The organism is Streptomyces sp. NPDC096012 (genome assembly GCF_040426375.1).
In the GTDB taxonomy this organism is placed as follows: domain Bacteria; phylum Actinomycetota; class Actinomycetes; order Streptomycetales; family Streptomycetaceae; genus Streptomyces.
On sequence record NZ_JBEOTD010000004.1, the window covers coordinates 294,126 to 343,111 of the forward strand.

A 48,986-nucleotide genomic window follows, 5' to 3' on the forward strand; every position below is an offset into this window, starting at 1 on the left:
CGTCAGTCCACCAGGTCCCGCACCACCGCGTCCGCCAGCAGCCGGCCGCGCAGCGTCAGCACCGCGTGGCCGCGCGCGTACGGTCCCTCCTGGAGGAGTCCGTCCGCCAGCGCCCGCCGGGACGCCGTGAGACCGGCCTCCTTCAGCAGCGACAGCGGAACGCCCTCCCGCAGCCGCAGCTCCAGCAGGATCCGCTCCACCCGCCGGTCCTCGTCGGACAGCAGCTCGCGGCCGGCACCCGGCGACCGCCCCGACGCCAGCGCCGCCGCGTACGCACCGGGGTGCTTGACGTTCCACCAGCGCACCCCGCCGACGTGCGAGTGTGCGCCGGGACCCGCGCCCCACCAGTCGGCACCCCGCCAGTACAGCTCGTTGTGCAGGCAGCGGCCCGCCTCGGAGGTGGCCCAGTTGGAGACCTCGTACCAGTCGAAGCCCGCCGCCGACAGGGTCTCCTCGGCGATCAGGTAGCGGTCGGCGTGGACGTCGTCGTCGGTCATCGGGACCTCGCCCCGGCGGATGCGGCGGGCGAGCTGGGTGCCCTCCTCGACGATCAGCGCGTAGGCACTGACGTGGTCGGGACCGGCACCGATCGCCGCGTCCAGGGAGGCCCGCCAGTCGTCGTCGCTCTCCCCCGGCGTGCCGTAGATCAGGTCGAGGTTGACGTGCTGGAAGCCGGCCGACCTCGCCTCCGTCACGCACGCCTCGGGGCGGCCCGGGGTGTGCGTGCGGTCCAGCACCCTCAGCACATGCCGGCGCGCGCTCTGCATGCCGAAGGAGATCCGGTTGAAGCCGCCCTCGCGCAGGGTGGCGAGGTAGGCCGGGTCGACCGACTCCGGGTTCGCCTCCGTGGTGATCTCCGCGTCCGGCGCGAGACCGAACTCGTCGCGGATCGCGCTCAGCATCCGCACGAGGTCGTCCGCGGCCAGCAGCGTCGGTGTGCCGCCGCCGACGAACACCGTGCGGACCTCGCGCGGATCGTCGCCCAGCACCTTGCGGGCCAGGCGGACCTCGTCGGTCAGCGTGTCCGCGTAGTTGTCCCGGGACGCGAGCACCCCGCCCGTGCCGCGCAGCTCGGTCGCGGTGTAGGTGTTGAAGTCGCAGTAGCCGCAGCGGGTCGCGCAGTACGGGACGTGCAGGTAGAACCCGAGGGGGCGGTCGGCGGCCCCGGCGAGCGCGGCGGCGGGCAGCGCGCCGTCGGCGGGGACGGGCTCGCCGTCGGGAAGTGCGGAAGGCATGTCCCCCATTGTCCCGTACGAGCACCGCCCCGTACGACGACGGTCACCGGGTCCACTCCCGGCCCGGCCACCACGGCGGTCGCTCCCGCACCGCGGACCACTGAGGTCACTCCCGCCCCGCAGCGCCCACCCCGCGTGCACACCCGTCACCGCCGCCCGGTCCACCACGATCGTCACACCGGCCAGATGCCGGTCACGCCGGCCAGATGCAGCACGATCGTCACGCCGGCCAGCTGCGGCACGCCGGTCACGCCGGCCCCGCAGCGCACGGCCACCCTCCCCGGGGACTCCGCGGCCGTCACTCGGCCTGGAGCACCAGCAGGGCGAGGTCGTCCTCCGGGAGGCCGCCGCCGAAGTCGTGCACCAGGCGGCGGATCCTTTCCGCTATCAGCTCGGCGCTCAGGCCCGCGCAGCCGGACAGGGCCCGCGCCAGCCCGTCGCCGTCGTCGAACTGGCAGGAGCCCGAGCGGCGCTCGGTCACCCCGTCCGTGACGCACAGCAGGCTGTCGCCGGGCCGCAGCTCGAGGGTCTCGCTGGTGTACGTCTCGTCCTCGACCACGCCGAGCAGGGTCTGCGGGCGGGCGGCGGTGCGCACCTCGCCGTCCGGCCGCAGGACCAGGGGCAGCGGGTGCCCGGCGGAGGCGAGGGTGCAGCGGACACCGTCGGCGTGGGGCGTCAGCTCGCCGTAGAGCAGGGACAGGAAGCGGGTCTGCGGGCCGTCTCCGGGCGGCACGGGCCGGCCGCCCGCGGCGACCAGCGCGCGGGCGGCCGCGTCGGCGGCCTCGGTGGCGTCGTCCAGGAGGAGCTGGTTCAGGCGGTCGAGCACGTCGGCGACGCGGTAGCCCTCGCGGGCGAGCAGCCGCAGCCAGGGCCGGGCGAGGCCGATCACGACGGCCGCCTCGGGGCCCTTGCCCTGGACGTCGCCGACGGCGAAGCACCAGCGGCCGTCGCCGGCCGGGAACAGGTCGTAGAAGTCACCGCTGGGGCCGCCCTTGTCGCAGGGCTCGTAGACGAGCGCGCTGCGCATGCCGGGGATCTCGGCGACCGCGCCGGGCAGCAGGCCGCGCTGCAGGACGGCGCTGATGGCGGCCTGCCGGGAGTACTGGCGGGCCGCGCCGACGGCGAGGGCGACCCGCCTGCTGAGATCCTCGACGAGCCCGGTGACCTCGTCGGGGAAACGGCTCGGCCCGCAGCGGCCGATGACCAGCGTGCCGAGCGGCCGGCCGCCCGCGATGAGCCGGTAGGCCAGCGCCGTGCCGTCCGCGCCCTGGGGGCCGAGCGCGTCGCCGGGCCAGGGGTACGGCTCGGGACCGGAGCGCAGGCCCTCCTGCGGGCACGGCGGCTCCTTCTCCAGGGCGCACCGCAGTTCCTCGACGCGGGACTCGCTGGTGTGCCAGACCCGGGCCGGGCCGCCGCCCGTGCCGCCGCGTACGGTCGCCTCGTCCTCCAGCCACACCGCGCACCAGTCGGCGAGCCGGGGCACGATCAGCTGGCCGGTGAGGGCGGCGACGAGGTTCTCGTCCAGCTGCCCGGCGAGCAGGTCGGAGGCCTCGGCGAGGAAGGACAGCGCGCCGCGGCCGAGCCAGTCCCGGTCGGCGTCGGCGCGCAGCGGCTGCGGGGCCAGGTCCTCGGCGACCTCCAGGGCCAGGTCCGGGGCGGGCCCGGCCGGAGTGTCGGCGCCGCCCGGTGGCAGCCGCGCCCACACCGTCTTGGCGCCGGTGCGGTAGGTGACGCCCCAGGACTCCGCGAGGGTGGCGACCAGCCGCAGCCCGCGCCCGTACTCGGCGGCGTCGTACGGGGTCTCGCCGCCGGCCGTGTCGCGCGGGGGGCGGGAGGGGTGCCGGTCGCCGACCTCCACGACGAACGCGCCGGTCCCCTCCAGGCGCCACTCCAGCTCGACGTCGGTACCGGCGTGCACGACGGCGTTGGTGACCAGCTCGCTGACGACGGCCACGGCGTCGTCGGCGAGCCGGGCGGACACCCCGGGCGCCTGGGCCAGCGCGGCCCGCACCAGCGCCCGGGCCGAGCCCGGCGCGAGGGGACTTCCGGCCAGCGCGGTCCGCCCCCGCACCTCACGGTCCGGGGCCTCGCTCTCCCGCTGCGCCGGTATGGCCGCCATGTCCATGGGGCAAGGGTGACAGAAAGGAGGCGTGTACTAGCGGGCTGTCACCGAAGCGGCCAGGCGTGGCCGGGTCCGCGCCATGGGAGTGCTCCCGTACGGACACGATCGAGCACGGCGGTGCCGAAACCGGTCAAGGGGATGCGGGGAACCGCGCGACCCACTAGGGACGAACCCCGGCCGCCGACGGTCCCCGGCACCCCTCCGGGACCCTGCCTTTCCGAGACCGTGCCAGGCCCTTCCGAGACCGTGCCGAGCCCTTCCGGGACCCTGCCAGGCCCTTCCGAGACCATGCCGAGCCCTTCCGGGACCCTGCCAGACGCCTCCGAGACCGTGCCGGGCCCCTCCGGGACCGTGCCCGGCCGGCCTCCCGTGAGTGCTAGGCCTCCCGCGAACCCGCGTACATCTCGTCGATGAGGCCCTTGTACTCGCGCTCCACGACGGGCCGCTTCAGCTTGAGGCTCGGCGTGATCTCGCCGTGCTCGACGTCGAGGTCCCGGGGCAGCAGGCGGAACTTCTTGATCGTCTGCCAGCGCTGGAGACCGGCGTTGAGCTGCTGGATGTAGCCGTCGACCAGCTCGACCGTCTGCGGCGCCGCGACGATCTCCGCGTACGACCTGCCCGCCAGGCCGTTCTCCTTCGCCCAGTCCTGGATCGCGAGTTCGTCCAGGGCGATCAGGGCGGTGCAGTAGTTCCGGTCGGCGCCGTGCACGAGGATGTTGGAGACGTACGGGCACACCGCCTTGAACTGCCCCTCGACCTCGGCCGGGGCGACGTACTTGCCGCCGGAGGTCTTGATCAGGTCCTTCTTGCGGTCGGTGATGCGCAGATAGCCGTCGGGCGACAGCTCGCCGATGTCGCCGGTGTGGAACCAGCCGTCGGACTCCAGCACCTCCGCGGTCTTCTCGGGCAGCTTGTGGTAGCCGTCCATGATGCCGGGGCCGCGCAGCAGGATCTCGCCGTCCTCGGCGATCCGGACCTCGGTGCCGGGCAGCGGCTTGCCGACCGTGCCGGTGCGGTAGGCCTCGCCGGGGTTGACGAAGGAGGCCGCGGAGGACTCGGTGAGGCCGTAGCCCTCCAGGATGTGGATGCCGGCGCCGGCGAAGAAGTAGCCGATCTCCGGAGCCAGCGCGGAGGCGCCGGAGACGCAGGCGCGCAGCCGGCCGCCGAAGGCCTCGCGGAGCTTGCCGTAGACGAGGGTGTCGGCGACCTTGTGCCTGGCGGCGAGGGTGAAGGGCACCGCCGCGGTGCCGGTACGGCGGAAGTTGTCCTGGCTGACCTTGGCGTACTCGCGGGACACCTCGGCGGCCCACTGGAAGATCTTGTACTTGGCAGCGCCGCCCTCGCGCGCCTTGGCCGCGACACCGTTGTAGACCTTCTCGAAGATCCGCGGGACGGCCGCCATGTACGTCGGCTGCACCACCGGCAGGTTCTCGATGATCTTGTCGACGCGGCCGTCGACCGCGGTGACGTGCCCGACCTCGATCTGGCCGGAGGTGAGGACCTTGCCGAAGACGTGGGCGAGCGGCAGCCACAGGTACTGCACGTCGTCGGCGCCGAGCAGCCCGGTGGAGGCGATCGCCTTCGCCATGTACGACCAGTTGTCGTGCGGCAGGCGCACACCCTTGGGGCGGCCGGTCGTGCCGGAGGTGTAGATGAGGGTGGCGAGCTGGTCCTTGGTGATCGCGCCGACCCGCTCCTTGATCAGCTGGGGGTGCTGTTCCAGGTAGGCGGCGCCGCGCCGCTCCAGTTCGGCGAGGGTGATCACCCAGTCGCCGGTCTCCGCGGTCTCCGCGCCGGCCGGGTCGACGACGACGACCTTGGCCAGCTCGGGCAGCTCGGCGCGCTTCTCGAGCGCCTTGGCGACCTGGGCCGCGTCCTCGGCGATCAGCACCCGGCTCTCGGAGTCGGAGAGGATGAACGCCGACTCGTCGGCGTTGGTCTGCGGGTAGATGGTCGTGGTCGCGCCGCCGGCGCACATGATGGCGAGGTCGGCGAGGATCCACTCGACGCGGGTCGAGGAGGCGAGCGCCACCCGCTGCTCGGGCTGGACACCCAGCTCGACGAGGCCGGCGGCGATGGCGTACACCCGGTCCGCGGCCTGGGCCCAGCTGAGCGACTTCCACTCGTCCGGGCCCTGGCCGGAGGCGGGCGGGACGGGATAGCGGTAGGCCTCGGCGTCCGGTGTGGCCGCCACGCGCTCCAGGAAGAGGGCCGCCACGGACGGCGGACGGTTCTCGATCAGGGTCTGTGCGTCGGTCACGACATCCTCCGGGGCCCGCGTCGGTGCGGCTGACTCGGTGCGGCTGGGTTAACTCACGGTGGGGTTCAGAAGTGTTGTTTAACTCGCGAGTAACTATCGAGCAGGGTTCAGGGTAAGCCGCGACCGGCCGCTGCGTAAGGGGCTTCGGCCTGTCACTTTCCACTCAGAGCGACGTTACGCACGCGTAGGGGCCCGTCGCGCTTTCGCATGACGAGCCCCCTTGTGCCCGTTTATGGCGTAACCCGGCCGTGACTCCTTGTCACCGCTGGTTACTTCTTGCCCTTGGGCGACCCCGCGCTGTCATCGCTGGACAGCACGGCGATGAAGGCCTCCTGCGGAACCTCCACGGAACCCACCATCTTCATCCGCTTCTTGCCTTCCTTCTGCTTCTCCAGCAGCTTGCGCTTGCGCGAGATGTCACCGCCGTAGCACTTGGCGAGGACGTCCTTGCGGATGGCGCGGATGGTCTCGCGGGCGATGACCCGCGAGCCCACGGCGGCCTGGATGGGCACCTCGAAGGCCTGCCGCGGGATCAGCTCGCGCAGCTTGGCCACCAGCCGCACGCCGTACGCGTACGCCGCGTCCTTGTGGGTGATCGCCGAGAAGGCGTCCACCTTGTCGCCGTGCAGCAGGATGTCGACCTTGACCAGGCTGGAGGTCTGCTCGCCGGTGGGCTCGTAGTCGAGCGAGGCGTAGCCGCGCGTCTTGGACTTCAGCTGGTCGAAGAAGTCGAAGACGATCTCCGCGAGCGGCAGCGTGTAGCGGATCTCGACCCGGTCCTCGGAGAGGTAGTCCATGCCGAGCAGCGTGCCGCGCCTGGTCTGGCACAGCTCCATGATCGAGCCGATGAACTCGCTCGGCGCGAGGATGGTGGCCCGCACGACCGGCTCGTACACCTCACCGATCTTCCCCTCGGGGAATTCGCTCGGATTGGTCACCGTGTGCTCGGTGCCGTCCTCCATGACCACCCGGTAGACCACGTTCGGTGCGGTGGCGATCAGGTCGAGCCCGAACTCGCGCTCCAGCCGCTCGCGGATCACGTCGAGGTGCAGCAGGCCGAGGAAGCCGACCCGGAAGCCGAAGCCGAGGGCGGCGGACGTCTCCGGCTCGTAGACCAGCGCGGCGTCGTTGAGCTGCAGCTTGTCGAGGGCGTCGCGCAGCTCGGGGTAGTCGGAGCCGTCCAGCGGATACAGACCCGAGAAGACCATGGGCTTCGGGTCCTTGTAGCCGCCGAGCGCCTCCGTGGCGCCCTTGCTCTGACTGGTGATCGTGTCGCCGACCTTGGACTGGCGGACGTCCTTCACACCGGTGATGAGGTAGCCCACCTCGCCCACGCCGAGCCCGTCGGCGGGCAGCATCTCGGGCGAGTTGGTGCCGATCTCCAGCAGCTCGTGGGTGGCGTTCGTCGACATCATGCGGATGCGCTCACGCTTGTTGAGCTGTCCGTCGATGACACGGACGTACGTCACCACGCCCCGGTACGAGTCGTAGACCGAGTCGAAGATCATCGCGCGAGCGGGCGCGTCCGCGACACCGACCGGCGCGGGCACGTCCCGCACGACCCTGTTGAGCAGCGCGTCGACGCCGACGCCGGTCTTGGCTGAGACCCGCAGCACGTCGTCGGGGTCGCAGCCGACCAGGTTCGCCAGCTCCTCGGCGAACTTCTCCGGCTGCGCGGCCGGCAGGTCGATCTTGTTCAGCACCGGGATGATCGCGAGGTCGTTCTCCATCGCCAGGTAGAGGTTGGCGAGGGTCTGCGCCTCGATGCCCTGGGCGGCGTCGACGAGGAGGATGGTCCCCTCGCAGGCGGCCAGCGACCGCGAGACCTCGTAGGTGAAGTCGACGTGCCCCGGGGTGTCGATCATGTTGAGGATGTGGGTCGCACCCTGGTCGGGGCCCTCGGTCGGGGCCCAGGGCAGACGCACCGCCTGGGACTTGATCGTGATGCCGCGCTCGCGCTCGATGTCCATCCGGTCGAGGTACTGAGCACGCATCTGCCGCTGCTCGACCACGCCGGTCAGCTGGAGCATCCGGTCGGCGAGCGTGGACTTGCCGTGGTCGATGTGCGCGATGATGCAGAAATTGCGGATCAGAGCCGGGGCGGTACGGCTCGGCTCGGGCACATTGTTAGGGGTCGCGGGCACGCAGGGTCCTGTCTCTTGAGGCGCCTTATGCCTCGGGTCGGATCGATACGTAGTCTCCATCGTCCCACGGGGACGGACCGAGGGCCGTTTTGGGCCGCTCGCAAGGCCACTGGTACTGTAGATGGCTGTGCCTCATGCCCTCTCAGCGCGAGGCACGTCAGAGAAATTTTGGATCACCGGCACGGGACCCGAGCGGTTCCGCGCCTGAACCTGAAAAGGCTCCTTCGTGGCGAACATCAAGTCCCAGATCAAGCGGATCAAGACCAACGAGAAGGCGCGGCTGCGCAACAAGGCCGTCAAGTCCTCCCTGAAGACCGCGATCCGCAAGGCCCGTGAGGCCGCTGCCGCGGGTGACGTGGAGAAGGCGACCGAGCTGCAGCGCGCTGCCGCGCGTGCGCTCGACAAGGCCGTCTCCAAGGGCGTCATCCACAAGAACCAGGCCGCCAACAAGAAGTCGGCGCTTGCTTCCAAGGTCACCACCCTCAAGGGCTGAGAACCCCTTTTGATCTGACCGCCGGAAGGACCCAGAGCGGGCCCTCTCTCTTCCGCTCCCGACCGGCACCCCAGGAACCGCGCGCGGCCTGCGTTCGCCACGCGGGCGCGGATCCGAAAGCTTGATCCGAGGCCCTGTCGGCCACCTTCCCCAAGGTGTCCGCCAGGGCCTTCGGCATACACCGGCCGCGCCATCAAGGCCGCCGCATCGGCATGGCCGGTCGTCGCCGTCGCCGCAGGTCGCCACGGCTGGGACATCGTCCTCGCGGTCGCGGTGGCGGTGGCGGTCGCTGTCGCTGTCGCGGTGGCGGTCACGGTCGCCGTCGGCGGGGGCGGGGGCGGGGGTGTGGGCGCGGGCATCGGCGTCGGCGCGGGCGGGGGCGCGGGCATCGGCGTCTGTGTCGGCGCGGGCGTTGGCATCGGTGCCGGCGCAGGCATCGGTGTCGGTGTCGGTGTCGGTGTCGGTGTCGGCGCGGGCATCGGCGTCGGTGTCGGTGTCGGTGTCGGCGCGGGCATCGGCGTGGGCGCAGGCATCGGCATCGGCGTGGGCGCAGGCATCGGCATCGGCATCGACGCGGGCATCGGCGTCGGCGTACGTCGCGAGGGCCGGCCGGGTGGCCGGATCAGGCGCGGCCCCTGGACCGGGCGGCCCGGGCGATCGTCACGACCGCCTTCTCCAGCGCGTACCCGGGGTCGTCACCGCCGCCCTTCACACCCGCGTCGGCCTCGGCGACCGCACGCATCGCCACCGCGACGCCGTCGGGCGTCCAGCCCCGCATCTGCTGGCGCACCCGGTCGATCTTCCACGGCGGCATGCCCAGCTCGCGCGCCAGATCGGCCGGACGTCCGCCGCGCGCGGAGGACAGCTTCCCGATCGCCCGCACGCCCTGCGCCAGCGCACTGGTGATCAGCACCGGCGCCACACCCGTCGACAGCGACCATCTGAGCGCCTCGAGCGCCTCCGCCGTACGCCCCTCCACGGCCCGGTCGGCGACCGTGAAGCTGGAGGCCTCGGCGCGGCCGGTGTAGTACCGGCCGACGATCGCCTCGTCGATCGTCCCCTCCACGTCGGCGACCAGCTGGGACACCGCCGAGGCCAGCTCCCGCAGGTCACTGCCGACCGCGTCGCAGAGCACCTGGCACGCCTCGGGCGTCGCCGACCGCCCGGACGAGCGGAACTCCCCCCGCACGAAGGCCAGCCGGTCCGCCGGCTTGGTCATCTTCGGGCAGGCCACCTCACGCGCCCCGGCCTTGCGCGCGGCGTCCAGCAGTCCCTTGCCCTTGGCGCCGCCGGCGTGCAGCAGGACGAGCGTGATCTCCTCGGCGGGCGATCCGAGGTACGCCTTCACGTCCTTGATCGTGTCGGCCGACAGGTCCTGCGCGTTGCGTACGACCACGACTTTCCGCTCGGCGAAGAGCGACGGACTGGTCAGCTCGGCGAGCGTGCCGGGCTGCAGCTGGTCCGGGGTGAGGTCCCGTACGTCCGTGTCGGCGTCGGAGGCCTTGGCGGCGGCCACCACCTCCCGCACGGCACGGTCGAGCAGGAGGTCCTCCTGGCCCACGGCAAGCGTCACCGGGGCGAGAGGGTCGTCATTCGCAGTCTTCCTGGCCATCGCGTACAGCATCCCACGCGCCACCGACAACGAACGGTCCGCGAACCCCGGCCGGTCCCGGACCGCACCCCGAGCCCGCCCCGGGGTCAGGGCTCCTCGCGCCAGCCGTCCCACTCGCCGGCGAACTCATCGAGCCGCGCCGGGTCCAGCCGCCGCTGCTCGTCCCGCAGGACCACCAGCCACTGGGCGTCCTCGGCGTCGTCCTCACCGGCCAGCGCGTCCCGGACCAGCCGGGGCTCCTCATCGATCCCGAACCGCTCCCCGAGCGCCGCGACCGCCTCCTCGGCGGCATCGCGGTCGGGCAGCACCAGCACGTGTCTCACATCGCTCACGGGGCCATTCTCCGGCACGGGGGCAGACCGAGCGGAGAGGGCGGGGGCGGGGAGCGGGTGGGCACCGGCTGCCGGGGAGGGTGTCGGCAGTCGGGGCGGGCGGGCGTCCGTTGACGGGCGGGCGTCCGTTGCCGGGTGGGCGTCCGTTGCCGGGTGGGCGCTGGCGATGCGGCCGGGGCGTCGGCGGGCAGGCGTCGGTTGCCGGGGCGGGCGCGGTTGCCATGGCGGGCGAGCGTCCGCTGTCGGTCGGGGCTGGCGAAGGGGCGTAGGCGGGCGAGCCTCGGCAGCCGGGGCGGGCAGGCGTCCATTGCCGGTCGGGCGCCTGCGACGGCGCGGGGGCGTCGGCGGGCGGGCGTCCGTTGCCGGGGAGGGCGTCGGCAGTCGCGATGGGCGGGCGTCCATTGCCGGGTGGGCGCTGGCGACGCGGCCGGGGCGTCGGCGGGTGGGCGCGGGCAGGTGGGCCCCGCGGACACCCACCTCTGGCCCCGTCCCCCCGGACTCCCACTTACGACCCCGCCGACCCCGCAGACGGCCTCGCCGGAGTCCGGCCGGGCTCGCAGGCCGGGCACGCGGCTCGGCTCTCCTCACTCTCTGGCCACCCGCACCTCCCCGTCCGCCCCTCCGCTGCCGCCGACGGCGAGCGCTCCGTCCCGGTCGGTGCGCAGGACCACCGCGCCACCGGCACGCAGCGCGGCGACGGTCGACGGTGCCGGGTGCCCGTAAGGGTTGTCGGCGCCGGCGGAGATGAGGGCCACCCTGGGTGCCACGAGCCGTATCAGCTGCGGGTCCTGGTAGGCCGAGCCGTGGTGGGCCACTTTCAGGACGTCCACCCCGGCCAGCCCGGCAGCCGCCGGTGTTCTCGACAGCGCCTGCTGGGCGGGGGGTTCGAGGTCGCCGAGCAGCAGCAGCCGCAGTCCCCCGGTGCGGACGAGCAGCACGATGCTGGCGTCGTTCGGTCCGTCCGGTTGCGGCAGGGTGCCGCCCGGCGGCACCACCGACGCCTGTGCACCTGCGGACGGTCTCCCGTCCGGCGGGGGCCACAGGACGCGCCAGGACAGCGGCCCGGTGCGCCGTTCCTCCCCCGCGACGGCCCGCGTGACCGGGATGTGCCGTTCGGCCGCCCGCCTTCGGACGAACTCGGCCTGCTCCGCCGGTTCCTCGAGACCCGTCGTCTCGATCTCGGCCACCGAGCGGCCCCGCAGCACACCGGGCAGACCCGCCACGTGGTCCGCATGGAAGTGGGTGAGAACGAGCAGGGGGACGCGCGTGACGCCCAACTGCCGCAGACAGCGGTCGACCGGCGCCGGATCAGGCCCGGCGTCCACGACCACCGCGGCTCCCTCCCCGGCCGCGAGCACCGTCGCGTCGCCCTGCCCGACATCGCACATCGCGAACCGCCATCCCGGTGGCGGCCAGCCCGTGAGCACCCGGGTCAGGGGCGCCGGACGTACGAGCGCCAGCAGGAGCACCACCCCGAGCAGTCCGCACCACCACGGGCGCCGCAGCAGCCTCCTCCCGGCCGCCACGACGACCACCGTGACCACGGCGAGTGCCAGCGCTCCCACCCAGCTCCCGGGCCAGTCCACACCCGCCCCGGGCAAGGCCGCCCCGGACCGGGCCACCCGCGCGATCCACCCGGCCGGCCAACTCGCGCACCAGGCGAACACCTTGGCGACCGGCATCACCAGCGGTGCCGTGGTGAGCGCCGCGAACCCCAGCACCGTGGCCGGCGCCACCGCCGCCTCGGCCAGCAGATTGCAGGGCACCGCCACCAGGCTCACCCGGGCAGACAGCACCGCCACCACCGGTGCGCACACGGCCTGCGCGGCAGCGGCCGCCGCGAGCGCCTCGGCGAGCCGCGGCGGCACCCGGCGCCGCCGCAACGCCTCGCTCCAGACCGGCGCCAGGAGGAGCAGCGCGCCGGTGGCCAGCACGGAGAGCAGAAAGCCGTAACTGCGGGCCAGCCAGGGGTCGTACAGCACCAGCAGGAGCACGGCCGTGGCCAGTGCCGGGATCAGGGACCTCCGCCGCCCGGTGGCCAGGGCGAGCAGGGCGACCGTCCCGCAGGCGGCGGCCCGCAGCACACTGGGGTCGGGCCGGCACACGACGACGAATCCGAGCGTCAGCGCTCCCGCGAACAGGGCGGTCGCCCGCAGGGAGAGTCCCAGGCGCGGGGCGAGGCCTCGCCGTTCGGCCCGCTGGGCCAGGCCGGGCGGTCCGAGGAGCAGGGCGAGCAGGACGGTGAGGTTGCTGCCGGAGACGGCGAGCGTGTGCGCTAGGTCCGTCTCCTTGAACGCCTCGTCCAGTTCGGGTGTGATCCGTGAGGTGTCCCCGACGACCAGCCCGGGAAGCAGTGCCCGCGCATCCCCCCGCAGACCGTCGGTAGCCTCGCGCAGCCCCGCCCTGAGCCGCCCCGCCAGCCGCTGCGGCCCGTTCGGCGCCGCCACGATCCGGGGTCCCGGCCGACCGCGCACCCGCAGCACGGCCGCGGTCCGGTCACCCCCCGCCACGGCTGGCGCCAGCCGCCCGCCCACCCGCAGTCGCGTGGACGGCAACAGCCCCAGCCAGACGGCACGTCCACCCGCCGTCCCATGGGCAGCCGGGTCCGGCGCTCCCCGTGCATCCCGGGACCCCGCTACAGGGTCCGGCGCCGCCCGTGAATCCGCACTCCCCACGCCGGCCGAGACCTGCACCCCCCTCGAACTCCCACTCCCCACAGCCGTCGAGACCGGCGCTCCGCTTCCCTTCCCGTCCCCCGGCGCCCGCTCGTCCGGCGCTCCTCCGGCAGCGGGGGCCGGCGGCTGCTTCGAGTCCCCGGTGCGCACGGCGCTCTCCCGCGGAGCCGGCACATCCGCGTCGACGACGAGCAGGACCGGGGTCCGTGTCCGCGCGCTCCTTCCGTCGGCCGTCTCGACCTGCCGCACGTCCGCCCGGACGAGCACCGCCACGGGTGCCGCGTGATCACCGCGCACCTTCGGGCGGCTCAGCCAGGGGTCGCCGCGCAGTTCGACCTCGGCGGTCACGGTCGCGAACCGCCGGGCCAGCTCGGGCACCGGTCCGCGCCGCACGTCCGCGCCGTGCAGCCCGGCCGAGGCCGCGGACGCGGCGACGCAGAGCAGCACGGCGGCGACCGGTGGGTGCGCCCAGGCGAACCGGCCGTGGGCCGGCCGTGTGGTGGCCGGACTCCCGCCGGGGGCGGCCCCGCCGCGTCCGGTCCGCCGCACCGACAGCAGGAGGACCCCGCCGATCAGGCAGCCTGCCACGATCCCCGCGGTGCGGGCCGCCGGTGCGTCCAGGGTCAGGGCCGCCGTGGCCCAGGCCGCCAGGGCGGGCGGCACCAGGCGCAGGTCCGGGGGAGCCGCCCGGTCACGCGTTCTTGCGCGCTCGTCCGGCTCGGAGCCGGGGGCGGCGGCTTCGTCCGGCCCGCGGCTCATGGCCGTACCAGCTCCCGGAGATCGGTGAAGCGGCGGTCGCCGATGCCGTTCACCTCGCGGAGTTCGTCCACGGAACGGAAACCGCCGTGCCGGCCGCGGTAGTCGATGATGTGCTGAGCCAGGACCGGGCCGACTCCGGGCAGGGTGTCGAGCTGGTCCGCGGTCGCCGTGTTGAGGGAGACCGGGGCCGTGGGGCCCGTGCCGGCCGGCCCCGGGGCCGCACCGCCCGCCTGGCCGGGTGGAGCGGGCGCCCCGGCGGAGACGCCGACGAGGACCTGTTCGCCGTCCACCAGGAAACGGGCCCGGTTGAGGCCCTCGGCGCTGACTCCCGGACGGATGCCGCCCGCCGCCCGCAGCGCGTCGGCCACCCGGGAGCCGGCCGGCAACCGCAGAATGCCCGGTTTCCGGACCTTGCCGCTGACGTCCACGACGATCTCCCCACCCGGCGCCACCGAGGCGGCCGCCGTGACACCCGTCGGGGCGCCCCCCGTGGCACCGCCCCTCGTGTCCTCGTGCCGCTGGGTCGGGGAGGCGTCGCCGCGCACCACTTGAGGGGCGCTCACGGACTGGGTGCGGCCGGTCCAGAAGTGCTGCACGGCGAACACGGCCGCCACCACGAGCACCACGGCGAGTGCCACGGCTCCTCGGCGCTCCACCCCGCACCGCGCCTGCAACCACACCGGCATCCGCTCGCGCAGTGCCAGGGCGGCCCGCTCGCGCCAGTCCGTTCCGACCGGCGCGTCCGGCTCCGCCGGGATCACGGGTGCGGCCGGTCCGGGCTCTGGGGTCACCGCCGGCCCTGGTGCCACCGCGGTTTCCGGTGGCCCGTTCCCCGACTCCCGCCGGCGCACGGCTCGTTCACCGAAGAGGAGTTCCGCCCGGCGGCGCAGTTCCTCCGCGGACGCGGTCGGGCGGTGCCCGGCGCGGCGGGGGGCCGTGCCCCGGCGGTCCTCGGTGTCGCGGCGGTGATGCCCGGGGCCGGGCTGCCCGATGCCGCGGCGATGCCCGGGACCGCGGGGATACCCGATGCGGCGCCGGTGCTCGGTACCCCGGCGGTGGCGGACGCGGCCGTCGGAAGTGGGTCCGCGGCCGGGGCCGCTGGTCGGAGTGGCTGTGCGGGAACGTGATCGAAGTGCCATGCGACGAGGATGGAACATCCCGCCGAACCACGATGATCTTGGTCAATTCCCGGGGACGACCGCCCGGTTGTGGAAAACTCCGCCACCCGTACGAGTGAAACCGGGGGGGGATCCGGCCGCCGTCAGCGGGGCGAGACGACCGCTCCCAGCAGCCCGGGTCCGGTGTGCGCCCCGATCACCGCTCCGACCTCGCTGACATGCAGGTCGGCCAGGCCCGGCACCCGTACCCGCAGCCGGTCGGCGAGTGCGGTGGCGCGCTCCGGGGCGGCGAGGTGGTGGACGGCGATGTCGACCTCCGCGTTGCCCGCCCGCTCGGCGGCGATCTCCTCCAGCCGGGCGATGGCCTTGGACGCCGTGCGGACCTTCTCGAGCAACTCGATGCGGCCGCCGTCCAGCTGGAGCAGCGGCTTGACGGCGAGTGCGGAGCCCAGCAAGGCCTGCGCGGCACCGATGCGGCCGCCACGGCGCAGATAGTCGAGCGTGTCGACGTAGAAGTAGGCGGAGGTGCCCGCCGCCCGTTTCTCGGCGGCCGTGACGGCCTCGTCGACCGTGCCGCCGGCCTCCGCCACCTCGGCGGCGGCGAGCGCGCAGAATCCGAGGGCCATCGCGACCATCCCGGTGTCCACGACCCGTACGGGCACCGGTGCCTCACGCGCCGCGAGGACCGCCGCGTCATAGGTGCCGGACAGCTCCGCGGACAGGTGCAGGGAGACGATGCCGGTCGCACCGGCCTCGGCGACCTTGCGGTAGGTCTCGGCGAAGACCTCCGGACTGGGACGGGAGGTGGTGACGGAACGCCGCTTCTGCAACGCCTGGGCCAGGGAGCGCGTCGAGATCTCGGTGCCCTCTTCGAGCGCCCGGTCGCCGAGGACCACGGTCAGGGGCACCGCCGTGATGCCGTGGCGCTCCATCGTCCGTGGCGGCAGGTAGGCCGTTGAATCGGTGACGATCGCGACATGGCGGGACATGAGCTGGAGGTTACCCGCCGTACCGCTCGTGCTGCAGCCCGGCCCCTGAAGTGCCGGGCCGGTCCGACGACTCCCGGTCAGCTGGTGCTCTCGGGGCGGGGCTTCTTCTGCCAGGGGTACGCGGGGCGCGGCGACGGGGAGGGGATCGCCCGGGCGGCCGGCTCCCCGGCGGCGCGGGAGTCGGTCCCGTGCTGCCGCGCCGCCTCGCCGTCGGCGCCGGCGGGGGCGTCGTCCCATCGCGGGGTTCTCGGGGCGTTCCCGGCCCGGGTCCAGTGGCGCAGGGCGTCGGCCTCGATGTCGATCTGGGCGCTGAGCGAACCCAGGTCGTCGTCGGCGAAGCGGCGCGCCCGGTCGCGGACGGCCCAGCGCAGCGCGTCGGCGGACTTGGTGATGCGCTCGGTGCGGCCGCGCAGCTCGGGCAGGTGCGCGGCGAGCGTCGCCCGGTCCGGCTCGGACTCCAGGCGCCTGAGGTCCGCGTCCAGCTCGTGGCCGTGCGCGCTGAGCCGCTCGAACAGGCCCAGGGACTCCTTCAGCGACTCGTCCTCGTGCGACCCCGCGTGCAGCGCGTCCTGGGTGGCGCGCATGGAGGTGCGCAGCGCGAGCCGCAGCTGGGCGATCTCGCCGGCCGGGCCGAGCTGGGCGAAGGACTTGGCGCGCAGGGTGTGGTCCTCGACCGTGCGGCGGGCCTGGGCGATCGTCCGGTCCACGCCGCGCTTGGCGGCGCCGACCGCCTTGACCGTGGCGTAGGCACCCAGGCCGATGAGGAGCAGGAAGAGCAGGGCGAACACGGTCAGCACCACTTCCATGACGCTCCTCCTCGGGCCGGCACGGCACACGCCGCTGTGCTCTCCACGGTAAACGCAGCGGGCAGGCCCGGAGTTCCGGAAGAACCCCGAACCTGCCCGTAGGGGACTACCCCGACGCCGGCCCACACCGGCATCCAACGGGTCCGCACCGGCACGCCACCGAGTTCCCGGCGGTCCCCCGACGGTGCCCGGCCGTGACATGCCCGGACCTCACACCGTGACGTGCCCGGCCATCACGCCGTGACGATGTTCACCAGTTTCGGTGCCCGCACGATCACCTTGCGGATGCCCGCGCCGTCCAGCGCCGCGACGACCTTCTCGTCGGACAGCGCCACCTTCTCCAGCTCCTCCTCGGAGATGGCCGGCGGCACCTCCAGGCGGGCCTTGACCTTGCCCTTGATCTGCACGACGCAGGTGACGGTCTCGTCCACCAGGTAGGCGGGGTCGGCGACCGGGAAGTCCTGGTGGACGACCGAGTCGGTGCGGCCCAGCCTGCGCCACAGCTCCTCGGCGATGTGCGGGGCCAGCGGCGCGATCATCAGCACCAGCGGCTCGGCCACGGACCGCGGCAGGGCGCCGCCGGCCTTGGTCAGGTGGTTGTTCAGCTCGGTGACCTTGGCGATGGCGGTGTTGAAGCGCAGGCCCTCCAGGTCCTGGCGGACGCCGTCGATCGCCTTGTGCAGGGCACGCAGGGTCTCCTCGCCGGGCTCGGCATCGGTCACGGTGACCTCGCCGGTGTCCTCGTCGACGATGTTGCGCCACAGCCGCTGCAGCAGCCGGAACTGGCCGACCACCGCGCGCGTGTCCCACGGACGGGAGACGTCCAGCGGGCCCATGGCCATCTCGTACAGGCGCAGCGTGTCGGCGCCGTACTCGGCGGCGATCTCGTCCGGGGTCACCGCGTTCTTCAGGGACTTGCCCATCTTGCCCAGCAGGCGGCTGACCTTCTCGCCCTGGTGGTAGTAGGCGCCGTCGCGCTCCTCCACCTCGGCGGCCGGCACCGCGATACCGCGGCTGTCGCGGTAGACGTAGGCCTGGATCATGCCCTGGTTGAACAGCTTGTGGAACGGCTCCACCGAGGAGACGTGACCCAGGTCGTACAGGACCTTGGACCAGAAGCGGGCGTACAGCAGGTGCAGCACGGCGTGCTCGGCGCCGCCGACATACAGGTCGACACCGCCGTGCGGCTGGCCCTCGCGCGGGCCCATCCAGTACTGCTCGATCTCCGGGTCGACCAGCTTCCGGTCGTTGTGCGGGTCCAGGTAGCGGAACTCGTACCAGCAGGAACCGGCCCAGTTGGGCATGGTGTTGGTCTCGCGGCGGTACTTCTTCGGGCCGTCGCCCAGGTCCAGGGTGACGTTGACCCAGTCCTCGTTGCGCGACAGCGGCGTCTCGGGCTGGGTGTCGGCGTCGTCCGGGTCGAAGGTGCGCGGGCTGTAGTCCTCGACCTCCGGCAGCTCCAGCGGCAGCATCGACTCGGGCAGCGCGTGGGCGACGCCGTCCTCGTCGTAGACGATCGGGAACGGCTCGCCCCAGTACCGCTGACGGCTGAACAGCCAGTCGCGCAGCCGGAAGTTGACGGTGCCCTCGCCGATGCCCCTGCCCTGCAGCCACTCGGTGATGCGGGCCTTGGCCTCGACCACGCCCAGGCCGTCCAGGGAGACGTCCTCGCCGTGCGAGTTCACGATCTTCGCGTCGTACGAGACGAAGGCGTCGTCCCACGTGGAGGTGTCGGTGCCGCGGCCGTCGGCCGGCTCGACCACACAGCGGATCGGCAGCTCGAAGGCGCGGGCGAAGGCGAAGTCGCGGGTGTCGTGCGCGGGAACGGCCATGATCGCGCCGGTGCCGTAGCCCATCAGGACGTAGTCGGCGATGAAGACCGGGACCTGCTCGCCGTTGACCGGGTTGGTCGCGAAGGCTCCGGTGAAGACGCCGGTCTTGTCCTTGGCCTCGGCCTGGCGCTCGACGTCGGACTTGGCGGCGGCCTGCGCGCGGTAGGCGGCGACGGCCTCGGCCGGGGTGGCGTGCCCGCCGGTCCACACCTCGTGCGTGCCCTCGGGCCAGGCCTGGGGGGTGAACTTCTCGACCAGCGGGTGCTCGGGCGCCAGCACCATGTAGGTGGCACCGAACAGGGTGTCCGGGCGGGTGGTGAAGATCGTGATGTGCTCGCCGTCGATGGGGAAGTCGACGCGGGCGCCTTCGCTGCGGCCGATCCAGTTGCGCTGCTGCAGCTTGATGGCCTCGGGCCAGTCCAGCTCCTCCAGGTCATCCAGCAGCCGGTCGGCGTAGGCGGTGATCCGCATGTTCCACTGGCGCAGCTTGGCCTTGAAGACGGGGAAGTTTCCGCGCTCGGAGCGGCCGTCGGCGGTGACCTCCTCGTTGGCCAGCACGGTGCCCAGGCCGGGGCACCAGTTGACCGGCGCGTCGGAGGCGTAGGCCAGGCGGTACTCGCCCAGGATCTCGGCGCGCTCGGTGCCGCCCAGCTCGCTCCACGCGCGCGTGGTGCCCGGGACCGGCCGCTCACCGGACTCGAACTGTGCGATCAGCTCGGAGATCGGGCGGGCCTTCTTCGCGTCCTGGTCGTACCAGGAGTTGAAGATCTGCAGGAAGATCCACTGGGTCCACTTGTAGTAGTCCGGGTCGATCGTGGCGAAGGACCGGCGCTTGTCGTGGCCCAGGCCCAGCCGGCGCAGCTGGGCCTTCATGTTCTCGATGTTGGCCTCGGTGGACACGCGCGGGTGCGTGCCGGTCTGCACCGCGTACTGCTCGGCGGGCAGGCCGAAGGCGTCGAAGCCCAGGGTGTGCAGGACGTTGTGGCCGGTCATGCGCTGGAACCGGGCGTAGACGTCGGTGGCGATGTAGCCCAGCGGGTGACCGACGTGCAGGCCCGCACCGGACGGATAGGGGAACATGTCCATGATGAACTTCTTGGGCCTGGCGACCAGGTCCGGGTCGCCCGCCAGGTCGCCCTTGGGGTTCGGCGCCGCGTAGGTGCCGTCGGCGTCCCAGAAGTCCTGCCAGCGTGCCTCGATGTCGGCCGCCATGGCGGCCGTGTAGCGGTGCGGCGCGGCCTCCGCCGACGTAGCGGCGGCGGCAGCGGGGTTCGTCTCGCTCATGATCCTCAAAGCTCCATCGATCGTCTCTGCCTGCGGAAACGAAAAATCCCCTCGCACAGGAGGGGACGCCGCGCCGATGCCGACCTCACGGCTGGCCGGGGTCGGGGCTGATCAGCGCGGCCCGCTAAGCAGAAGGCGTACAGCACGCATGGCGTTAGGGTACCGCAGGCCTTGAGCAAGCCGCGACGCGCTTCCGTATCCCTAGTGGACATGTCACGAACCGCACAGAAACTGAACCAAGGTCAAAGATTTCTTCGCGTACCGCCCCCTAAGGGACATCGCCACAGTCGCATTGTCCGTTGATAACAACGCAATAACTCGAACCCCCGTACTGATCGGTATGGCGCCACTTAGAGTTCGGCAGCGGGACCGCTTTCCCGAAACTGCTCGGAGTTGCCCCCATGAACCCTCGTCGTAGTACCAGCTCGCTCCCCAAACCGGGCCGCTCGGCCTACGGGGTCGCGTCCGCTGTCGTCCTGCTGCTGATACCCGTGGCCGTGCTGGTCGGAGGCAGCCAGTTCCGTGAGTTCCTGAACTTCGGCGCGGGCGTGCTGTCGCTCGTCTCGCTCAGCTGCTCGGTGATCTGGGGCCTGTTCGCCCAGGACCGCATCTTCCTGAACACCCGGCAGCGGATCGTCGGCCAGGCGGTGCACCGGACGACCGCCGTCGCCTCCATCGCGTTCCTGCTGCTCCACATCACCACGAAGATCGCCCTCGGCCACACGCAGCTGATCGCGGCGGTCATCCCGTTCTCGCTCGGCGTCACCGGGATCGGCGGCCTGATCGGCCTGGGCTCCCTGGCCGGCCTGCTGATGATCTTCGTCGGCATCACCGGCGCCCTGCGCAGCAACTTCGCCACCCCGGCCCCGGTCGCCGCCCGCTGGCGGGCCATGCACATGCTGGCCTATCCGGCCTGGTGCGCCGCGCTGGTCCACGGACTCTACGCGGGTCGCGCGGCCAAGCCTGTCTTCGTGATCCTTTACAGCCTGTCCCTGCTCGGCGTGATGGGCGCCCTCGCGCTGCGCGCCGCCCCGCGCCCGGTCAAGCGCAAGGTCGCCGACCGGCTGGTGGGGATGTTCGGCAGCTCGGAACGGCCGGGACTGGAGGAACTGGACGCGAGCCGGTCCCGGGCCGGCGACCAGGGCCCGCAGGGCTACGAGGGCCGCCGGGAGCGCAGGCGGCCGTCCGCGGACTCGCCGGCCTCCCGCACCGCACCCCTCTACCAGTCCCCCGCCGCCCCCACCGCGGAGCCCACGGCGGGCTTCGCGGCCGCCTACCGGACGGTCTCCACCCCTGGCCGGCCCCAGCAGCCGTTCGCGGCCGGGCGGACCGCGGGCATGGAGCTGCCGCTGGATCTGCAGCCGACGGAGGCCTTCCCGCGCGTGGACGGACCCTCCAGCACCTCGGGCAGCTGGCCGGTCCCGTCCCCGCCGCCGGTCGGCGAGGCCCCGCCGTCCGCGTACGACCCGCTCCAGGACACCGGATACACCATCCCGGTCTACGGCAATCCGGGCACGCCCGGCCACGCCGGAAGTGACGTGTACGACACCGGTGAGACAAACGGCTTCTACGGCACGTACAACCCGAGTGACACGTTCAACAGCGGTCCCGCCACTGAACCAACCCCCGGCACCTCGTACGACGCGCCCGGTTCGGGCGAACCTTGGAACATGCCTTCCGGAGGCTATAGGTGAACGAGGCCCTGCCCGACGTCCCCGAAGTCCGCGTGGTCGGGCTTCCCCAGCTCACGTCGGGCTTCGACCTTGTGGAACGGCTCGACCTGCCCATGCACCTGAAGGTGCACGGGCCGCTCGACCCGCTGGGCGGCGAACAGCTCGCCCAGCTCGCCGAGCGCATCAACCTCAAGGGCAGGGGCGGCGCCGGCTTCCCCTTCCACAAGAAGCTGCGCTCCGTCGCCGAGTCCGCGATCAAGCGCGGTGTGCGCCCGGTCGTCGTGGTCAACGGCAGCGAGGACGAACCCGCCTGCCGCAAGGACACGGTGCTCATCAACCGCGCGCCGCACCTCATCCTGGACGGCGCGCTGCTGTGCGCCGAGGCGCTCGGCGCGCGCACGCTCGTGATCGGTGTCACCCGCGAGTCCACGCAGCGCTCCATGGAGGCCGCGCTGGCCGAACGGGGTCTGAGCAACAGCCGTAGATCGGCGCTCCGCGCGTGGGTGCAGCGCAACCCGGTACGCATGGTCACCGGCGCCGCCGCCTCGCTGGTCCGCTCGATCGACGGCGGCCCGGCGATCCCGCCCGGCCGCAAGATCAGCGCCTCGCAGACCGGCGTCGGCGGCGCGCCCACCCTGCTGTCGAACGCGGAGACGTTCGCGCAGCTGGCCATCGCCGCCCGCATCGGTCCCGAGCGCTACGGCAACACCGGCCTGTACGACGAGCCGGGCACCGTCATGCTGACGGTCTCCGGCGCGGTCGCGCGCCCGATGGTGCTCGAGGTCCCGACGGGCGTACCGCTGCGCTACGTGCTGCAGCTGGCCGGTGCCCCGCCGGTGCCGCAGGGGGTGCTGACCGGCGGCTACCACGGCAAGTGGATCGACGCGGCGACCGTCGACGAGGCGATCGTCTCGCGCAACTCCCTCGACGCGGTGGGCGGTGCGCTGGGCGCGGGCGCGATCCTGCCGATCAGCCAGGAGACCTGCCCGCTGGGCGAGTCGCTGCGGGTGGCCCAGTGGCTGGCCGAGGAGAGTGCCGGCCAGTGCGGCCCCTGCTACCTCGGACTGCCCGCCGCCGCGCGTGGTTTGGAGGACATCCTCAACGGCGGCGGACCGGCCGCCCTGGAGGCGCTGAAGCAGGTCGCCAAGAACGTCAAGCGGCGCGGGGCGTGTTCGCACCCGGACGGTTCGGCGATGTTCCTGGAGTCGACCATCAAGGCGTTCACCGACGACCTCGCCGCCCACGTCCTCGGAAACGGCTGCGGACGGCCCGTGGAGGGCGTTCTGCCGCTCTTCGAGGGGGGCAGGGCCCCCGCGGGCATCTCGGGCGGCTCGGAGCCCGAGGACAGCGGCGCCAGCCGCCAGAAGATCTACGTCGACTGGACGCTGTGCCGGGGGCACGGCCTGTGCGCCGACATCCTCCCGGAGGTCTTCGAACTGGGCGCGGACGGCTTCCCGACCGTGGCCCAGGCCCAGGTGCCGCGCTACGCGGAGGCGAAGGCGCTGCGCGCGGTGCGCCGCTGCCCGGCGCTCGCCCTGCGCCTGGAGGAGGACACGCGCGGGCAGGCGCCCTCGCGCAATCTGCCGGTCCTGTCCCAGGGCCGCGGCCGGCGCGCGCTCGGCCGCTGAGCACGCCACGAGGGTCGGGCACCCGAACCGGGTGCCCGACCCTCGCCGTTCGCGTACGCCTCCGCCACGCGTCGCCGACCGGGTAGCCGTGCGGTACGGAGTGCCGCTCCTGGAACACGCCGAAGGCGGACCACCCCGAGGGATGGTCCGCCTTCGACTTCTGTGGAGCTAAGGAGAATTGAACTCCTGACCTCCTGCATGCCATGCAGGCGCTCTACCAACTGAGCTATAGCCCCTTGCTGTGGTCCGCCCGGTTTCCCCGGCGGCGACGCCAACATTACACGGTCACCGGGGCGCAGTACCAAATCGGTTTCCGCTCTGCTCCCGTACGGAGGCTAATGTCACCTTTCGTGACGGTGATCGCCTTCTCCGCAGCCCGCCGGGCACCGGTCGCGCTGGGGGTGTGCCTGGCGTCGTTCGCGGCCTTCTGGTTCGCCCAGCGGGCCGCCCACGTGTCGATGATCGACCTGCTGGTCTACCGGGCCGAGGGTGCCACCGTGCGGGCCGGCGGCGATCTCTACGCGCTGCGGGCGACGGCCGCGCACCTGCCCACCACCTACCCGCCCTTCGCGGCCCTGCTGTTCACACCGCTGTCCCTGCTGGACACCGCTCCCCTGCGCGCGCTGGCGACGGCGGGGAACCTCGCGCTGCTGGTGGTGTTCGTGCGGCTGTCGCTGAAACTCGTCGGCCACGCGCGCGTGGAGAGCGTCTGGTGGGTGGCGGCGCCGGCCGTGTGGTGCGAGCCGGTCTGGACGACCCTGCGCTACGGCCAGGTCAACCTGCTGCTGGCGGTCCTGGTGCTGTGGGACCTTTCGCGCCGCCCCGCCGGCCGCCGTGACCGCTGGGCCGGGGTGGGGCTGGGGCTGGCCGCGGCGGTGAAGCTGACCCCCGCGCTGTTCCCGGTGTTCCTGCTCCTCACGGCCGCCGCGGCCCGGACACGAGGCAGGGACCCGGGGCCCTGGCTGCGGCACGCGCGCGGGGCGGCCGTCGCGTTCGCCGGGCCGACCCTGCTGGCGGCGGCCGTCCTGCCGCACGACTCATGGCGGTTCTGGACGGACATGGTCTTCCGCACGGGCCGGGTCGGGCACGCCGAGGACACCGCCAACCAGGCCCTTCGCGGTGTCCTGGCCCGGCTTCTGCACACACCGGACCCGGGGGCGCCCTGGGCCGTCTGTGCGGCCGTGGCGGCCCTGCTGGGCCTCGCGGTGGCCGTGGCGGCGGAGTTGCGCGGCCGGCGGGCCTGGGCGGTGTGCGTCTGCGCGGTCACCGCGCTGCTGATCAGCCCGGTGTCCTGGACGCACCACTGGGTGTGGTGTGTGCCACTGGTCCTGCTGCTGTGGACGCACGGGCACAGGGCGGCGGCACTGGGTTCACTGCTGGTGTTCTGCTCCTACGCGCCCTGGTGGGTCCCCCACGGCTCCGGGCGCCCCGAAATGCACCAGGACGCCCGGGAGTTGACGTTCTCGGCCCTCTACGGAGGCGTCGGTGCGCTCTTCCTCGTGTTGGCATGGACATCGTTGCCGAGACCCGGTGCCGGTGCGGCCCGCGTCAAGCCGTGACGAAGGAGTAGAACCTCTTGAGCGTGCAGTGCTCCTCGAGGAGGCGACCGTAGATCGGCTCGCCCTCCAGTTCCCGGTAGGTCTCGATCGGGTCGCCCTTTATGATCAGCGCCCGCGCGCATTCCTCGCACCAGTACTGGTAGTCGGGGTTGATCGGTTCCATGTCTCGGACGATGGGCGTACCACTGCCGCACCAGTCGCACTTCCGCCTGTGTGCACCCATCGATCAGCTCCAGCTGTGGCCGCAGGCCGTGCACACGTAGGAGATTCCGCCGTTGTCGCCGAGCACTTGGGCCACGTGCGCGGAACCGCAGGAAGGGCAGCTGAGCCGGGTGGCCGTGCCCCGTATCAACGCCGCACCGAGGAGGAGGCCGCCCTCCTCGCGGATGCTCGCAGGCATCGCCACTCCCTCCCGTCGGGCCGCGCCCCCTTCCGGCCGTTTGATTCTGCCACGGCCGGAGCAATACGGTCAGCGACGCCTCAGTACCAGTCCGGACACAGCCCCCCGTCGCGGCCGTACCCACCTGCGCCGGGCCGGCACCGCGGACGCCCCCGCAGAGGTATACGACGGCGGGCCCCGAGCGACTCAAGCCCGGTCGGCACCAGTGTGCCGAGGGACGCCACAGCGACCGGCCGACCCGTCCGGACGCCCGTCGCCGGCGGACCGCCGGGGCGGTTGTCAGTGGCGGGTGCTTCACTGTCCGTGACGGGCTGGGATACGGAAAATCCCGCCCCTCGAAGGGACGGGATTCTCGTCACCGATCTTTGACAACTCGACAGAGTGTCGACCAGTGGAGCTAAGGAGAATTGAACTCCTGACCTCCTGCATGCCATGCAGGCGCTCTACCAACTGAGCTATAGCCCCGGGTGTTCTTCCCGCCCGGCGGGGCGAACAAGAAGAACTTTAGCCTGTGACCTGCCGGAAAGTGAAATCCGGGGTCCGTGGGGCTCCGGACGCTCAGTCGTCGTCGCCGAGGACGGGCTCCGGGAGGGTGCCCGCATTGTGCTCGAGCAGGCGCCAGCCGCGGGCGCCCTCGCCCAGCACCGACCAGCAGCAGTTGGAGAGACCGCCGAGGCTCTCCCAGTGCCGGGGCTCGAGGTCGAGGAGCCGGCCGATGGTGGTGCGGATGGTGCCGCCGTGGCTGACGACGACCAGGGTGCCGTCCGCGGGCAGCTTCTCGGCGTGGGCCAGCACGACCGGGGCGGCGCGGTCGGCGACCTCGGTCTCCAGCTCGCCGCCGCCGCGGCGGACCGGCTCGCCGCGCTTCCAGGCCACGTACTCCGCACGGTGCCGGGCGATGATCTCGTCGTGCGTCAGCCCCTGCCAGGCGCCCGCGTAGGTCTCGCGCAGGGCCTCCTCACGGATGACGTCGAGACCGGTGAGGGCGGCCAGCTCGGCGGCCGTGTCCGCGGCCCGCCGCAGGTCCGAGGAGACGATCGCGTCGGGGCGCAGGGAGGCGAGCAGCCGGGCCGCGCGGCGGGCCTGCATGATCCCGGTCTCGGTCAGCTCGACGTCCGTGCTGCCCTGGAAGCGGCGCTCGACGTTCCACGACGTCTGGCCGTGCCGCCACAGGATGATGCGGCGGCCCTGGGCTTTGCGGTCGCTGACCTCGCCGGTGGCACTCATCGCCACTCCCCGTCCGGCTCCTGGTCGGCCTCGGCGGCCTGCGTCCTGGCGTGCTCCTCCGCCTTGCCGCGGGTGGCCTTGGCGTCGGACGGCAGGTCCAGCTCGGGGCAGTCCTTCCACAGCCGCTCCAGGGCGTAGAAGACGCGCTCCTCGCTGTGCTGGACGTGGACGACGATGTCGACGTAGTCGAGCAGGATCCAGCGGGAGTCCCGGTCGCCCTCACGGCGTACCGGCTTGACGCCGAGGTCCTTCTGCAGGCGCTCCTCGATCTCGTCGACGATGGCCTTGACCTGGCGGTCGTTCGGCGCGGACGCCAGCAGGAAGGCGTCCGTGATCGACAGCACGTCGCTGACGTCGTAGGCGATGACGTCGTGGGCGAGCTTGTCGGCCGCCGCCTGGGCGGCGGTGTGGATGAGCTCAATGGAACGGTCGGTGGCGGTCACTACATGGCTTTCCGTCGGCGGTCTCTGGTCTTCAAGGGTCTCACGGACCGCCCGGCACACCCCACGCGATTACCGTCGCGTGGGGTGTGCCGGCCCTCGTCAGGAGGAGGTGGGCCGGTAGTCGGCGCCGAGAACGACCGAGACGTCGGCGCCGGAGGAGACGGCTCCCTTCGCCACGGAGCCGGCGGGCAGGCCGAGGGTCTTGGCGACCTCGGCGGCGTCCGCCTTGTGGGAGGCGTCCGAGTAGGTCACCTGCGAGGTGGTCCGGCTGCCGGCGGCGGTGCCGCCCTCCCGGAAGGTGAAGCCGCCGTTGAGGAGCGCCACGCGGGCCTTGTCCAGGTCCTCCTTCACGCCGCTGGCGTTCTGGACGGAGACCCGGAGCGCGGAGCCGGCGACGGGGCTCTTGGCGGCACCGCCGAGGATGTCCTTGACCACGCTGTCACTGGTCTCGGCGCTCAGCGTGCCGTCGGCCTGCACGGGCAGCAGGGCGGTCTTGTAGTCGCCGCTCTTGGCGAGGTCGGCGAGCTTGGCGAGGAAGGTGCCGAGGTCCTTGTCGGTGAGCGACGGGTCCAGGATCTGCGCGAGCGTCTGGACGGTGGTGGTGGCCGAGGACGGATCGGAGGACATCTTGCGCAGGACGCCCTGCATGACCTGGCCGAAGCGCTTCAGCTGCGCGTTCTCGGACTCGCCGGCCGCGCGGTAGGTGGCGTAGGCGACGGCCATCTTGCCGCTGAGGCTCTGGCCGGTGCCCCGGTGGACGAGGGGCTCGGCGCCCTTCTTCCTGCTGCCCGGGTCGGGCACGTCGGTGTCGGTGTCGATCTCGATGCCGCCGACCAGCTCGACGAGGTTCTGCAGGTAGGGGGTATCCAGGCGCCAGGTGCCCTGGATGTCGGTGCCGAGGACGGTGTCGAGCTGGTCGCGGGTGCCGGAGGAGCCGTCGCCGTCGACCGACTTGGCGAGGGTGGTGGTGGAGCCGTCGTCGCCGGTCACCGCGAGGGAGTTGGGCAGCAGGACGGTGGTGCCCTGCTTGGTGGTGGTGTTGTCGACCAGCAGCGCCGTGGAGGTGCCGCCCTTGCCCGTGTTGTGCAGGTGGACGACGATCACGTCGCGCTTCTGGGCGGCGGCGGGCGTGGCCGTGCCGGCCTCGGCGCCGGAGGAGGACAGGCCGGGCAGCTTTCCGGCGAACCAGAGGTAGCCGACGCCCCCGGCGACGACGAGGGCGAGGACGACGAGGAGCGCGATGACCCGGCCGCGGGCCCGGCGGCGGGCCTCCTCGCGGCGCTCGGTGCGGTTCTCGGTGAACGTCAGCCAGTCGATGACGTCCTCGGAGTCGCCGTCCGGCTCCTCGACGAACGCGAACTGCTCGGTGCGGTAGTCCGGGCCGCCCGGATCCCGGCCGTCGCCCGGCTCGTCCGGGGCGGCGGGCTCGCCCCGGCGCCCGGGACCGCGCCGGGTGCCCGCGTCCTGTTCCGCGGGGCGGGCCTGCTGCGGGATGTAGGCGGTCTGTTCGGCGACCCGGGGCTGCTGCCCGCTGCTCGCCGCCTGCCCGTACGGGTCGTAGGGGGCGGCATCGTGGGCGGTGGCGCGATAGGGGTCGTACGAGGCCTGGGAACCGTACCCGGCCTGGGAGTCGTAGGGGTTCTGGGAGCCGTACGGGGCCTGCGGGTCGTACGGAGTCGGGGAGCCGGAGCCGTACGGGTCGTAGGAGGGCGCCTGCGGGGCGGAGCCGTACGAGGCCGCAGGTGTCTGCCGGCCGGTGTCGTAGGGGTCGTGGCCGTAGCCGCTCTGCTGCTGGGCGTACGGGTCGTGGGTCGCCTGCGGCGCCTGCTGTGCCGGAACCTGCCGGTACATGGGCCGGCCGTACTCGTCGTAGCCGACGAGTTCGTACGGGCCGGCGCCGTAGCCGGCGTCCCCCGCGTCCCCCGCGTCGTATCGGTCGTTCACCGGTGCCCCTCTCGGCTCATTCGCCGCGGTACAGCTCGCGCTTGTCGATGTAGCGCACGACTCCGTCCGGCACCATGTACCAGATGGGGTCTCCCTTGGCGACTCTCTCCCGGCACTCCGTGGAGGAGATGGCGAGCGCCGGCACCTCGACGAGCGAGACACCGCCCTCGGGCAGCCCCGGGTCGGTCAGGTGGTGACCGGGACGGGTGACGCCGATGAAGTGCGCGAGGGAGAACAGTTCCACCGAGTCGCGCCAGGTCAGCAGCTGGGCGAGGGCGTCGGCACCGGTGATGAAGAACAGGTCGTTGTCCGGGTTGAGGGCGCGCAGGTCGCGCAGCGTGTCCACGGTGTAGGTGGGGCCGCCGCGGTCGATGTCGATACGGCTGACGGAGAACTGGGGGTTCTCGGCGGTCGCGATGACGGTCATCAGGTAGCGGTCCTCGGCCGGGGAGACCTTGCGGTGGGACTTCTGCCACGGCTGACCGGTGGGTACGAACACGACCTCGTCCAGCTGGAACCGCGCGGCCACCTCGCTGGCCGCCACGAGGTGCCCGTGGTGGATCGGGTCGAAGGTTCCGCCCATGACACCCAGGCGTCGCCTGCCCGTGTGGGCGGGCCCGTTGCCCGGCCCGCGCAGCGGGTTTCCGGCCGAGTTCTCGGCGCCTTCGACGGATCCGGCGTCTTCGGTGCTCTTGTGCGCCGGACCGGTAGGCATGTCCTGCTCTCCCATGCGTGCAGACCCTACCGGCCCGGCCTCGGGCCTCCGGCCGGGGACGGGTTCCCCGCTCAGCGGTCGCGGTTGAAGCGCGTGGTGATCCACAGCAGCAGGAGCAGGATGATCAGGGCACCGCCGCCGGTGACGGCCGGGTTCAGGCTGTTGTGGTTTCCGCCGTGCTCGCCCTCGGCGGCAAGAGTGACCAACTGGGCTGCGGCGCTGTGGTAGCTCATCTTCGGCATGACCTATCGCGTGTGGGCGGAATAAAGACGTCGGCTCATCGTAAGCGGGCGCCCCGGCGGCGATCACGCCGACTCCGCCGTGGGTGACCGGGGCGGCGGGCGGCCGCCCGCACCGGGGAGGGCGTCCACCGCCCGGCGGAGGGGAACCTTCCCCGTCCGTCAGTCGTCCTTCCGCTTGTAGCCGCGCAGCAGCAGCCAGGCGGTCAGCGCACAACCGACGATCATCACGAGGAGGACGACGCGGAGCAGGTTGCCCGTCCCGTGCTGCTGGACGGCGCTCGTGGCGGCCTCGGTCAGCCAGGCGGCTGAGGGGTGGTGCTCCATGACTGGGACTCCTTCGGCTGTACTGCCCGTCCACGGTATCTCCGCCTAGGCTGGGCCCCGCCTCGGGGGCACACGGCATTCAGACGCACTTGGGGGAAGACATGTCCGACGACGGCCACCAGGAGACGGGGCGCGAGCGCGTGCCCGGCAGGCAGCGCAGGCGTTTCCCGGAGATCTCCTCGCGTGCCTACGAGCACCCGGCCGACCGGTCGGCCCTGGTCGCGCTGCGCAAGCTGAGCGGGTTCGACACCGTCTTCAAGGCGCTCAGCGGGCTGCTGCCGGAGCGCAGCCTGCGGCTGCTGTTCCTGTCGGACTCGGTGCGGGTGTCCGGGCGGCAGTTCTCGCACCTGCACGACATGCTGCTGGACGCCTGTTACATCCTGGACCTGGAGAAGGTCCCGCCGATGTACGTCACGCAGGACCCGCAGCCGAACGCGATGTGCATCGGCCTGGACGAGCCGATCATCGTGGTCACGACCGGACTGGTCGAGCTGCTCGACGAGGAGGAGATGCGGGCCGTCGTCGGGCACGAGGTGGGGCACGCCCTGTCGGGGCACTCGGTGTACCGCACGGTCCTGCTGTTCCTGACGACCCTCGCGCTGCGGGTCGCCTGGATCCCGCTCGGCAATCTGGCGGTCATGGCGCTCGTCACGGCACTCAGGGAGTGGTTCCGCAAGTCGGAGCTGTCCGCCGACCGGGCGGGGCTGCTGGTGGGCCAGGACGTCCGGGCCTCGATGCGGGGCCTGATGAAGATCGCGGGTGGCAACCACCTGCACGAGATGAACGTGGACGCCTTCCTGGAGCAGGCCGAGGAGTACGACTCCGGGGGCGATCTGCGCGACTCGGTGCTGAAGATCCTGAACGTGCTGCCCCGCTCGCACCCGTTCACCACGGTGCGGGCCGCTGAGCTGAAGAAGTGGGCCGGGTCCCGGGACTACCAGCGGATCATGGACGGCCACTACCCGCGGCGCGGCGGGGACAAGGACGCCTCCGTCGGCGACTCCTTCCGCGAGTCCGCGTCCAGCTACGCCTCCGATGTGAAGACCTCCAAGGACCCGCTGATGAGGCTGGTCAGCGACCTGGCGGGCGGCGCCGGCGACCTGGGCGGCCGGGTCCGGCGCGGCTTCGACGGCTTCCGCAGCCCGCCGCCGGCGGAGGGCGGCGCCGCGGACGCTCCCCAAGGGGACCCGGACCCGGAGTAGCCGACACAAGCCCTCGCGCGGTCACCGGACCCAGGAGTAGCCCCCACAGGCCTCCGCGCGGTCCGGGACCCGCAGGCACCGCCACCAAGCCCCGCGCGGTCCGGGCAGGAGCCGCCATCAGGCCCCGCGCGGTCCGCGCGGCTCAGCCCGGCGCCGCTCGCCGCTTCGACTCGGTTCCCCCCTGCGCGCTCACCCCTTCGACTCGGCCCCGCCGGCCAGCGTGCCGCACAGGGTCGGCGGGTCGTCCGTGTCGTAGGGGTTGGTGCCCGCGGGGCCGCCCGCCCTGGCCGTCTGGCCGGCCAGGAGGGGCTGCAGGTAGGCGCTGGAGTCCTCGGCGCAGGACAGGGGGCCCGCCTGGACGTAGGCCGTGACGAGCTGCACCTGGTGGGTGCGCAGGTCGTCGCGGTCGAAGCGGAAGGTCACCTCGCGGCGGACCGTGAACAGCGAGACGGGGGCGTCGGCGGCGCCGGTGGGGCGCAGGGCGTACACGAAGATGTGGTCGGCGACGATCTCCAGGGTGGCCGAGTCGCTCTCGGTGGCCCGCAGGTTGCCCCGGACCCGGATCCTGTCGTCGGCGAGCCGGACCCGGGCGGGGTCGAGGCGGACCAGCCAGCCGGTGGGGGCGTGCCGGCCGTCCGCCGCCGGGTGGTCGAAGCTCCGGTCGAACTGGTCGAGCTGGTCGGGGTCGAGGAGGGCCCGGGCGGGAGCGGTCTGCCGGCCGGTCAGCACCTCGGGGTAGAGCGAGGAGCGGACGATGTAGTCCTTGACCATGGTGAGCGCGGCCACGACCTGGCTGTCGGAGAAGTGGGCGGTGCTGCGCGAGGCCGGCAGCGGTACGCCCTCGGCGCCGGTGTCGAAATGGGCGGCGGGGCTGTGCGCGTACAGGCTCTCGGCGTCGGTGGCGCCGGGCACCTTGCCCTGCGGGGCGAGCGGGATGACGGTCATGCGCAGGGGTTCGACGGGCCGCCGGGCCGCCGGGGAGCCGTAGGGGTGGCGGACGCTCATGTAGATCGCGGTGCCGAAGGCGACGGCGATCAGCACGGCGAGGATCAGCAGCTGCCGGGTGAGGCCGCGGTGCAGCGGCGGGCGGCGGCGTACGGCGGGAGCGTGGTCGGCGATCCGTTCCTCGGCCGAGTACTCCTGGAGGCGGGCAGCGCGGACGAACGACTCGTCGAACACGACGGATCGGTACTCTTCCTCGGCACCGCCGGGGCCGCCCTCGGGTGTCCCCTCCGGTGGGTCTCCAGGCCCGCCCATACCTTCAGGGTAGGTCTCGCGGGCCTCGGGTAAACGCCCCGCCGCAGGACAACTTCTGACATGTTCTCACCCAGGGCGGGCGTCCTCGGTCAGGGGGAGCGCGGGGCGGCCGAGAGGGCCGGACGGGGGTGCCCGGCGGAGACGGACGGGGCGGCCGCGCTGCCCTGCTCCAGGCCGGTCGAGGCGGGGGCGGGCACCTGGTCGCGGGTGCTGGAGGAGGCTCCCCGGTAGACCGCGGCGAAGGCCAGGGCGACCATGCCGATGCCCATCACCACGGCGAGCACCCAGGCCACGGGGCGATGCCAGCGGACCTGCTTGCCGTAGGCGCCGAAGGGGCCGTGGTGGTCGCCGAGGGCGTAGGTGTCGTCCGGTTCGCCGTCGCCCGGTTCACGGCCGAAGTCGGTGCCCTCGGGGCCGTAGACGTCGTCGTGGCGGTCGCCTCTGGCGCGGGCGCGGCGGGCCTCCGCCTCGGAGGCCTCGGCTCTGGCCCGGGCCGCGGCCAGGAGGCGTTCGACCGCGGTCGGTTCGTGGACCGTCGCCGCCCGTACGAAGTCCTCGTCGAAGACCACGGAGGCGAACTCTTCGTCCGGCACCCCGTGGTCGTGGTCGTCGTCGGGCTCCCAGCCGTCAGGGAACGGCGTGCCCCCCACGTCCTCCGGCACACGTCCAGAGTAGACCTGGGGGGTCAATCTGTGCAGACGGTATGGAAATTCATCCACGTGATGAGACGGTTCCGGCCGCGCCGGGGGTGCCCGCCAAGCGCGGCCGAACGGGTGAACCTCAGCGCCGGACGTGCCCGTCGCCGGTGACGATGTACTTCGTGCTGGTCAGCTCCGGCAGGCCCATCGGGCCACGGGCGTGCAGCTTCTGGGTGGAGATGCCGATCTCGGCGCCGAAGCCGAACTGGCCGCCGTCGGTGAAGCGGGTGGAGGCGTTGACGGCGACGGTGGTGGAGTCGACCAGCTGGGTGAAGCGGCGGGCGGCCTGCTGCGAGGTGGTGACGATCGCCTCGGTGTGGCCGGAGGTCCACAGGCGGATGTGCTCCACGGCCTTGTCGAGGGAGTCGACGACCGCGGCGGCGATGTCGTGGGAGAGGTACTCGGTCTCCCAGTCCTCGGGGGTCGCCTCGACCACGGTGGCCTGGGAGTCCTTGGCATAGGCCATGACACGCTCGTCGGCGTGGACGGTGACGCCGGCCTCCGCGAGGGCGTCCAGGGCGCGCGGCAGGAATTCGGCGGCGATGTCCTGGTGGACCAGGAGGGTCTCGGCGGCGTTGCAGACGCTGACCCGGTGGGCCTTGGAGTTGATCAGGATCTCGATCGCCGTGTCGATGTCGGCCCGGGCGTCGACGTAGACGTGGCAGTTGCCGGTGCCGGTCTCGATGACGGGGACGACGGACTCGGTCACCACGGTCTGGATCAGGGAGGCGCCGCCGCGCGGGATGAGCACGTCGACCAGGCCCCGGGCGCGCATCAGCTCGCGTACGGACTCGCGGCTCTCGCCGGGCACCAGCTGGACGGCGTCGGCCGGCAGCCCGGCACCGCCGACGGCGTCCCGGACCACCCGGACGAGGGCGGTGTTGGACTCGTAGGCGGAGGCGGAGCCGCGCAGCAGGACGGCGTTGCCGGACTTCAGGCACAGGGCGGCGGCGTCGACGGTGACGTTGGGGCGGGCCTCGTAGATGATGCCGACGACGCCGAGCGGGACGCGGACCTGGCGCAGGTCGATGCCGTTGGGCAGGGTGGAGCCGCGGACGACCTCGCCGACCGGGTCGGGCAGCTTGGCGACGTCACGGACGTCGGAGGCGATGGCGCGGACCCTCTCGGGGGTGAGGGTGAGCCGGTCGACGATGGCCTCGCTGGTGCCGTTCGCCCGGGCCTTGGCCACGTCCTTGGCGTTGGCCTCGATGATCTCGCTCGTCCGGACCTCGAGGGCGTCCGCGATGGCGAGCAGCGCGTCGTCCTTCACGGCGCGCGGGAGCGGCGCGAGGTCGGCGGCCGCGGCCTTGGCACGGTAGGCGGCCTGGGTGACCGGGGACATCGAGTCGTAGGGCGAGAGCGTGGTCATACCCGCAGGGTAGTGCTCCCGCAAGCGGCGCGCGGCTACCGTTCCGCAAGCCGAGACGACGGCCGTCGGGGCCGCGCGCGCCGCCTGGCGGGGCAAGGCGGCCCCGGACCGCCCGGGGGCCGCGCGCCCCATGGTCCCCAGGAGCCCAGCGGCCGGGCCCCAATGCCCCAATGCCCCAGAGGCCCCTGGCGTGGCCGTACAGCTTCATGAGCCCCTCGGCGCCCCTGGAAGGACCGTGGTCAGGGGATGGCGGTCAGAAGGGGTGGACGCCGACGGGGGTGGCGGGGGCCGGGCCGTAGCCTTCGGCGATGCGCTGGTGGTAGGTCTCCCGGTCGATGACCTCCAGCCCGACGATCTCCCAGGCCGGCAGCCCCGCGCTCTGCCGGTGCTCGCCCCAGAGCCGCAGGGCCACGGCGGCGGCGTCGTGCAGGTCGCGGGCCTCCTCCCAGTAGCGGATCTCCGCGTGGTCGGTCGCGTATCTGCTGGTGAGCAGGAAGGGGTGGTCGTGGGCGAGCTGTTCCAGGGCTCGCCGCAGCTCCGGCACGGGCACCTGCTCACCGGAGATGCTGAGGGTGACGTGCCACAGGCGGGGCAGGTCCTGGGGTTCCTCGTGGTCCTCGTAGGTGTCCCCGGCCGCGACGCTCGTCAGAGCACCGCGGGACGCCGCCCCCGGGCGCACTCGTCTCACGACGGCCTCCTTCACGCATTGCTCGCACGGCCCGTTGACGGAACGTGTCCCTTCAACATGCCCCAGAGACAAAGTTGAGCAGGCCGCAGGGCTCCGCGTGATGGTTTTACGGAACGTCCCCCACCGGGGTCGGTCCGTACGCTTCGCTTTACGAGCGGCCTTGCGAGCGTCAGGTGTGCAGGAGCACCAGGTCGTCCCTGTGTACGACCTCGCGTTCGTACGCCGGGCCCAGTTCGCGCGCCAGCTCCCGGGTCGAACGCCCGATCAGCCGGGGGATCTCCTTGGCGTCGAAGTTGACGAGCCCCCGGGCCACCGCGCGGCCCGTCGTGTCCCGGAGCTCGACCGGGTCACCGGCGCTGAACTCGCCTTCCAGCGCGGCGATTCCGGCCGGCAGCAGCGACGTGCGCCGCTGCACGACCGCGTCCACGGCGCCGTCGTCCAGGATCAGCGCACCCTGCGGGGTGGACGCGTGCTGGAGCCAGAGCAGCCGGTCGGCGGAGCGCTTGCCGGTGGGGTGGAAGTAGGTACCGGTGTCACCGCCGGCGAGTGCCTCGGCGGCGTGGACGGTGCTGGTCAGCACGACCGGGACGCCGGCGGCGGCCGCGATACGGGCGGCCTCGACCTTGGTGACCATGCCGCCGGTGCCGACGCCGGCCTTGCCCGCGCTGCCGATCTCGACGCCCGCGAGGTCCTCGGGACGCTTCACCTCCGCTATCCGGGAGGTGCCGGGCTTGCTGGGGTCGCCGTCGTAGACGCCGTCGACGTCGGAGAGCAGGACCAGCAGATCGGCGTGGACGAGGTGGGCGACGAGGGCGGCGAGGCGGTCGTTGTCACCGAAGCGGATCTCGTCCGTGGCGACGGTGTCGTTCTCGTTGACGACCGGCAGGGCGCCCATCGCCAGCAGCTTGTCCAGCGTGCGGGAGGCGTTGCGGTGGTGAGCGCGGCGGCTCATGTCGTCGCTGGTCAGCAGGACCTGTCCGACGCGGACGCCGTACCGGGCGAAGGAGGCGGTGTAGCGGGCGACGAGCAGTCCCTGGCCGACGCTGGCGGCGGCCTGCTGGCGGGCGAGGTCCTTGGGGCGGCGGCGCAGGCCGAGTGGGGCGAGACCGGCGGCGATGGCACCGGAGGAGACGAGGACGACCTCCCTCTCGCCTCCGCTGCGGCTCTTGGCGAGCACGTCGACGAGCGCGTCGACACGGTCGGCGTCGAGGCCGCCGGCGGCGGTGGTCAGCGAGGAGGACCCCACCTTGACGACGATCCTGCGGGCCTTGGCTACTTGATGCCTTGCCGCTGACACGTGCTCTCCTCCGACGTCTCGCCCACGTCCCCGTCGGGCGTGGCTTTTGCAATCTACGCGAGACGTACGCGGGGTGCTCGAACGTCCGGCTCCCGGACGCGGTGCACCGGGCTGCCCCTCGGGGCCGGGGTCGCGGACGGCCGATCCAAGGGGACGTGGAAGCCGCGTCCGGCGACGGGGACCGGACCGGCCGGCGGCCGGGAGCGAAGAAGTCCGCGGGAACGGCAGCCCGGGAGATCGGAGAAGGAGTCCCCGCCGGTTCGGGCACGGTGCGTGGGCCGGGGTCGGATCCGCCATGTCCGGGATCGGGCTCCGGACGGGAACCCGTGTCGCCCGCACCGCGCATTCCGGCGGCACCCGCACCGGGGGGCGACCGGCACGGTGGGGTTCGCCTTTCCTCCGCGCCCGGCACGGACCGGGGCAAGAAGGCCGGCATCTCCCCCGCGGGCGCGCTGGTCTGAGCCTGCGACAGACCTGGGACGTGGGCGTCACGTTCGGTCTGCGACCATGGATCCCATGCGGAAACGAGGTTCCATACGGCTTGCCGTCGGCGCGGTTTGCGGTGTTTTGTCGGTGATGTCCCTTGCGGCGTGCGGGGCTTCGGACCACGGCACCGCGCGCGGCGGGGACGACGCACCGCAGCGCAAGACGGCCCTGAAGCGCGTGCCCGGCATCGGGGACCGGCTCTGGGAGCGGGTGCCGGCCGGTACCCGTCAGGTCGTCGCCGTGTATGGCGCCGGCAGGAACTCCCCCGACTCCACCGTCGCCCTCTTCACCGAGCACGGCTCCACCTGGAAGCAGGAGCGCACCTGGCCGGCGCACAACGGGCGCAAGGGCTGGACGACGGACCACCACGAGGGTGATCTGCGCAGTCCGGTGGGCGTCTTCACACTGAGCGACGCGGGCGGTGTGCTCGGCGCGCCGGGCGTGAAGCTGCCGTACACCCGGTCCGCGACCTTCCAGGCGCCGCACTACTGGAAGAAGCCGTACTGGCACGACTTCGACTACGTCGTCGCCATCGACTACAACCGCGTCAAGGGCACTCCGCCGAACGACCCGACGCGGCCCCAGGGGCAGTCGAAGGGCGGCAGCATCTGGCTGCACATGGACCACGGCAGCGGCACGTCGGCGTGCGTGAGCCAGTCCAGGTCGGCCATGGAGTACCTGCTGCGCACCCTCGACCCCAAGCTGCACCCCGTCGTGGTGATGGGAGACAGGGCCGACCTGAAGGCCTGAGCGAGGACCGCGCGAAGCCGGAGCGCGCACGGCGGAGGACGCACGGCCGGATCCCCGAGGGCGAACCGCGCGAAGCCGGAGCGCGCACGGCGGAGGACGCACGACCGGATCCCCGAGGGCGAACCGCGCGAAGCCGGAGCGCGGACCGCGGAGGACGCACGACCGGATCCCCGAGGGCGAACCGCGCGAAGCCGGAGCGCGGACCGCGGAGGACGCACGACCGGGTCCCCGAGGGCGAACCGCGCGGAGTCGGAGCACCGGCCGGACGTGCGCGGAGCCGGACGGCCGGCTCCGCGCTCGGCGTGTCAGGCGTGGCGGTGCCGCCAGCCCTGCCAGGCGGAGTCGATCATGTCGTCCAGGCCGCGGCGGGCGGTCCAGCCCAGTTCCGCCCGGATGCGGTCCGCCGACGCGACCACCCTCGCCGGGTCTCCGGCACGGCGGCCCGCCACCTCGGGCGCCAGGCTTTCGTTGCCGGTCGTCTTCAGGATGCGGTCCACCATCTCCCGGACCGAACTGCCCTCGCCCCGGCCGATGTTGAGGACGAGCGAGGTCCCCGCCGGTGCCTCGCGCAGCCGTACCACGGCCGCCTGGTGGGCGGAGGCGATGTCCTGGACGTGAATGTAGTCACGTACGCAGGTGCCGTCCGGCGTGGCGTAGTCGTCACCGAAGATCCGGGGCGCCTCGCCGGCCTCGAGCCGCTCGAACACCATGGGGATGAGGTTGAAGACGCCCGCGTCGGACAGCTCCGGGGCGGCGGCGCCGGCCACGTTGAAGTAGCGCAGGGACACGGCCCGCAGGCCGTGGGCCTTGGCGGCGGCGGCGATCAGCCACTCGCCGACCAGTTTCGTCTCGCCGTAGGGGCTCATGGGGACGCACGGGGTGTCCTCGGTCACGAGGTCGACGTCCGGCATGCCGTAGACGGCGGCGGACGAGGAGAAGACGATCCGCTCGACACCGGTGGCGGCCATCGCCTCCAGCAGGGTCTGCAGACCGGTGACGTTCTCCCGGTAGTAGTGGAGCGGCCGCTCCACCGACTCGCCGACCTGCTTCTTGGCTGCGATGTGCACCACACCCGTCACGGCATGGTCACGAATCGTCCGCTCCAGGAGAGCCTGGTCCAGCACACTGCCCACCACCAGCGGGACATCGCCGGGGAGCCGGTCGGCGCTGCCGGTCGACAGGTCGTCGTAGACGACCACGTGCTCACCGCTCTCCGTCATGGCGCGCACCACATGCGCACCGATGTACCCGGCGCCGCCCGTGACCAGCCAGCTCATTCCCGTGCCTCCTCGGTCTACGTCAGTGGAAAGCAGACTCGTCCATGGACTGCGGAAAATCGAGTCGGACATTCCAGAACAACTGCGGCAAATCCAGACGGTAATGGCGGTACAGGGAGAAGCTGTTGAGCCGGTCCTGATGGGACAATGTCCCACGCGGGCGGCGGTATCGCCCCTGCGGCTGTTCCGTGATGTGAACGCCCGGCTACCTCGCTCACGGAAACTTCAAGTGAATCCCTTACGCTGATGCGGCGACGCGCTCATGCCGTCGGCAGGCGGAGCGTGCTCTGGCCTCGGTCCACGCTCTCGTGATCAGTCTCGGAACAGGTTGTAAGGATGCCCAGACTCTCTCTCGTCATCCCTGTCTACAAGGTGCAGGGCTACCTCGCCGAGTGCCTGGACTCGGTGCTCGGGCAGGACTACACGGACTTCGAGATCATCGCGGTCGACGACCACTCACCGGACGGCTCGGGCGCCATCCTCGACGAGTACGCGCAACGCGACGCTCGGATCCACGTGATTCACCTCACGGAGAACGTGGGGCTCGGCCGTGCGCGCAACGCGGGCATGGAGAAGGTACGGGGCGACTACGTCCTCTTCCTGGACAGTGACGACACCCTGACCGACGGCGCCCTGCGGGCGATAGCCGAACGGCTGGAAGCCGCCGGCGACCCCGAGATACTCGTCTACGACTACTCCCGCAGCTACTGGGACGGCCGGGTGCGGCCCAACCAGCGCGCCGAGCTGCTCCAGCCCGACGGCCCGGAGACGTTCCCGCTCTCCGAGCGGCCGCAGCTGCTCAACCTGCTGCAGATCGTCTGGAACAAGGCCTACCGCCGGGACTTCGTCACCGAGAACGGGCTCACCTTCCCGCCCGGTTACTACGAGGACGCCCCCTGGACGTTCTGCTCCATGATCAGCGCCGAGCACATCGCCGTGCTGAACCGCGTCTGCGTGATGTACCGGCAGCGCCGCGAGGGCGGCAACATCCTGAAGACGGTCAGCCGTAAGCACTTCGACGTCTTCGACCAGTACCGCCGCGTCTTCGACTACCTCGACGCCCGCCCCGAACTGGCCCAGTGGCGCGCGCCGTTGTTCCGCAAGATGACCGACCACTTCCTGACCATCCTGGAGCGGCCCGACCGCCTGCCCGCGGATGCCCGGGTGGAGTTCTTCCACCGCGCCGCCGCCGACTACCGCGCCCGGCTCCCGCAGGGCTTCCAGCGGCCGGGCGGAGGCCGCGGCCACAAGTACGCGATGCTGGAGAAGGACGCGTACACCGCCATGGCGGGCGCCACCGCCGCCGTGAAGCTGCGCAGGGCGGTCAGGACCCGTACCCGCACGGCCATCAACCGCTCCAAGCGCAGCGCGATGGGCGTCTTCTACCAGTCGCAGCTGAGGCTGCCGCTGGACGAGAACCTGGCTCTCTTCTCCGCCTACTGGAGCCGCAGCGTCTCCTGCAACCCGGCGGCCGTCGACGCCGAACTCGCCCGGCTCGCCCCGCACGTCCGCCGGGTCTGGGCCGTCCGGCCCGACGCCGTGGACCGGGTGCCCGAGGGCGTGGAGTTCGTGCGGGTCGGCTCCAAGGAGTACTGGGCCGCGCTCGCCCGCGCCAAGTACCTGGTCAACAACGTGAACTTCGCCGACAGCGTGGTCAAGCGCGCGGGCCAGGTCCATCTTCAGACCCACCACGGCACCCCGCTCAAGACCATGGGCCTCGACCAGCGCAAGTACCCCGCCTCGACGGACATGGACTTCGACAAGCTCCTGGAGCGCTGCGACCGCTGGGACTTCAGCATCAGCTCCAACCGCTTCTCCACGGCCGTCTGGGAGCGGGTGTACCCGTGCTCCTACGAGTCCCTGGAGTCCGGCTACCCCCGCAACGACGTCCTGGTCAACGGCACGGCGGACGACGTGCGCCGGGCCCGCGCGGCGCTGGGGCTCGCCGACGGCGCCAAGGCGTACCTGTACATGCCCACCCACCGCGAGTACCAGCCCGGCTTCGTGCCGAGCCTCGACCTCGCCCGCCTCGCCGACGAGCTGGGTCCCGACGTGACCCTCCTGGTGCGCGGCCACTACTTCTACGGCGCCGGCTCCTCCCACGTGGCCGAGCTGCGCCGCACCGGGCGGATCGTCGACGTGTCGGGGCACACCCGGGTGGAGGAGCTGTACCTCGCCGCGGACGCGCTGATCACGGACTACTCCTCCGCGATGTTCGACTACGCCGTCCTCGACCGGCCGATCGTCATCTACGCGCCCGACTGGGACATCTACTCCGCCGTGCGCGGCACCTACTTCAACCTGCTCCAGGAGTCGCCGGGCGCGGTGGCCACCTCACAGGCCGAACTGATCCGGCTGCTCGGATCGGACGAGTACGGCGGGCAGGAGGCGGCCGCGCGCCGCGCCGCCTTCCGCCGTCGGTTCTGCGAGTTCGACGACGGGCGCGCCGCCGAACGCGTGGTGCGGCGGGTCTTCCTCGGCGAGACGCAGCCCCTGCCCTTCGTGCCCTTCGCCGAGCGTTCCCACGCTCCGGCCCCCGCCCAGGCGCTCGCAGCCGTCGAGCGGGCCTGACCTTCGAGAAGGAGATCGACAAGCATGGCCCCTCGGCTCAGTGTCATCGTCCCCATGTACGACGTCGAGCACTACCTGCCGGCCTGCCTGGACTCGCTGGCGGCGCAGACGTACGAGGACTTCGAGGTCCTGATGGTGGACGACGGCTCCCCCGACGGCTCCGCCGCGATAGCCGAGTCCTACGCAGCCCGCGACCCGCGGTTCCGGCTGATCCGCAAGGAGAACGGAGGCCTGGGGGCCGCCCGTAACACGGGCATCGCCCACATCTCCCCCGAGGCGGAGTTCCTGACGTTCGTCGACAGCGACGACCTCATCCCGCCGGACGCCTACCGCCTGATGGTCGGCAGCCTCGACGAGACCGGCTCCGACTTCGCCACCGGCAACGTCTTCCACCTCAAGGGCGAGAAGACCTGGCAGGTCCCGCTGATGCGGATGCTCGCCGGCGAGGCCCGCCAGCGCACCCACATCGCCGAGTACGCCAAGCTCGTCGCCGACCGAATAGCCTGCAACAAGGTGTTCCGCCGGACGTTCTGGGAGAAGCACGGCTTCGCCTTCCCCGAGGGCCGGCTGTACGAGGACACGCCCGTCACCATGCGGGCGCACTACCTCGCCGACGCCGTCGACGTGATCTCCGAGGCCTGCTACTACTGGCGGCTGCGCGAGGGCGAGTCCGCCCCCTCCATCACACAGCGCCGTACCGACCCGGCCGGTGTCCGCGACCGCGTCACCTCCGTCCTGGAGATCAGCGACTTCCTGGGCAGGCAGTCCGGCGACACCTTCGCCCGCCTCAAGCAGGAGTACGACACCCGCGTCCTCGTCGACGACCTGCGGCTGTTCCTCAACGTGGTGCCCGACGGCGACGAGGAGTACCGCGCCGAGTTCCTGCGGTCGGCCAACCGCTTCATGGACCACATCGACCCCAAGGTCGTGATGTCCCTGCCCACCCACCTGCGGGTGCAGTGGCTGCTGGTCCGCAAGCACCAGCTCGACGAGCTGATCACCCTGCTGGCCTCGCAGCGGCGCAAGGAGGCCATCGAGGTCAGCGGCCTGGTCCGCAAGTACGCGTCCTTCCCCGCCCTGGCCGACGCCGAGCTGGAACTCCCGCGCAAGGCGCTGCGCATCGACCAGGACCTGACCATGCGGGCCCCGCTGCATGACGTCGCCTGGTCCGACGGCAAGCTGGTGCTGGGCGGCCACGCCTGGATCGACAAGATCGACCTGCCCTCGAAGCGCTCGTCCGTCAAGGTCCTGCAGCTGCGCAAGGACAAGTCCCGCCGCCGCGTCGTGCTGCCCACCCGGAACGTGGAGCGCCCCGAGCGCACCACCGACTCCGGCCAGGACCGGTACAACTACGACTGGGCCGGCTGGGAGGTCACCCTCGACCCGGCGAAGCTGCGCAAGGGCGGTGAGTGGCAGGAGGGCCTGTGGCACGTGGGCCTCGGCCTGTACGCCTCCGGCCTGGTGCGCCGTGCCGCCGTGCAGTCCAGCGGCGGCGCCGCCTGCAACTTCCCGCCGTACCGCTGGCTCAGCCCCGACTTCCGGATGCTGCCGTCGGTCGAGCGCGGTGCGCTCAAGCTGCGCATCGAGAAGGTCCGCGCGCTGGTCACCGGCTGGACGCTCGAGGGTGACCTGCTGCGGGTGTCCGGCGACATCCGGGTGCCGCTGGCGGCGGGCGAGCGCGTGACGCTGCGCCTGAAGAACCAGAAGGGCGCCGAGGTCCACGAATACCCGGTCGAGGTGACCGAGGTCGACGACACCCGCCGGTTCTCTGCCGAGGTCCCGGTGGCCGACGTGGCGCTGGTCTTCCACGAGGGTGTCGACGCCCTGGCCCAGCCGGAGAAGCGTGTCTGGTCGACCGCGCTGATCGCCACCGACCCGCAGGGCACCGAGCGCCAGTTCAGCACGGTGATGCAGGAGGGGCTGGCCGACGGACGGTTCGACCTGCCCGCCTCGCTGGGCGAACAGGCCCAGCTGTGCGAACTGGCCGTGGTCGGCGGCCACAACGGCTATCTGAAGCTGGCCGGCCGCACCCGCCGCGCCGTCATCGACCGGGTCGGCCTGACGGACGGCCGGATCACCATCGCCGGACGCACCGACGCCCGGCTCACCGGCGCCCGTCTGCTGCTCAAGCCCCGCAGCCGCTTCGAGGAGCGGTTCGTGGAGCCGCGCTGGTTCGAGGACGGCCGCTTCGAGGTCGCCTTCGACCCCTCCACCCTCGGTGGCAACGGCAACCTGCCGCTGCGCGCGGGCCGTTGGAACCTCTTCCTGCGCCCGGCCGACGGCGAGGGCCCCGACGTGCCCTTCGTCACCGACCGGCTCGCGGCGGGCCAGTTCCCGCTCCGCGCAGAACTGGGCGGCCGCCGCTACTGGCTGGAGAACCGCTGGGCCGACTTCCCCCAGCTGAACTGCCGTTCGGAACTCGACGACCTCGAGCGCGGCCCGTACCGGCAGAAGCAGCTGCGCCAGGAGGTCTACGCGCCCCTGCGCCGGCAGCCGCTGAAGGACCAGGTCTTCTACCTCAGCTACAACGGCAAGCAGTTCTCGGACAGCCCGCGGGCGATGTACGAGGAGCTGGTGGCCCGTGGCTCGGACCTCAAGCACCTGTGGGCCGTGCGCGACGGCCAGGTCGTGCTGCCCGAGGGCGTGGAGCGGATCCGCATGTGGGGCACCGAGTGGTACGAGGCCCTGGCCTCCAGCCGCTACATCGTCACCAACGGCCACCTGCCGGACTGGATCGAGCGGCGCCCCGGGCAGGTCATCGTCCAGACCTGGCACGGCACGATGCTGAAGAAGATCGGCCACGACATCGACACCCTGCACTTCGACCGCCGCTACCAGGAGAAGCTGGCGCTGGAGGCGAAGCAGTGGAGCATGGTGGTCTCCTCCAACCGGTTCAGCACACCGATCCTGAAGCGCGCCTTCTCCTACGACGGGGAGATCCTGGAGGCGGGCTACCCCCGCAACGACTACCTGTACTCGCCGGACAAGGACGCCATCGCCGACCGGGTGAAGAAGCAGCTCGGCCTGCCGGCGGGCAAGAAGGTCGTGCTCTACGCGCCGACCTGGCGGGACGACCAGGCGCACAGCCAGGGCCAGTACCTGTTCGACCTGCGGATCGACATCGAGGACGCGCAGCGGCGGCTCGGTGACGACCACGTCCTGCTCATCCGCCGCCACTCCAACGTGGTGGACGCGGTGCCCGGCGCCGGCAACGGCTTCGTGTGGGACGTGTCGGAGTACCCGGACATCGCCGAGCTGTACCTGGCGGCCGACATCATGATCACGGACTACTCGTCGGTCATGTTCGACTACGCCCACCTGAAGCGGCCGATGCTCTTCTTCACCTACGACCTGGAGCACTACCGGGACACCCTGCGCGGCTTCTACTTCGACTTCGAGGCGGACTCGCCCGGCCCGCTGGTCTTCACCTCCAAGGAGCTGGTCGACGCGATCCGGGACATCGATACGGTGTCCGCCGAGTACCAGGACCGCTTCGACCGCTTCCACCACCTGTTCTGCGACCTGGACGACGGCCACGCCTCGGCGCGGGTCCTGGACCGGATGCTGGAGCAGGCCAAGGAGCTGTGAGCGAGCACGGAGAAAGGGGCGGGGCCCGGAGGACGTCCTCCGGGCCCCGCCCCTTTTCCCGCTGTGCCGTCTCCGGGAGAGTTCGCCGCCGCCTTCGGGCCCGGGCGCGGTCGACGTCAGCGCTTCAGGCGGTCGACGCCGCGCTTCGGGTGGTCAACGCCCGCGCTTCAGACGGCGTTTGACGCCCCTGAGCACGGTGGCGGGGGTGTACCGGCCGAGCCCTCGCGGCCGGGGGGCCGGCTCGCCGGCGGGGGCGGCCTGCGGCTTCGGCCCGGACTCCGCCTCGGGCTTGGGCTTGGGCTTGGGCTTCGGTTCGGGCCTCGGGACCAGCGTGGTGAGCGCGGTGAGTTCCTCGACGAGTCCCTCGGAGATCAGCAGGCAGCGCAGCCGGGACAGCGGCGGCAGCCCGGCCACCAGCGCCTGCGGCATGAAGTCGCGCAACAGCTCCGCGGCCAGCTTCACGTGCAGGGCGCGGGTGTCCTCGGGCAGACCGGGGAAGCGCCGGTCGAAGCGGCCGAGGATCTCCAGGGTCAGCCAGCGCTGGAGCAGCTTGTCGCGCCCGTCGCCGGCCGGGACGTGCGCCACCAGGATGTCCAGCACCTCGCGCACGTTCGCGTAGAACGGTGCGGGGTCCGGGACCTCCCGGGTGAGGTGCGGGAAGTCGTCGCGGCGGACCAGGTAGTAGCAGTCGTAGTCGGACACGACCGAGATCGACCGGGCCAGCAGATAGGCCCGCACGACGAACACCTGCTCCTCGGCCAGGCGCAGCCCCTCCGCGAACCGCAGGCCGTGCTCCTCGACCAGCGAGCGACGGAACAGCTTGTGCGCGGTGAGGGACCAGACCCCATGGGAGGTGAAGATGTCACCACCGTCCACGTTCGCCCGGAACGGGGTCACCGGGGCCTTGCGCCCCACACCCTTGATCTTGCCCAGCACCACGTCGGAGTCGTTGCGCCCGGCGGCGGCGACCAGGCGTTCCAGCGCCTCGGTCCCCAGGTAGTCGTCAGGATCGGCGAAGAACAGGAACTCGCCCTCGGCCATGTCGATGGCCCGGTTGCGCGGGCCGCCCGGTGCGCCGGAGTTCTCCTGGTGCACCACCCGGACCCGGCCGGGATGGCGCTCCGCCCACTCGTCGAGCAGCTCACCACTGCCGTCGGTGGAGCCGTCGTCCACGGCGACGATCTCGAGTCGCTCGAATCCGAGGGACTGGCCGGCGATCGAGTGCAAGCACTCCGGCAGGTGGTCGACCGCGTTGTACACCGGAATGATCACGGAAACGACAGGACGGTTGTCGGGCCCGGAGCCCATAACTGATTCCCCCATAGAACACGACGTGCACGCGGTGAGGGGGGTCGGTCGGGACGCCCCTCACCGCAATCGGTCATGTCACCCTATCGTCGTCCACCCGCCGACTCGGTTTCACCCGCGCGGCGGTTGACACGAAGTGCTGTAAAGGTGGTGTAACAGCCGAAGGGCTGCCACTCGGCGGAACCGGGCCCCGCGGGGCCCGGAAGGGGTGCCTAGAAGGGGTTGAAGTCGTCGAACTCCTGCTGCGACTCGTCGCGTTCGACCTCCCGGTCCCTGCGGCGCTGGGCCGCGGGCCGGGGCGCCTCGAAGCGGTGGTCCTCACCGCGGCGGCCGAGCATCTCCGCGCCGGCCATGACCGTCGGCTCCCAGTCGAAGACGACCGCGTTCTCCTCGGGGCCGATGGCGACGCCGTCGCCGGAGCGGGCGCCCGCCTTCATCAGCTTCTCTTCCACACCGAGCCGGTTGAGCCGGTCGGCGAGGTAGCCGACGGCCTCGTCGTTGTTGAAGTCGGTCTGGCGGACCCAGCGTTCGGGCTTCTCGCCGCGCACCCGGAACAGCGGCTCGCCGCCGGAGTCCTCGCGGGTGACGGTGAAGCCCGCGTCGTCCACGGCCCTGGGCCGGATGACGATGCGTGTCGCCTCCTCCTTCGGCTTGGCGGCGCGCGCCGCGGCGACGACCTCGCCGAGTGCGAAGGTCAGCTCCCTGAGCCCGATGTGGGCCACCGCCGACACCTCGAAGACGCGGTAGCCGCGCGCCTCCAGGTCGGGGCGGACCATCTCGGCGAGGTCCTTGCCGTCGGGCACGTCGACCTTGTTCAGGACGACCATCCGGGGCCGGTTGTCCAGACCGCCGTACTGCCGCAGTTCCTCCTCGATGATGTCGAGGTCGGAGAGCGGGTCGCGGTCGGACTCCAGGGTCGCGGTGTCCAGCACGTGCACCAGCACGCTGCACCGCTCCACGTGCCGCAGGAACTCGAGGCCGAGGCCCTTGCCCTGGCTGGCGCCGGGGATCAGACCCGGCACGTCGGCGATGGTGTACACCGTGGAACCGGCGGTGACGACGCCCAGGTTGGGCACCAGCGTCGTGAAGGGGTAGTCGGCGATCTTCGGCTTGGCCGCGCTGAGCACCGAGATCAGCGAGGACTTGCCGGCGCTCGGGTAGCCGACGAGGGCCACGTCGGCGACGGTCTTCAGCTCCAGCACGATGTCCTGGAGGTCCCCGGGCACGCCCAGCAGCGCGAAGCCGGGCGCCTTGCGGCGGGCGCTGGCCAGCGCCGCGTTGCCCAGTCCGCCCCGGCCGCCCTGCGCGGCGACGTACGAGGTGCCGTGGCCGACCAGGTCGGCCAGCACGTTGCCCGCACCGTCCAGGACGACCGTGCCGTCCGGCACCGGCAGGACCAGGTCCTCGCCGTCCTTGCCGGAACGGTTGCCGCCCTCACCGGGCTTGCCGTTGGTGGCCTTGCGGTGCGGGGAGTGGTGGTAGTCGAGAAGCGTGGTCACGGACTGGTCGACGGTCAGGATGACGTCGCCGCCCCGGCCGCCGTTGCCGCCGTCGGGGCCGCCGAGCGGCTTGAACTTCTCACGGTGGACGGAGGCACAGCCGTGGCCTCCGTTACCCGCGGCGACATGCAGTTCGACGCGGTCCACGAAGGTGGTCATGGTGGGTGCCTCCAGCACTTCGGTACGTACGGGTATGTCTACTGCGTAACACGCGAAAGGCGGACCCGCCTTCCCGACCGGGAAGTGAGGTCCGCCTCGCGGAACGGAACGTTCGGTCTGAGCCCGGATTCAGGCGACTCAGGCGACCGGAACGATGTTCACGACCTTGCGGCCACGGTGGCTGCCGAACTCCACCGCACCGGCCTGGAGGGCGAACAGCGTGTCGTCGCCGCCACGGCCGACGCCGGCGCCGGGGTGGAAGTGGGTGCCACGCTGGCGGACCAGGATCTCACCGGCGTTCACGACCTGACCGCCGAAGCGCTTCACGCCGAGCCGCTGGGCATTGGAGTCGCGACCGTTCCGGGTGGACGATGCGCCCTTCTTGTGTGCCATTTCTCCTCAGTCCCTTACTTCGCAGCCGCGGGAATCGACGTGACCTTGATCGCCGTGTACTGCTGGCGGTGGCCCTGACGACGGCGGTAGCCGGTCTTGTTCTTGTAGCGCAGAATGTCGATCTTCTGGCCCTTGTGGTGGTCCACGATCTCGGCCTGGACCTTGATGCCGGCCAGCACCCAGGGGTCGCTGGTCACGGAGTCGCCGTCGACAACGAGCAGGGTCGAGAGCTCGACCGTGTCGCCAACCTTGCCAGTGGAAATCTTGTCAACCTCAACGATGTCGCCGACAGCAACCTTGTGCTGGCGACCACCGCTGCGCACGATGGCGTACACGCGGGTCTCACTTTCGCTCGAAGAAACGGCACCCCCGCAGGCCAGCCGCCCGAAACACAACGGACAACCTCTCCCGGCCAACCGAGTGTCCGGGAGGAAGAGGTTTACGGGGATGTGGCGTGTTCAGTGGACACGCCGACGGTCAAGGTTACGGGCCCGGACCGTAGGGGTCAAACCGGGCCCCGATCCGCCGTCCGCGGCGAACGGCGGCCCCGCGGACGGCGTCGGCACGGCGGTGGGGGGGGGGGCCCGGGCCGCGGGGGCCCGCGGGGGGGCGGGGGGGAGGGGGGGAC

The 48,986-nt window shown here is 72.1% G+C and carries 37 protein-coding genes and 2 tRNA genes; 8 read left to right on the forward strand and 31 right to left on the reverse strand.

Annotation, left to right across the window (positions count from 1 at the left end; genetic code table 11):
* Nucleotides 1-2: 2 nt before the first annotated feature.
* The 4 genes from hemW to lepA form a co-directional block, all read right to left on the reverse strand.
* Complete coding sequence (gene hemW / locus ABVB68_RS07115) at nucleotides 3-1,235, reverse strand: radical SAM family heme chaperone HemW (RefSeq protein ID WP_353600005.1); 1,233 nt, start codon at nucleotides 1,233-1,235, stop codon at nucleotides 3-5.
* A gap of 298 nt (nucleotides 1,236-1,533) precedes the next feature.
* A complete protein-coding gene (locus tag ABVB68_RS07120; protein WP_353600052.1) occupies nucleotides 1,534-3,354 on the reverse strand; it encodes a SpoIIE family protein phosphatase in 1,821 nt (606 codons plus the stop codon).
* 379 nt (nucleotides 3,355-3,733) lie between these two features.
* Nucleotides 3,734-5,617: an AMP-dependent synthetase/ligase gene (locus tag ABVB68_RS07125; RefSeq protein WP_353600006.1), complete on the reverse strand. Its 1,884-nt coding sequence runs from the start codon at nucleotides 5,615-5,617 to the stop codon at nucleotides 3,734-3,736.
* A 269-nt stretch (nucleotides 5,618-5,886) separates the two neighbouring features.
* Nucleotides 5,887-7,761, reverse strand: coding sequence for a translation elongation factor 4 (gene lepA / locus ABVB68_RS07130; protein ID WP_353600007.1), 1,875 nt, complete (start codon nucleotides 7,759-7,761; stop codon nucleotides 5,887-5,889).
* 226 nt (nucleotides 7,762-7,987) lie between these two features.
* On the opposite strand from lepA, the gene rpsT reads away from it, so the two are divergent.
* Nucleotides 7,988-8,254, forward strand: a complete 267-nt coding sequence (gene rpsT / locus ABVB68_RS07135; protein WP_031158784.1) for a 30S ribosomal protein S20 — start codon at nucleotides 7,988-7,990, stop codon at nucleotides 8,252-8,254.
* A gap of 622 nt (nucleotides 8,255-8,876) precedes the next feature.
* On the opposite strand, the gene holA is transcribed toward rpsT, so the two are convergent.
* From holA to leuS, 7 genes are all read right to left on the reverse strand, one after another.
* Nucleotides 8,877-9,866 (reverse strand): DNA polymerase III subunit delta, encoded by a 990-nt coding sequence (gene holA / locus ABVB68_RS07140; RefSeq protein ID WP_353600008.1) that lies wholly within the window; start codon nucleotides 9,864-9,866, stop codon nucleotides 8,877-8,879.
* A gap of 86 nt (nucleotides 9,867-9,952) precedes the next feature.
* The gene (locus tag ABVB68_RS07145; protein WP_353600009.1) at nucleotides 9,953-10,198 is read right to left on the reverse strand and encodes a hypothetical protein; all 246 of its coding nucleotides are present in this window, start codon (nucleotides 10,196-10,198) and stop codon (nucleotides 9,953-9,955) included.
* Between the two features lie 584 nt (nucleotides 10,199-10,782).
* The gene (locus tag ABVB68_RS07150) at nucleotides 10,783-13,632 is read right to left on the reverse strand and encodes a ComEC/Rec2 family competence protein (protein WP_353600010.1); all 2,850 of its coding nucleotides are present in this window, start codon (nucleotides 13,630-13,632) and stop codon (nucleotides 10,783-10,785) included.
* Nucleotides 13,629-14,771, reverse strand: coding sequence for a helix-hairpin-helix domain-containing protein (locus ABVB68_RS07155; RefSeq protein ID WP_353600011.1), 1,143 nt, complete (start codon nucleotides 14,769-14,771; stop codon nucleotides 13,629-13,631). Before ABVB68_RS07155 ends, ABVB68_RS07150 begins: the two co-directional genes overlap by 4 nt.
* Nucleotides 14,772-14,893: 122 nt before the next feature.
* Nucleotides 14,894-15,739 carry a DegV family protein gene (locus ABVB68_RS07160; RefSeq protein ID WP_353600012.1) on the reverse strand — a complete coding sequence of 282 codons (846 nt, stop codon included), beginning with the start codon at nucleotides 15,737-15,739 and terminating at the stop codon, nucleotides 14,894-14,896.
* Nucleotides 15,740-15,816: 77 nt separating this feature from the next.
* Nucleotides 15,817-16,545, reverse strand: a complete 729-nt coding sequence (locus ABVB68_RS07165; RefSeq protein WP_353600013.1) for a hypothetical protein — start codon at nucleotides 16,543-16,545, stop codon at nucleotides 15,817-15,819.
* Between the two features lie 233 nt (nucleotides 16,546-16,778).
* Nucleotides 16,779-19,661, reverse strand: a complete 2,883-nt coding sequence (leuS, locus tag ABVB68_RS07170) for a leucine--tRNA ligase (RefSeq protein WP_353600014.1) — start codon at nucleotides 19,659-19,661, stop codon at nucleotides 16,779-16,781.
* 401 nt (nucleotides 19,662-20,062) lie between these two features.
* On the opposite strand from leuS, the gene ABVB68_RS07175 reads away from it, so the two are divergent.
* Together ABVB68_RS07175 and ABVB68_RS07180 are read left to right on the forward strand one after the other, a co-directional pair.
* Nucleotides 20,063-21,355: a ferric reductase-like transmembrane domain-containing protein gene (locus tag ABVB68_RS07175; RefSeq protein ID WP_353600015.1), complete on the forward strand. Its 1,293-nt coding sequence runs from the start codon at nucleotides 20,063-20,065 to the stop codon at nucleotides 21,353-21,355.
* Complete coding sequence (locus tag ABVB68_RS07180; protein ID WP_353600016.1) at nucleotides 21,352-22,962, forward strand: NADH-ubiquinone oxidoreductase-F iron-sulfur binding region domain-containing protein; 1,611 nt, start codon at nucleotides 21,352-21,354, stop codon at nucleotides 22,960-22,962. The genes ABVB68_RS07175 and ABVB68_RS07180 overlap by 4 nt, the downstream gene beginning before the upstream one ends.
* A 163-nt stretch (nucleotides 22,963-23,125) precedes the next feature.
* Here the strand turns inward: ABVB68_RS07180 and ABVB68_RS07185 are convergent.
* A tRNA-Ala gene (locus ABVB68_RS07185) sits at nucleotides 23,126-23,198 on the reverse strand.
* Nucleotides 23,199-23,300: 102 nt separating this feature from the next.
* Between ABVB68_RS07185 and ABVB68_RS07190 the strand changes: the two genes are divergently transcribed.
* On the forward strand, nucleotides 23,301-24,521 hold the full coding sequence (locus ABVB68_RS07190) for a glycosyltransferase 87 family protein (RefSeq protein ID WP_353600017.1): 1,221 nt from the start codon (nucleotides 23,301-23,303) through the stop codon (nucleotides 24,519-24,521).
* Here ABVB68_RS07190 and ABVB68_RS07195 read toward each other — a convergent pair.
* The 9 genes from ABVB68_RS07195 to ABVB68_RS07235 form a co-directional block, all read right to left on the reverse strand.
* A complete protein-coding gene (locus tag ABVB68_RS07195) occupies nucleotides 24,511-24,744 on the reverse strand; it encodes a hypothetical protein (RefSeq protein ID WP_006136074.1) in 234 nt (77 codons plus the stop codon). The genes ABVB68_RS07190 and ABVB68_RS07195 overlap by 11 nt on opposite strands.
* Before the next feature lie 3 nt (nucleotides 24,745-24,747).
* Complete coding sequence (locus tag ABVB68_RS07200) at nucleotides 24,748-24,921, reverse strand: hypothetical protein (RefSeq protein WP_353600018.1); 174 nt, start codon at nucleotides 24,919-24,921, stop codon at nucleotides 24,748-24,750.
* 392 nt (nucleotides 24,922-25,313) lie between these two features.
* A tRNA-Ala gene (locus tag ABVB68_RS07205) sits at nucleotides 25,314-25,386 on the reverse strand.
* A 93-nt stretch (nucleotides 25,387-25,479) separates the two neighbouring features.
* The gene (locus ABVB68_RS07210) at nucleotides 25,480-26,148 is read right to left on the reverse strand and encodes a histidine phosphatase family protein (RefSeq protein WP_353600019.1); all 669 of its coding nucleotides are present in this window, start codon (nucleotides 26,146-26,148) and stop codon (nucleotides 25,480-25,482) included.
* Nucleotides 26,145-26,591 carry a ribosome silencing factor gene (gene rsfS / locus ABVB68_RS07215; RefSeq protein WP_353600020.1) on the reverse strand — a complete coding sequence of 149 codons (447 nt, stop codon included), beginning with the start codon at nucleotides 26,589-26,591 and terminating at the stop codon, nucleotides 26,145-26,147. The genes ABVB68_RS07210 and rsfS overlap by 4 nt, the downstream gene beginning before the upstream one ends.
* 99 nt (nucleotides 26,592-26,690) lie before the next feature.
* Entirely contained in the window at nucleotides 26,691-28,535 is a 1,845-nt protein-coding gene (locus tag ABVB68_RS07220; protein WP_353600021.1) for an LCP family protein, read from the reverse strand.
* Nucleotides 28,536-28,551: 16 nt separating this feature from the next.
* Nucleotides 28,552-29,265, reverse strand: coding sequence for a nicotinate-nucleotide adenylyltransferase (nadD, locus tag ABVB68_RS07225; RefSeq protein WP_353600022.1), 714 nt, complete (start codon nucleotides 29,263-29,265; stop codon nucleotides 28,552-28,554).
* Between the two features lie 56 nt (nucleotides 29,266-29,321).
* Complete coding sequence (locus ABVB68_RS07230; protein WP_353600053.1) at nucleotides 29,322-29,492, reverse strand: hypothetical protein; 171 nt, start codon at nucleotides 29,490-29,492, stop codon at nucleotides 29,322-29,324.
* Between the two features lie 159 nt (nucleotides 29,493-29,651).
* Nucleotides 29,652-29,816 (reverse strand): hypothetical protein, encoded by a 165-nt coding sequence (locus tag ABVB68_RS07235; protein WP_353600023.1) that lies wholly within the window; start codon nucleotides 29,814-29,816, stop codon nucleotides 29,652-29,654.
* Nucleotides 29,817-29,917: 101 nt separating this feature from the next.
* Between ABVB68_RS07235 and ABVB68_RS07240 the strand changes: the two genes are divergently transcribed.
* The gene (locus ABVB68_RS07240) at nucleotides 29,918-31,018 is read left to right on the forward strand and encodes a M48 family metallopeptidase (RefSeq protein WP_353600024.1); all 1,101 of its coding nucleotides are present in this window, start codon (nucleotides 29,918-29,920) and stop codon (nucleotides 31,016-31,018) included.
* A gap of 189 nt (nucleotides 31,019-31,207) precedes the next feature.
* Here the strand turns inward: ABVB68_RS07240 and ABVB68_RS07245 are convergent, their stop codons facing one another.
* From ABVB68_RS07245 to proB, 5 genes are all read right to left on the reverse strand, one after another.
* Nucleotides 31,208-32,275 (reverse strand): SCO2583 family membrane protein, encoded by a 1,068-nt coding sequence (locus ABVB68_RS07245; RefSeq protein ID WP_353600025.1) that lies wholly within the window; start codon nucleotides 32,273-32,275, stop codon nucleotides 31,208-31,210.
* 89 nt (nucleotides 32,276-32,364) lie between these two features.
* Nucleotides 32,365-32,937: an SCO2584 family spore wall biosynthesis protein gene (locus ABVB68_RS07250; RefSeq protein WP_353600026.1), complete on the reverse strand. Its 573-nt coding sequence runs from the start codon at nucleotides 32,935-32,937 to the stop codon at nucleotides 32,365-32,367.
* A 118-nt stretch (nucleotides 32,938-33,055) separates the two neighbouring features.
* Nucleotides 33,056-34,342, reverse strand: a complete 1,287-nt coding sequence (locus tag ABVB68_RS07255; RefSeq protein WP_353600027.1) for a glutamate-5-semialdehyde dehydrogenase — start codon at nucleotides 34,340-34,342, stop codon at nucleotides 33,056-33,058.
* A 253-nt stretch (nucleotides 34,343-34,595) separates the two neighbouring features.
* Entirely contained in the window at nucleotides 34,596-35,030 is a 435-nt protein-coding gene (locus ABVB68_RS07260) for a DUF8830 family protein (RefSeq protein WP_353600028.1), read from the reverse strand.
* A 169-nt stretch (nucleotides 35,031-35,199) separates the two neighbouring features.
* Nucleotides 35,200-36,327, reverse strand: a complete 1,128-nt coding sequence (gene proB, locus ABVB68_RS07265) for a glutamate 5-kinase (RefSeq protein WP_353600029.1) — start codon at nucleotides 36,325-36,327, stop codon at nucleotides 35,200-35,202.
* A 516-nt stretch (nucleotides 36,328-36,843) separates the two neighbouring features.
* Between proB and ABVB68_RS07270 the strand changes: the two genes are divergently transcribed.
* Nucleotides 36,844-37,563 carry a hypothetical protein gene (locus ABVB68_RS07270; RefSeq protein WP_503006029.1) on the forward strand — a complete coding sequence of 240 codons (720 nt, stop codon included), beginning with the start codon at nucleotides 36,844-36,846 and terminating at the stop codon, nucleotides 37,561-37,563.
* A gap of 305 nt (nucleotides 37,564-37,868) precedes the next feature.
* Here ABVB68_RS07270 and galE read toward each other — a convergent pair whose 3' ends face one another.
* A complete protein-coding gene (gene galE, locus ABVB68_RS07275) occupies nucleotides 37,869-38,840 on the reverse strand; it encodes a UDP-glucose 4-epimerase GalE (RefSeq protein WP_353600031.1) in 972 nt (323 codons plus the stop codon).
* Between the two features lie 336 nt (nucleotides 38,841-39,176).
* Here galE and ABVB68_RS07280 point away from each other — a divergent pair, with 336 nt between their 5' ends.
* A complete protein-coding gene (locus tag ABVB68_RS07280; RefSeq protein WP_353600032.1) occupies nucleotides 39,177-41,411 on the forward strand; it encodes a bifunctional glycosyltransferase/CDP-glycerol:glycerophosphate glycerophosphotransferase in 2,235 nt (744 codons plus the stop codon).
* A 24-nt stretch (nucleotides 41,412-41,435) separates the two neighbouring features.
* Complete coding sequence (locus ABVB68_RS07285; protein WP_353600033.1) at nucleotides 41,436-44,999, forward strand: bifunctional glycosyltransferase/CDP-glycerol:glycerophosphate glycerophosphotransferase; 3,564 nt, start codon at nucleotides 41,436-41,438, stop codon at nucleotides 44,997-44,999.
* 153 nt (nucleotides 45,000-45,152) lie between these two features.
* On the opposite strand, the gene ABVB68_RS07290 is transcribed toward ABVB68_RS07285, so the two are convergent.
* The 4 genes from ABVB68_RS07290 to rplU form a co-directional block, all read right to left on the reverse strand.
* The gene (locus ABVB68_RS07290; RefSeq protein WP_353600034.1) at nucleotides 45,153-46,271 is read right to left on the reverse strand and encodes a glycosyltransferase family 2 protein; all 1,119 of its coding nucleotides are present in this window, start codon (nucleotides 46,269-46,271) and stop codon (nucleotides 45,153-45,155) included.
* A gap of 248 nt (nucleotides 46,272-46,519) precedes the next feature.
* Nucleotides 46,520-47,965: a GTPase ObgE gene (obgE, locus tag ABVB68_RS07295; protein WP_353600035.1), complete on the reverse strand. Its 1,446-nt coding sequence runs from the start codon at nucleotides 47,963-47,965 to the stop codon at nucleotides 46,520-46,522.
* Between the two features lie 138 nt (nucleotides 47,966-48,103).
* Nucleotides 48,104-48,358 carry a 50S ribosomal protein L27 gene (rpmA, locus tag ABVB68_RS07300; protein WP_061922958.1) on the reverse strand — a complete coding sequence of 85 codons (255 nt, stop codon included), beginning with the start codon at nucleotides 48,356-48,358 and terminating at the stop codon, nucleotides 48,104-48,106.
* Nucleotides 48,359-48,372: 14 nt separating this feature from the next.
* On the reverse strand, nucleotides 48,373-48,693 hold the full coding sequence (gene rplU / locus ABVB68_RS07305) for a 50S ribosomal protein L21 (RefSeq protein WP_353600036.1): 321 nt from the start codon (nucleotides 48,691-48,693) through the stop codon (nucleotides 48,373-48,375).
* Nucleotides 48,694-48,986: the final 293 nt, after the last annotated feature.

Coding starts and splice junctions, on each gene's coding strand:
- ABVB68_RS07240 (WP_353600024.1), top strand. CDS start 29,918: ATGTCCGACGACGGCCACCAGGAGACGGGGCGCGAGCGCGTGCCCGGC.
- ABVB68_RS07165 (WP_353600013.1), bottom strand. CDS start 16,545: ATGGAAGTGGTGCTGACCGTGTTCGCCCTGCTCTTCCTGCTCCTCATC.
- ABVB68_RS07120 (WP_353600052.1), bottom strand. CDS start 3,354: ATGGCGGCCATACCGGCGCAGCGGGAGAGCGAGGCCCCGGACCGTGAG.
- ABVB68_RS07155 (WP_353600011.1), bottom strand. CDS start 14,771: ATGGCACTTCGATCACGTTCCCGCACAGCCACTCCGACCAGCGGCCCC.
- leuS (WP_353600014.1), bottom strand. CDS start 19,661: ATGAGCGAGACGAACCCCGCTGCCGCCGCCGCTACGTCGGCGGAGGCC.
- ABVB68_RS07255 (WP_353600027.1), bottom strand. CDS start 34,342: ATGACCACGCTCTCGCCCTACGACTCGATGTCCCCGGTCACCCAGGCC.
- ABVB68_RS07270 (WP_503006029.1), top strand. CDS start 36,844: ATGCGGAAACGAGGTTCCATACGGCTTGCCGTCGGCGCGGTTTGCGGT.
- rpmA (WP_061922958.1), bottom strand. CDS start 48,358: ATGGCACACAAGAAGGGCGCATCGTCCACCCGGAACGGTCGCGACTCC.
- galE (WP_353600031.1), bottom strand. CDS start 38,840: ATGAGCTGGCTGGTCACGGGCGGCGCCGGGTACATCGGTGCGCATGTG.
- ABVB68_RS07235 (WP_353600023.1), bottom strand. CDS start 29,816: ATGGAGCACCACCCCTCAGCCGCCTGGCTGACCGAGGCCGCCACGAGC.
- ABVB68_RS07150 (WP_353600010.1), bottom strand. CDS start 13,632: ATGAGCCGCGGGCCGGACGAAGCCGCCGCCCCCGGCTCCGAGCCGGAC.
- ABVB68_RS07175 (WP_353600015.1), top strand. CDS start 20,063: ATGAACCCTCGTCGTAGTACCAGCTCGCTCCCCAAACCGGGCCGCTCG.
- obgE (WP_353600035.1), bottom strand. CDS start 47,965: ATGACCACCTTCGTGGACCGCGTCGAACTGCATGTCGCCGCGGGTAAC.
- ABVB68_RS07210 (WP_353600019.1), bottom strand. CDS start 26,148: ATGAGTGCCACCGGCGAGGTCAGCGACCGCAAAGCCCAGGGCCGCCGC.
- ABVB68_RS07230 (WP_353600053.1), bottom strand. CDS start 29,492: ATGCCGAAGATGAGCTACCACAGCGCCGCAGCCCAGTTGGTCACTCTT.
- ABVB68_RS07285 (WP_353600033.1), top strand. CDS start 41,436: ATGGCCCCTCGGCTCAGTGTCATCGTCCCCATGTACGACGTCGAGCAC.
- ABVB68_RS07280 (WP_353600032.1), top strand. CDS start 39,177: ATGCCCAGACTCTCTCTCGTCATCCCTGTCTACAAGGTGCAGGGCTAC.
- ABVB68_RS07160 (WP_353600012.1), bottom strand. CDS start 15,739: ATGTCCCGCCATGTCGCGATCGTCACCGATTCAACGGCCTACCTGCCG.
- holA (WP_353600008.1), bottom strand. CDS start 9,866: ATGGCCAGGAAGACTGCGAATGACGACCCTCTCGCCCCGGTGACGCTT.
- nadD (WP_353600022.1), bottom strand. CDS start 29,265: ATGGGAGAGCAGGACATGCCTACCGGTCCGGCGCACAAGAGCACCGAA.
- ABVB68_RS07195 (WP_006136074.1), bottom strand. CDS start 24,744: ATGGGTGCACACAGGCGGAAGTGCGACTGGTGCGGCAGTGGTACGCCC.
- hemW (WP_353600005.1), bottom strand. CDS start 1,235: ATGCCTTCCGCACTTCCCGACGGCGAGCCCGTCCCCGCCGACGGCGCG.
- ABVB68_RS07200 (WP_353600018.1), bottom strand. CDS start 24,921: ATGCCTGCGAGCATCCGCGAGGAGGGCGGCCTCCTCCTCGGTGCGGCG.
- ABVB68_RS07190 (WP_353600017.1), top strand. CDS start 23,301: ATGTCACCTTTCGTGACGGTGATCGCCTTCTCCGCAGCCCGCCGGGCA.
- ABVB68_RS07245 (WP_353600025.1), bottom strand. CDS start 32,275: ATGGGCGGGCCTGGAGACCCACCGGAGGGGACACCCGAGGGCGGCCCC.